Here is a 57671-nt window from a genome sequence, read left to right on the forward strand (position 1 = left end):
AAACAAAGATACAGGCAAACCCTAATTGATGATAACCACCTACTGAAGTAGGTGGTTTAGGGCTGAAAACAAAAAAGAGAAATGCATTGGCATTTCTCTTTTTCAATAAATGTTTAAATTATGCTGCAGCAGTGTGTCTGCGAGTGACTCTTCTTGCTGGTTGCAGTCTATCGTGCATAACCTTAATCGTATCAAATTGATTTAGTGATTTGGAACCACTCAATTGGCACGAAGGAGACAGTAATAACACTGTCGCAGCCTGTAGGCTGTTCTCAACAACTAAGGCTAATACACGTTGATTGTTGCATGTCAGTTGGAATAATTTACCCACTTCGCTATAAACGCATTCCTCTGAAGTTTCAAAGAACCACGATTTTGGCATTTGCGGTTTTAATAGGAAATGTGCAGCAGTTGCATTAAGTGCGGTTTGCACGATAGCAGCATCAGACATGGTTAATATTTTAGGTAATTGCTCAAGCATATTCATATAAAATTTAGCGTGCTCGACACTAAATTCAGATGCCTGTAATGCATCTGGAATAAGTAGCTTTGCGTTGTATGGGGTCAGGAACTCCATTTCAGAACCTAATGCAATACTGAGCGTTTTATGCTCCGCATTAAATTCCCAATGCCAGTCCTTATTCGGCATTAATAACATTGCTCTACACACCTAAAATATTTCTGTGATTCATATACTAGTGTATATTTCAAGCAATATCAAAAATATTTTAAAAAAATTTTGATATGAATCATAATGTTACCGCGATCTAAAGATCCTTTTTTTGATCGCGGCATGCTTTTTGATCAGCTAAATTTGATCTAAACGTGATCGCTGATTATTTAAAGTCGCATTGATCGACAATTTCTTTTACAAGTTGTGGACCTTGATAAATAAATCCTGAGTAAATTTGTAACATTGTCGCACCCGCATCAAGTTTATCTTGAGCATCTTTTGCACTGTTAATGCCACCAACGCCAATGATTGGTATTGCACCATCAATACACTCTGCTAATTGCTTAATTACTTTAGTAGATAATTCAGTTAACGGCTTACCGCTTAACCCACCAGTTTCTTCTGCATTATCAAGACCTTGAACATTATCCCTGCTCAAAGTGGTATTAGTTGCGATGACAGCGTCAAAATTATTCTTCTTTAATGACTCCGCAATGCTTTGAATTTCTTCAAGTGTTAAATCTGGAGCAATCTTTAAGGCAACAGGCACATACTTGCCATGCTTTTGTGCAAGCTCAGATTGTTTTACTTTGATCGAATTTAACAGATCATCAAGCAACTCACCGTACTGCATGGTGCGTAAACCAGGCGTATTTGGAGATGAAATATTCACTGCAATATACGCAGAATGCTGGTAAACCTTATCCATACAGATGAGGTAATCATCTTTGCCCTGCTCTACTGGAGTATCTTTATTTTTACCAATATTAACACCCACCATGATGTCAGACTTTTTAGCCATCAAATTACGCACTAGGTTATCAACGCCTTTATTGTTGAATCCCATACGGTTGATAATGCCTTTAGCTGGCTTTAAGCGGAACAAACGTGGTTGGTCATTACCCGGTTGTGGACGTGGTGTTACTGTACCGACTTCAATATGACCAAAACCCATTGCATAGAATGCATCAATTGACTCACCATCTTTATCTAAACCCGCTGCTAATCCGACTGGATTAGGAAAAGTTAGCCCCATACATTCTACTGGAGTTGATTTTACGTTCTGACTATAGAAACAATTCAATGGATTGTTTCCAGTCATTTTAAGACTCCCAATAGCAATGTTGTGCGCTACTTCAGGGTCCATCTGGAACATAACTTTTTGTGCGAGTTTGTAAAACATGTTTTCTCCTAGACCTAAAAAAAGCCCCAGCTAAATGCTAGGGCTCATTAATATTATATCGAATTAACTTTGACCTTCACAATGTAAAATCAATAAGTTTAATTCACGTAATGCGACCGAGAACTTAGCAAATTCATGTGTTTGAGAAACTTTGAAATCTGCAAGCATATGGAACCAGCGTTCTAGTAATACTTCATTGTTGCTGATCCATTCATTGATGACAGTGTCAGCATTACAGCTATCAGTACAGGTTCTCAATACGGCAGAGCTTAACGCACGCTGTTGCCAATCAAGTTCTTCTCTGAATGCCGCACGGGCAAGTGCTTGCCAGTGATTTGATACCGGTTGCGCACTAATTTGCTCTAAGAACCAATGCAATTCAACTTGTGCACCTAGCTTAAAGTAAGTTTCTGACACTAACTCAACAGACTTATTCTCAATCTGAGCAATTTGAGCAATATCTAATGCCGAGAACAATGTGCTCATCTTAGCCACAATCTGTGCCACTGGTTCAGGTACATTCTCGCGAGTTAGTGCTTTAATTTCAGCCGAAATTGCCGTCACTTCAGCTTCAATCATGTATTGATCAGCATTGGCTTTAAGCTGTTCAAACACTGGTTTAAAGAACTCAACGGTTTGCTCAATGTTATGAGAGCGATTACGGTGACGAATAAACCAGCGACAAGCACGGCGCATATTACGACGCAATTGATGCAACATTTCACCCTGAACGATTGCGGGTACTATACCGTTCAAATCAGTAATCGACTGCGTTAAGCTATCAAGCTCAAACACTTCTCGCGCCATAGTGTAACTGATTGCTGCTTCAGCTACTGAGGCACCTGTCTCATCTTGCATACGTTGGACAAAATTAAAGCCCATATCATTCACTAATTCATTAGCTAATGAAGTGGCAATGATCTCCCCTCTAAGTGGGTGACTTGGCATTTTGTCAGCGTACTTTTGTTGTAGCTGTTTAGGGAAATACTCAACAAGCAGCTTGCTCAAGAAAGTATCTTCAGTGATTAATGGCGTCACTAATTGCTCTTTAAGCACCATTTTTGCATAAGCCACTAAGACTGATAACTCAGGGCGCGTTAGACTCTTACCATTAGCAAGGCGCTCAGCTAGATCATCTTCTGATGGCAAGAACTCAAGTGCTCTATCCAACTTACCTTCTTTTTCAAGATGATGAATAAAGCGGATCTGCTCTTTTAACTGTGACTCACCACGTACCTGAGTAACTGAAATTGTACGAGTTTGATCGTTACAATCTCTTAAAACAATTTCAGACACTTCATCAGTCATGTCTTCCAACAACTTGTTACGTTGCTTAACGGTCAATTCGCCATCTGCAACCAATGTGTTTAAGAAGATCTTGATGTTGACTTCGTTATCGGAACAATCTACGCCACCGACGTTATCAACGAAGTCAGTATTCATACGACCGCCTGCTGCAGTGTATTCAATCCGGCCCAATTGAGTGCAACCTAAATTACCACCTTCACCGATAATACGTGCCTTCACTTCACTGCCGTTGACACGAAGTGCATCATTAGCACGATCGCCTACTTCAGCATGCGATTCAGAGGTCGCTTTAACGTAAGTACCAATACCACCATTCCAAATTAAATCGACCTGCATTTTCAGCAGCTCAGTTAATAGCTGGTTTGGCGTCATAGATGTTAATTCGGTACTAAGCATGGACTGCATTTCTTTAGTCAGCTTGATTGATTTAGCTGAACGCAGGAATACACCACCACCTTTCGAAATAAGTTTGCTGTTATAGTCTTCCCAGCTGCTGCGCGGTAAATCAAACAAACGCTGACGCTCTGCATAACTTGTTTCAACATCAGGTGTTGGGTCAATAAAGATGTGCATATGGTTAAATGCAGCAACCAGTTTGGTGTGCTTAGATAGCAACATACCGTTACCGAAAACGTCACCCGCCATATCGCCAACGGCTAAACAGGTAAAGTCTGTTGTTTGGCAATCAATGCCAATCTCACGGAAATGGCGTTTAACGGATTCCCAAGCACCTTTAGCCGTGATACCCATTTTCTTATGGTCGTAGCCATTACTGCCACCTGATGCAAATGCATCACCCAGCCAGAAGCCGTATTCAATCGCAATTGAGTTAGCAATGTCTGAGAAAGTTGCAGTACCTTTGTCAGCTGCAACTACTAAATAAGCATCATCTTCATCATGACGTACAACATCTGCTGGTGGAACAACTTCACCATTGACGATGTTGTCGGCTAAATCTAACAAACCACGGATGAATAAACGGTAACACGCTTGGCCTTCATTAAAGAATGCCTCTCGGCCACCGTCAGTTGGCAATTGTTTACAAACAAAGCCACCTTTCGCACCCACAGGCACAATAACAGTGTTTTTTACTTGCTGTGCTTTCACCAGACCTAAAACTTCAGTTCGGAAGTCTTCTCGTCTGTCTGACCAACGTAAACCTCCGCGAGCAACTTTACCACCACGTAAATGCACACCTTCTACTCTTGGCGAGTATACGAAGATTTCAAACTTAGGAAGCGGCTTTGGCATCTCAGGGATCATCTCTGGCGAGAATTTGAATGAGATATAAGGCTTGTTTTCTCCCGCACTGAGTGTCTGATAGAAGTTAGTTCTTAGCGTCGCATTAATTAAATCCAAATAACGGCGAATAATGCGATCATCATCCAAGCTAGATACATCATCTAGCTGTAGATTAATTTGTTCAACGAACTTACCTAATGTTCTCGTCTTAAGCTTAGGGTTAAACTTACGTATGAACATTTTCACCAATAGTTCGGCAATCTTAGGATAACGACTAAAGGTTTCTTCTATGTACGATTGACTGAATGTTGCGTCAATTTGGCGCATGTATTTAGCGTAAGCACGCACGATTGACACTTCACGGCCAGATAATCCAGTCGATAACACCATACGGTTAAAACCATCGTCTTCAAGTTTCTTCTGCCACACTTGTGATAGTGAATCTTGGAAGCGATCTTGGCTATCTGCTAGATTATCTGTAGCAGCACCTTGCACTGTCATTAAGAAGTCTAGGATCCAGTATGTATTACCTTCAGCTGTTTTGATTTCGTATGGACGCTCATTAATCACACGTAAACCAAAGTTTTCAAGCATTGGTAAAACATCTGACAAATGAATTGGTTCATCTTTATGGAAAAGTTTTAAGCGAACTTTATTATCATCCAATGCCGACTCTTGCGGCTGATAGAACAACATTCCAAGTTTATGTTCGTCATCCAGCGCTTCTAGTTGTTGGATATCAACTACTGCCGAGCTTGGTAATACATCATCCTTATAACTTTGTGGGAACGCATTAAGATATGACTTAGTTAATCCAGTACCGAGTTGCTCACCCACGGTGTTGTTTAAAGAGCTGTGCAGTTTATCCTGCCATGAGCGCGCGGCTTCTGTTAGGTTTTGTTCAATTGCAGCCACATCCACATCCATATTATTATTATCAACTTTAATGATGTAATGAGTTCGAGCCAAGGTTGACTCAGAGAAATAAGTCGTAAATTCAACTTCTTCATTACTGTTGAAGTGCTGAGCCAAAATACGCTGTGTATCTTGACGCAATTTAGTGTTGTAACGATCTTTCGACACATACACTAAGCAAGATAAGAAACGACCAAAGCCATCTTTTCGGACAAATAATTTCAACTTGTCACGATCTTGCATTTCTAGCACACCATGAGCGATAGATGATAATTCAGTTTCTTTTGCTTGAATTAACTCATCACGTGGCAGGGTCTCAAGAATATTCATCAGCGCTTTGTAATCATGAGAACGTGGCATTAAGCCTGAATGATCTAATACACGTTGCACTTTTTGCGACAATAAAGGGATTTCACGAGGGCTTCGGTTATACAAGTTTGATGCATAAAGACCGATAAACCTGTCTTCACCAATGACGTTGCCTTTCTTATCGAAACGCTTGACGCCAATGTAATCAACATATGCTGGGCGGTGAACACGGCTCTTAGCTGAGCTTTTAGTTAATACCAGCAAACTGTCATCAAGGGCTTCTTTACGAGCTGTTTCAGACAGTGACGATAATAATAAACTGCGATCACTTGTATTAGATTTTGAACGCCCCATCAACCCAAGACTGGTGGACATATCTGGAATTAATTCAACATCACCTTCAACACGGTTTAAATCGTAATAGCGGTAACCTAGCAAAGTAAAATGATGATTATTCAAATATTTTAGAAACTCAACTGCTTCTTCAAGTTCTTGTTTATCACCAGGAAAAGGACGTTTAGGTAGTTGCTTAATTGTGTCAGATAAGCGTTCTGATAAGTTTTTCCAGTCATTAACAGAGGCTGAGACATCGTTAAATACGGATTGAATTTCTGTTTCAATCGCCTTGATGTCTTCTGCGCTATTTTGTTTATCAATTTCGACAAGGAATACAGCGACGTGATCGCCATCTGACTCTGATTGATGAATAAATGAAACCTGATCAACTTGTTTACCTGAACGTTGAACATTCATCGGCGTATGGAGCATCACATGCGCTGTAATCCCCATGCGATTCAATGCCATGGACAAAGAGTCAACCAAGAATGGCATATCAGGTAAAATAACTTCGATAATACTGTGTGTCGATTGCCAGCCATGCTTTGACTGGCTCGGGTTAAACACGCGAATGTGAGTATCACCTACTGGGGTTTTATTAAGGGCATTCCAAAGGCTAACTACAGCACCGTATAAATCGCTATCATTGCGGGCGTGTAAGTCATCCTTCGACATATGGGTGTACAAACAGTTAGCAAACTGCTCAACCTGTTTAGCTTGTGAATTAGGGATTTTCGAATGAATTAAAGTGACTACATTTTCTAGTAGTACTGAAGGCATTGCATCTTTCAAGGCCATGTTGCAGATTCCTTAAGCGTCTATGGCAGCGCTTTTATCATTATTTGAATGCTTCGCTCGTGACTCAGTTAAACTCTAAACCAAAACATACTGAGATCTGGCGCAAAGTTTATTACTAAATTGCTGCTTTATCGAGAAAAATTTTAGTGGTAGATCCTGTATAAATCCAGTTTTAACTGGCTTGTGAAAAACAAAGTGACATTTGAATCGAAATTGCAGGTTTTCTATGCAAAAAAAAAGAGAAGCAAAGCTTCTCTTTTTCAATATAACTTGTTTATTTACTTACGTTTAGGCCAAAACAGTGCTGAAAGTGCTGGCAGAATAATAATTGCTCCCAACATATTCACTAAAAACATGAAGGTTAACAAAATCCCCATGTCCATTTGGAATTTAAGCGCTGAAAAGAACCAAGTACTAACGCCAATAGCAAGTGTAAGGCCAGTAAAGATGACAGCACTACCACGTTCAACTAATGCTTCGTAATAAGCTTGTTGAACTTGCATCCCCTTTGTTAGCTTTTGTGACATGGTAGATAAAATATAAATACCGTAATCGACACCAATACCGACACCTAACGCAATCACTGGTAATGTGCTCACAGCAAGGCCAATATCCAACCACGTCATTAGTGCCTGCGCTAAAGTTGAAACAACATATAAAGGTATGATGACAGCAATTGTTGCCTTAATAGATTTAAAACTAATCAAACACAACACGAACACCGCGCCATATACATACAACATCATAGGTAATTGCGCTTCACTCACAGCTTCATTCGTTGCAGCCATTACACCAACTGGACCTGAAGCGAGTTTAAATTGCAGCTCTGGTGTATTTAATTGCGCTGCAACGTGTTTCACCTTAGCGATGACTACTTCAATGGTTTCTGCTTTATGATCTTTTAAGAATAAATAAACAGGCATAACTGAACAGTTACTGTTGAGTAATCCAGAAGTGGTTGGTACTCGCCCTACTGCTTGAACTAAGCTAGCGGTTGTACGTGGTAACACTTCCCACTTAGGATTACCTTCGTTAAAGCCAGCGTTCACTTTCTTGGCTATCGATGACAAACTCACCGTAGATTCAACTCCTGGTGTATTCGCCACCATCCATTCAAATTGCTCAATTTGAGTCAATACAGAATGGTATGTACAAGCCTCAGGTGTTGCCTCGACTATCACAGACATAACATCAGTAGTAATTGAAAACTTCTCTGTAATAAAGAAAGTGTCTTGGTTATAACGTGAGTCTAAATGCAAAGCAGGTGCACCACCTTGTAAATCACCAATCTTCATATTAGCTGATTGCTGAAAACCGAAGGCATAAAGCACAGCGGTACACACTAAAACTACAACGGCATATTTAGGGGTCGCGAACTTAGACATGGATAACCAGAAACGTTCTACCTTTTCCTTTTTGGCCTTATCAACAGTCAGTTTTGATAAATCAGTGTATGAAATCACTAAAGGTAGCAAAATTAGATTAGTTAGAATAATGACAGCCACACCTAATGAAGCAGATATCGCTAGTTCACGAATAATACCAATATCAATAGCAAGTAATGTTAAGAAGCCGACAGTATCTGATAATAACGCAACCCCGCCTGGAATTAATAAAGTACGAAACGCTGATGCAGAAGCGGCTTTCGTAGCTTGACCTTGTACAACACGACTACGCACACCATTAATCATTTGCACGCCATGGCTCACACCAATTGCAAACACTAAAAACGGTACAAGAATCGACATGGGATCTAGGCCAAATCCAACGACGGTCAGCAGGCCTAATTGCCATACAACAGCCATCAAGCTACAAATAAGCGGTAGAACCGTTAGCACAATCGATTTAGAGAATAGATAAACCATCACTGCTGTTATCGCGATGGCAATAAGGAAAAATAACAGTACGCCTTTGGCACCTTCAGCTACATCACCTGCCATTTTGGCAAAGCCAATGATGTGAATTTTTATATTTTCATTTTGAAATTGGCCACGTAACTCTTGTTCTAATTGATTGGCAAATGCAATCGTATCTAGTGGTTCACCGGTTTGTGGGTCAAACTCCATTAGCTGCGCTGAAACCATCGCCGCAGAATAATCGATGGCAATTAATCGGCCAACAATACCCGCCTTTTCCACATTCTCCCTAACCACACCTAGGCTGTAATCATCATTGGTGAAATCAGCCGGAATAACAGGACCGCCAGCAAAGCCATCCTCTACGACTTCAGTGAAACGAGTCGAAGGAGAATATAAAGATTTTACTTGTGAGCGCTCTACACCCGGAATAAAAAATAGCTGATCATGTACATTTTTTAATGCTTCAAAGAATACAGGGTTAAAAATATCACCACTGGTATCCTCAACTGCAACCATAATACTGTTAGCGCCACCAAAATCCTTTTGATGCTTAGTATATGTTTGCATATAAGCATGATTTAGTGGAATATTTTTGCTAAAGGCTGCATCCATTTTTAATTGGCTAGCTTGAAAGCCTAAAAAGCCTGTCATTAATATAAATGACAAAATCACCCACATTCGGTTACGAAATAGGTGTGACTCAAATCCATTGACCAGTTTATCTAACATCTTAAGGCCCTATTATTTTAATTATTGATTAGCCAACTATTAATCTTGTAGCTGGAATAACCCTTTGCTACCTGCAAACCACAGTTGCCCTTGCACATCTGCAGCGACAGCGACAATATTTTCACCCTGACGGCGCGCCAGTAGCGCTGCTGTATTATCTTTAATTTCAATGATGCTGCCTGCATTGCCAACTAGCAATAAACGGCCATCAGTGGTTTCGAATGCACCATTGATTGAAGACTCAACTGGGAGTTCGATTTCTTGCCATTGACTAAATGTATGATCAGTTTTAAATACGTGACCACGCAGTCCCATTACGTAAATATTGTTTTGATATTCGATGGCAGTAAACATAGAGCCATCGTAATCAAACTCAACTTTATCAAAATGTTTACCTTGGTTATCAGAGATAGTAACAGTGCCTAATTCACCAACCATCAAAATGCGGCCGTCAGATAGCTTAACTACACGATTGAAATGGGGTAATAATGCAGATTTTTCAGAAAGGTATAATGCCTCATCCTCGAGTTTCAATTCAGCTAAATAGGCGACATCTTCTTCAAACAACAATTCTTCATGGAATTCTTCTTGCCAGTTCTGGCCTCCATCCGATGTACGATAAAACAGACCATAAGCACCAACAGCAATACCATGCTGCGGATCAAAAAACATGACATCTAAAAACGGTTTTTCAATGTCTGGCGACTGCATTTGCAATTGCCAAGTCATGCCACCGTCTTGAGTATGGATAATGGTTGCGTCATGGCCAACAGCCCAGCCATGGGTATCATTAATAAAAAAAGTTTTGGTCAATTGCGCAATGACTGGCGTGGCGACTTGCTGCCAATCTTGTTGTTTAATAAGCACATGACCTCGTTGCCCAACAGCCACTAATTGTTTGCCTGTCGTGGCGATATCAAGCACTAATGAAGATTTAGCGAGAGGTTGAATTTGAGCAGCGAGCGGATCAAGTTCAGCATGAGCTGGCATATGGGCAATTAAGCCCAAGCCAACTAACACTGCGCTGCGAAGTATGCTAAACGACATACAGACTTCCTTTACAGTAGATAGGGGCGCAAGCGCCCCTCATGAGAACTAATTAACGAATACCAGAGCGACGAAGCGCATCAGGTGTGAAATTACGGCTTGATAGTTTGGCATCGAAGTTATACATACGACCTTCATTATCTAAGCCCATTGCTAGATAACGACGTGACTGCAAGTCATGGAATACTTCTAACGTACTCCAGTGAGTTGGCACTTCGTAATAATTGATACTGTGTGCTGTTGCGACACGGTATAGTTCATCACGGTTATCGTACATATCGGCTAGCGATACTTGCCATGAATCCTCATCAATATAGAACACACGCGTTTTATAAATATGACGCATACCGTCTTTTAGTGTTGCTTTCACTTCCCAAACACGGTGTTTTTCCCAACGTGCATATTCAGGGTTTATATGGCCCGGTGTGAGAATATCTTTATATTTAAGTGCATCTGAATGAAGCTTATAGTCGTTGTAAGGAATATAGATCTCTTTCTTGCCCACCAATTCCCAGTTATAACGAACTGGAGAACCATTGAACATATCAAAGTCATCCGTAGTACGTAAGCCATCTGACACTGTACCTGGTGTATCAAATGCAACATTTGGCGCTTTACGTACGCGACGTTGTCCTGTGTTATAAGTCCATGCCTGACGTGGTAAAGCCTCTTGGTCCATGGTCTCTTTTACGAGTAGGGCTGTACCCGCTAAACGAGCTGGTTGGGTGACAACTTGTTTGAAAAAGAATAACGTGTTGGTTTCTTTTAGTTTCTCTAATGTCACTTCTGGGCGAGAATACTCAAAGCGGATCTGCTCTTTATTCTCAACTAGTGTATATGAGCCAGATGCCGTCGGCGCGGCTTGACTTCGACTAGTTTCAACATCGACACCGCGGAAACGCAGAATATGATTCCAAATCGCTTCTAAACCATTTTGTGGAATAGGAAATGGAACACCAATGGTGGCACCAGAAATGCCGTTCCCCTCTGATACAAGTTCAGCACTGGTCGCATTCACTTTAGTTGCATCATATACATACTGAGGTACAGATGCTGTACGACGTGTTTGGTACACATTCATTTTATAAGTGTCTGGATACAATTCAAATAACTTGATTTGACCAGGTGTTAAATGTTCTGAGTATTGAGCCTTATTGGCATTAGTAATAGTAAATAACACTTTATCAGCCGTAAAAGGATCAGGGTGATGCATGCCCTTCTCATATCCAGCTGGTGCTTGTGTAATACCACCATTCCATTCAGGAATAGACCCATCAGCATTAGCAGCGACTTCAGCCCCTAATGGCGTTAAGCTAGTGCCTAGTTTTGCCGCTTCAGCTTCTGATACTTTTGCAATCACAGTGCCAGAGCTCATTGCAAGTAACATGGCTGCCGATAATATCGTCAGTTTCTTCATTATAATTATCCTTTTTATATCGAAAACTTAACGTTGAACGAGACATAGTCTCTATCAGACATCGCGTTTGTCGTACCAACACCACCAAAGAAACTGTTATATGAGAAATCGAATCCCCAGCGACTTTGATAGTCAAAATTCACACCCAGCGCAACTGACTTTCGGCCTTCAGTAAACAAAAACATAGGGTCAGGCGTAATACCACTTACATCGTGGGAGAAAATAACCCGTGGAGACATATTCATGCCAGCCATTAAGTTATTGAAATCAGCCTTTGCAACTAAACGGTAACCCCAAGCAAAGTCAGTTGGGAATGGGTTGGTTTCAGGACCGTTGTGCAACGCTTCAATAATACCTGGCATATCAGGATTACCACCAGAACGTGCAGTTCCTGGACCATTTAGACGAAGCTCATCAAAACCTGGCATATCGTGGATCCAGACACCACCAACTTCAGCCAACATGACGAGGTTGTCCATACCTAATGTTGGACCAAATAAATGAGTGACAGTTGCCTGTGCCTGAGTGGTGTCAAGTTGAATAAACCCGTCAACCGTTGCACCTGGCTCAAACACTTCCATTTGAGAAATACCATCGAGGTCTGGGCGCAATTCTGCATTAGCCAATTGTTGTGGCATTGCAGCAAAAAGTAACTCTACGTCATCAATTTGTAATGGCTCATCCTTACGGTGAGCGATTTCGCCCGCAACGGAAGTATCACCAACCAAGGTATTGAAACTTGCACCGAATAGCTGAATATCTTCAGGGTACACAATTTGTGCTTTGGTGAAGGTCTTCATTTGTAGCATCAAGTCGCGATCGATTTGGCCACCACTTTGTGCCAGTAGCCCATAATCATGAGCGATTGCAGCTTGTGTGAAATCAGACGCGGTACCACTAATAAGCGGACGTCGACTGTGGTAATTCATGTAGTACAAACCGAATTCTGTTTCGCCGAGCTCTGGTGAGTAATAACCCAATTTAACACCGAATTGGCCATCATCAGGCGCATCTTGAGCATCTTGAATTAACGCAACCTTTGTTGCATAAGGTACCATGAGACCTGCAAGTGACGGGTCAAAACCGGTAGCCCCTGCAAATTGATAAAGATCAGAATACTCTGACATTAAGAAATCTAGGTTGATATCAGGATTCGCATTAAACCCTAATTGTGCGTTTTGGTTATAACCACCAAAACCCGCGAAATCATTTGTTGCAAAAATAGAACCAGGAGCAGGCACCCAAACTTGCTGCCACTCATATTGATAGAAAGCTTCTACGTTTAAGTTTTCAGTCAAACCTAATGAAGCCCATACCATACCTTGTGGTCTAAATGCTTCTTTAAGTTCTGCACCCGGCGCATTGAGAATGTTCAGGTCAACTGCGTTAATCACACCGATACCATGTGGAATAAGGGTACTTTCCCCCCAAGATACAACCTGATTACCAACTCGAACAGTCAGTGGGTTTTGACCATCATTTAAATCCCAGTTGGCATAAACAAATGCATCTAACAAGCGGACATCTTTACATTGTACTTCTGATGCTTGATCATCTGCACAAGGGTCGTATGTATTGCCTGTTAATGGGTCATTGAAGTCATAATGGCCATCATTAAGTTTACGATCATAGAAGTACATACCGCGCACGAATAAACCGTAGTTTTCATATTGCAAAGACAATTCATGCAACCCTTTGAAAATTTCAGATGTACGGTCACCTTGTGAGTACAGTAGGTTACTTAAGTCGTTATTACTGGAATAAGAGCCTGGTTGCTCCCAAATTTCTGCAGAGGTATAGCGTATATCACCAAATGGCGGCATGTCAAAGCCAGAATAGCCAGACCAATCAAACTGTGGTTGGTTTACTTTACCAATTTGGCCAGCCCAGTCACGCTCACTCACACGCCAACTAGCACCAAGTGTCCAAGTAGAGTCAAAGGTACCTTCAACTTCTCCCCAATTGAATGATACAGCAGAAACGTTTGCGCTCATTCCAAGATACAATGCCGACACTACCCCCAAAGCAAGCGCCGACTTGTTAAACTTCTTCTTAACGATATTCATTTATTTATTCTCCGTAACCTGCTGTATTCGTTGTTATAGGAATTTGACCAACATCTTGTTAGCTCACAGGCAACACCATTGTTACAGCATTTAACATCATTGAGCAAGTTCAATAACAAAGAAAATGTTTAATAAAATTAGTAGGATTAGGAGAAAACAAGCTAAATAAACAGTCGTTTATTTGAATATAAAAAGAAGTGAATAAATCAATCTGTTAACACTCGTAAAAAAAGTAACAAATTCATTTATTTAAAGATGAAATATAAGGGAAATGTGATAAACAGCTATCAATCAAACGTTTGAAGTAAATACTCTATATTTTTTTTAGTGATTGAAAGCCACCTTTCTCATCAACATCTAAACAAAACTGGCCTTTAATACCTTCAGGCTGTAAAAAGGGTAGAAAATATTTGGCATTAACATGTAACACTCTTCCAAACTGCTCTATTACTTCTACTTTATTCACATGACCTTGATAATAAAGTAAAAAGTCGTCATAGCTTATGTTACATCGAAAATAATACTGCATATTGTGCTCTGCTAACGCGTTGAAAAAAGGCAGCAACGCTGATTACTGCCCTATTGCAACATATAAAATTTGTTTATGACACCTGCTCTAGTGCCTTGTTTACTTTTTCAAACAAATCTTTAGATAAATCAGGTAATGCTTGCAATACTTTTAATTGCTCAATCATAAGTGACTGACGCTGAGTATCAAATTTTGAAAATTGAATCAGAGGTGTAATCATTCTGGCTGCCACTTGCGGATTCAGTTTATTCATTTTAATCAAAACTTTGGTTAAATATTGATACCCTTTTCCATCTATACGGTGGAATTGACTCGCATTACCGGCAGCAAAGCTACCTATTAATGAACGGACTCTATTAGGGTTATTAAAACTGAAACTTGAGTGAGTGGTTAACGATTCAATACGTTCAATCACATTCTCAGCACGATTGATTGCTTGCATGGTAAACCATTTATCCATAACCAATGGTACATCGCGCCATTGTTGTTCAAATTGTTCGAGTAAAGATTGCATGCAATCGGCCTGGGTTGCCACAGCCGCACAAAGAGCACCAAGTGAATCTGTCATATTAGTCGCATTATTGAACTGCTGCACCATCAATGCCTCATGCTCTTGGGATACATGACCTAATAGCAATAACAATGCATTTTTCATAGCCCTCGCAGGCGCTGAATCGACAGGTAGTAACTGGCGATAACGTGCTAAAAGTTCATCTTGACAATGCTCAGCTATCGATTCAATCACAAACGCCCTAGCGGCCATTAGTTTATCTAAATCAACTTTATCGACCTGTTCAATCAAAGCATGTGTTGAAGGAATTGATAGAATTTCAGCCACAAGTGCTTGGTCAAGTGAACCATCTAGAATAATGCCTCTAAAACCATCTACAACCCTGTGGTCAACATTCATCGCTTGAGCTTGGATTAGAAGCGCTACATTATGCCAAATAGTTTGACTCACTAGCTGTACAGATGCTTCCCAACGAGCCACTTCGCTACTTGCATAACGGGTTAGATGCACTAACTTATCAATACTGAAATCAGCCACTAATTTAACGGGTGCAGAGAAATCTTGCAGTAGTGAAACAGTTGGCTGCTGAGTGATATTCTCAAATTTAAACGTCTGCTCAAGTTCAGTCACATCTAACACTTGGTTTACTAGGCTGTTGCCTTGGCTATCTAACAACTCAATACTAAATGGAATGTGTAAAGCTTCGCCTTTGACTCCGTGCGCTTCAACATGCTGCTTCACATGTAATAAATAAGACTCAGTTGTCGCGTCATATTCTTCTGCTACTGTGAGTACAGGCGTGCCAGCTTGTTGATACCAACGTTTAAATTGTGTCAGGTTAACGCCGCTAGCATCGGCCATAGCGTCGACAAAGTCATCACAAGTTACCGCTTGACCATCATGACGTTCAAAATAGCATCGCATACCTGCTTGGAAATTATCTTCTCCTAGTATGGTGTGCATCATGCGAATAACTTCAGCACCTTTGTTATATACCGTCACAGTGTAAAAGTTATTCATTTCAATGACTGATTCTGGACGTATTGGATGCGCCATTGGTCCTGAGTCTTCAGCAAACTGTTGGTTCTTCATAACTCGGATTGCTTGGATTCGATTAACAGCACGTGAACCCACATCTGAGCTAAACTCTTGATCTCTAAAAACGGTTAAGCCTTCTTTCAAGCTTAATTGGAACCAATCGCGGCAAGTAACGCGGTTACCAGTCCAATTATGAAAGTACTCATGACCAACAACGGATTCTATACCATGGTAATCATCGTCAGTAGCACTGGCTTTGTCTGCTAGTACGTACTTGGTATTAAATACATTTAAGCCTTTATTCTCCATTGCACCCATATTGAAAAAGTCGACGGCGACAATCATATAGATATCTAGGTCATACTCTAAGCCAAATCGTTGCTCATCCCACTGCATTGATTTCTTGAGTGATGCCATAGCGTGATCGGCTTTATGCAGATTCCCTTTATCAACAAAAACTTGAAGTTTTACATCGCGACCAGACATAGTGACAAATTTGTCTTCTAATAAATCAAAATCACCAGCTACTAATGCAAATAAATACGCAGGTTTTGGAAATGGGTCATTCCACACCACAAAGTGACGCTCTGAACGCGGCATTTCGCCACGAACAACTTCATTACCATTACTTAATAAAAATGGGAATGCTGCTCTATCTGCTTCTACCCTTACCTGATAAGTAGCTAACACATCGGGTCTGTCCAAAAAGTATGTGATCCTTCTGAAACCTTCAGCTTCACACTGTGTGCAATAGGCGCCATCGGACATATAAAGCCCTTCCAATGAAGAGTTTGCTTCAGGATCCAATTGCGTCACTATGGTTAACTCGAACTCCGACTTTTTTACCTCAATCATTAATGAAGAATCAGTCTGTTTGTATTCAGCTGGGTTGCCATCGATCTTGACGCTTAGCAAGGTTAAGTTTTCACCATCTAGGATTAACTGACTACTGTCACTTAAACGTTCAACCTTTGAAACGGCAGTAACTGTGGTGTTATTACCATCAAGAATGAAATCTAAATCGGTATGAGTGATGGTAAAGGAGGGTTTTTGATAATCTTTAAGGTGTTTTGCTTGTGCTTGCGTCATAGCGCGTCCTTAATTAAAAATAAATATGAAAAAACGCGCATAAAAGCGCGTTTTTTATTGTTTAATCAGTGTTATTGCTGCTGAGCTTCTGCTCTTGCTAATTTTTTAGCATCTACCATATCTAATGTGATCATGGCTGTTTCATCTAGGAATGGATCTGGCATATCCTCAGCTTTCACATCCTCAGCATCATCTAAAGATTCAATTACAGCTAGACCATTTCGAGCACGGCGTTCATTCTCACGCTTAAGTGCACGCGCATCGTCATCATCACGCGCCGCAATACGTTCAGACTTAACTAATGAAATAGATTTTTCATCATGCTGTTTTCTGAACTCAGCGATATCTTCATTGATATAACCAAACTCAACATCAGTTGCAATTCTCTGCTGGTGATTAGCAGATAACATAGAAACAAATTCAGGTCGAATGTTTCCTAGGGTGCCATACTTAGCAACTGGCACTTGATCCCATGGTAAAGCATTTTTCTCTTCAGATTCACCGTACTCACCTGGCTCTAATGCACTTGGGAAAGCAATATCAGGTGTGACACCTTTTAGCTGAGTACTGCCACCATTAATACGATAGAATTTTGCAATGGTGTACTGCACATGACCAATTGGTTTTTCATACATATCATAGATACGGCCTAAACTTTTATGCTGCTGTACAGTACCTTTACCAAAAGTAGATTCACCCACCACTAACGCTCTGTTGTAATCTTGTAAGGCAGCTGCAAAAATTTCTGATGCAGACGCACTATAGCGATCGACCATAATCGTTAATGGACCATCATAAGCACTCTTACCATCGTTATCTCTGTTTTGAGTCACTCGGCCATTTGCATCACGAATTTGCACAACAGGGCCAGCATTAATAAACAATCCTGTAAGTAGCGTGGCTTCAGTCAACGCACCACCACCATTTCCGCGTAAATCGATAATCACGCCTTCAACGTTGGCTTTTTCTAACTCGACAAGTTCTTTACGCACATCTTCAGAAAGATTCATGTAAAAACCAGGGATCTGAATTACACCAATCTTTCGATTTGCATATTCACCTTCAGTTGGTTCTACTACTTTAGATGTCGCTGCGCGATCTTCAAGACGGATTTTGTCACGGACAATTGTTACTTCAAAAGGTTGTGCGTTGGCACCACCTTTATTAGGTAACACTTGTAGAATAACCTCACTGCCCTTTGGTCCTTTAATCAAGTCAACAACGTCATCTAAACGCCAGCCAATGACATCAACGATTTCCTCGCTTTTCTGACCAACACCAACAATTTTGTCTTCTGGAGACAATTTTTCGCTGCTTGCAGCCGGTCCACCTGCGACGAGGCTTTTGATAACGGTGTAATCGTCAGTCATCTGCAATACAGCACCAATGCCTTCAAGACTTAGGTTCATTTCCATTTGGAAACGCTCTGCATTACGAGGGGATAAGTAACTGGTGTGTGGTTCAACCGTTCGTGCAAATGCATTCATGACACTTTGGAATACATCTTCACTGTGAGTTTGACCTAGGCGTTTGATAGCGTTGTTATAACGCTTTCCTAGGATTTCGGTGATTTCTTCCCACTTTTTGCCAGTCAGTTCGAGGTTAAGTGCGTCATATTTAACTCGTTGGCGCCAAAGCTCATTTAATTCAGCTTCATCTTTTGGCCAATTTGCTTCTTTGCGGTCATACTCGTAAGCATCACCCGCTTGCTCAAAATCAAATTCTTTTTCTAACAATGAAAGCGCATAGGAAAAACGCTCATAGCGGCGCTGTTGAACAAGTTCATAGATTTTGAAAGCAGGTGTCATATCACCTGTTTTGACCATATCATCAAACTGATGTTTGTACTTATCAAAGCTTTGTACATCTGCAGCTGTAAGTACATTACGACGGAAATCTACTTGTTGAAGGAAGCGATCATAGATTTGCTCTGAAAAAGCATCATCAAGATCAAAGCGGTGATAATGAGAGCGAGTAAAAATGTTCGTTACTCGCTTGCTCGCCACTTTATGTTGTGGCTCTTGAGCTAGTTTGGGTAACTCGCTGATTTGAATAGTAGGTGACAATGCCCAAGCCGAAAATCCGACAAATAAACTGGCAATTGACACGGCTAAAGACATTTTTCGCATCAGCAAGTACTCCTTAAAGAATTATAGTAGAATGTGTTCAGCACGTACCTTTACGGTTAAACCAGAGTCTAGTTGTACGTGAACATCCTCTTTTTTGATGTCTGTAATTACACCAGCGACTGGGGATGCACCTAATTTAACATTGACTCGTTGATCCGCTTTAAGTTCATTTAGTTCTGCTTTCACTAAATTCACTTCTGGTGCTTTTTCTTTCACTGGACGAGGTTTTTTATGTGGTACTCGTTTATTTTGTGCGCGTTTATTATCAGTCGCCGCAGGTTTTTTTCCTGATTTCTTTGGTGCCTGAGCCATACGCTTAGCTTTCGCTTTCTCTTGACTCTCTTTAAGAGTCGTCTGCGCATGTTCAATGTGTTCTTGCTCTAATTCACCGCAATCGTTGCCATCTAGGTCAACACGCTGTACACCAGCCTTAATCCCTTTAAGGTAACGCCAGCTGCTTGTGTAACGGCGTAATGCAACACGTAATTGGGTTTTACTGACCTTAGAATCATCAGCTAACCGCTCAGCTAAATCTTGGAATAAACCAATCTTAAGAGGTTTAGTTTCACCTTCCTTTATAAAACATAAAGGAAAAGTTTCGTATAAATACGCCAAAATAGCGTTTGTGTCGGTCAACTTTTCTGTTGATTCCATTGTTACTTCCACGTTTAAAGGGACTCAAAAATGATATTTTTCAATACCATGCAGTCGTTCATCATTCATTGATCGTTTACAACGTTCAACCTACAAATTAGCACTATAATTGCTTTTGCTAAAGCGTTTGACACAAACCTTAACAAAATTAATAGCCGCATACATCACCCTAATGATAGAAATTCATTAGGGTTTTACAATAAGCGGCTTATTATATAGCCCACGTCAGCGAAAGCGACCTCCAATTACTAGATATTGTATGTAATCTAGCCAAATAGGACTTTTTCAAAAGTTTTTATGATCTTTTCAAGACCAATTTCATCTTCTTGGTCAAATCTGTTAAAGATTGGGCTATCTATATCTAACACCGCAATAACCTTATCACCTTGTCTGACAGGGATGACTATTTCGGAGTTACTGGCAGCGTCACAGGCAATATGTCCATCAAATTGATGAACATCAGCGATACGTTGAGTCTCATTGTTTGCAGCAGCCGTGCCACACACACCTTTACTCAGTGGAATACGAGTGCACGCGACCTTACCTTGGAATGGACCTAATACTAATTGGCCATCTTTTAATTGATAGAAACCTACCCAATTAATTTGCTCAAGATTATCATTAAGTAATGCAGATAGATTTGCCATTGCACACACAAGATCATTTTCGCCTGCAAACAAAGCTTCAACTTGTCTATTTAACGTATCGTAAAATTCTGTTTTCATACTACCTATGTTACCTAAGTAACGTCCTTATTCTTCAGATTTAACTTTCTTAGCTTTCGCTGGAGTGGCAGTTTTACCCTTTATTGCACCTTTAAGCAAACTTGATAGTTCATCTTTATTAGTTGCTAAATAAAAAGCCAACTGTTCGCAGGTTTTTTCATCAAGTTGTAATTCAGATTTTTCTATGAAGGGAACCAGGTTATCTGAAATATCAAGCATCTTATCGTAGGCATCAGCCTCCTTTTTAGATGTGAACGTCATTTTCTCTACCCCTTCTCTGACCACGACAAATTGTGTGATTACGGCCATGACATACCTCTTACTGTTTTTATATACAGTGCATAAGGTCTCACAAATTTTACTTTGGATGCAAGTATTCTGATTAATCTGATATTATTATATTTATCAATTTCAATTGGCATCACAATTAATGCCTCTATAGAAGTAGAATTAATGGAATTAATGTCGATAAACAGGGTAAATGTGACTTGATGGCTGAGATACACGAACATAACTCGCTTATTTTATGTCGTAGCTGTGATCTCATGGTGAAAAAGCGAGCGTTACCTTCACAGGTTCGTGCATTATGTCCTAGATGCCATACTGCTTTATACGACACCCCGTACTGCTCCATTAATGGCATGTTGGCTATTTGCATAACGGCACTTATTCTATTCTTCCCAGCTAATTTTTTACCTGTGCTTGAAATCCATTTCTTTGGCAGTATTCGTACCACTACTGTCATGGAAGCTGCATTAGCGGTTGGTGAACTTGGTTATTGGATCGTTGCCGTTGCCGTTGCTGTATCGGCAGTCATCGCTCCCCTCTTACTTATCAGTTCGATACTCATTCAGGTGATGATTGTAAAATATGGCTTACATATATCTTGGTTAAGAAAAAGCTATATAACACTGCTAAAACAACACTCACTGTTAGCACAATTATCAATGTTAGAAATATATGTTCTTAGTTTTTTGGTATCTGCATTCCAGTTATCTGATTTTGCTGATGTCTATATGGGGATAGGTACAACTTGCTTCACACTATTATTTGTCATGGCGATTTTTTTGCAGCGTGAGTACAATTTAGAGCATATGTGGAGCAAACTCGATGACTAAACAGCATGTCGATAGTAATAAAGTTGGCATGTCACACGGATACTGCTTGTGTAAAGTGTGTCGCAGGTTAAATTCACATCAAAATGAATTTTGCACACGTTGTAACAGCAAGCTGGCGACCCGCAATTATCAAAGTGTCCAGCAAAGCTGGGCATTACTCATCACAGCTGTTGTTCTGTTGATTTTAGCTAACATCTACCCTATTACTTTGATAACCAACCAAGGCGTGGTGACCAATGACACCATCTTTAGTGGTACTGTTCACTTGGTTAAAACAGGTATGATCCCTATAGCGATCATTGTTTTTACTGCTAGCGTATTAGTACCATGGTTAAAAATCATTGGCTTAGCCATTTATTTAACAGCAATTAGTTTTAATTTACCGGTTTCAAAAAAACGATTAATGGTCGGCTTTCATATTATTGAATGGATTGGACGTTGGTCGATGTTAGACCTTTTCGTGATATCAATTACTGTGGCCCTCGTTAACATGGGCCAACTTCTTGATGCTAAACCCGCACCAGCAGCAACCGCATTTGCTTTGGTCATATTACTTACTCAGTTAGCTGCAAAAGTACTAGATACCCGCTTACTTTGGGATAGATTGGAAACAAAAAATGACACAAAGTGAATCACCAAAAGTTGTAAATAAAAAGCTTTTTTCTCCGATCTGGTTATTGCCGATAATCGCCCTCGTACTAGGTGGCTGGCTAACCGTTAAAAGCATCAAAGAAGCCGGTGTTGAAATTTCTATTCACTTCCCCAATGCCACAGGAATGGAAATAGGCAAAACCTTAGTAAAATACCAAGGTTTGACAGTGGGTAAAGTCACAGATATTAGTCTTGATGATCAACTACGTGGTGTAGATGTCAAAGTCGTTATGGACTACCGAGCGGAAGCTTTTTTACGTCAAAAAAGTCAGTTTTGGCTAGTTAAACCTAAAGCTAGTATTACGGGTGTAGAAGGTTTAGACACACTATTCTCAGGTAATTACATCACCATTCAACCAGGTAAAGGTGAATACACTAAAGATTTTGTTGCTGAACGTGAAGCTCCACCTATCCAACCCGGCACCGATGGATTAACAATATCATTAATCGCACCAAAACTTGGCTCGCTGGATGTTGGATCACCTATTTTTTATCGTCAAGTGCCAGTAGGAAATGTTGTTAGTTATAAACTAGATGGCAATCAGCGAATTATCATCACAGCATTCATTCAAGAACAATATGCACATTTAGTTAAGACAGGTTCTCATTTTTGGAATGTTTCAGGTTTAAAGGTAGATGCATCTTTATCAGGGATAAGCGTTAATACTGAAAGTATTGCCTCCATATTAGCAGGAGGGATTAGTTTCAGCTCAGAACAAGGCGACACCAAAGCACGAAATGGTTCTAGTTTTACCTTATTTGATAATATTGAGCAGGCAAACGGCGGTATTAAGTTTCAATTACTCACTGACAATAGTCACAACCTAAGCCAAGGAACACAAATAGTTTATCGAGGAATGCAAGTCGGCGAAGTTAAACAAACCACATTGCATAAAGATCAAGTTATTGTTGATGCCACTATTTTCACCGAATTCCAACCATTACTTACCAGCGATAGCTATATGTGGTTAGAAGGAGCAGATATATCTTTTGATGGTGTTAATCATTTGTCTCGATTAATTACAGGGCATGTAATTAATATACTGCCAGGTAACAGTCATCTGCCAATAGAAACGCCACTGCCTTTGTATGTAGACGCACCCGACCTCTTAGCCTCTGAAAAGCTTAATCTCACTGTTACCACTGAGGTACATACTGGCATTAAGGTAGGCTCAGAAGTCAGATACCGTCAATTGCCGATAGGTGAAGTGACTCAAGTCGACTTAGCACCAGATTTTAGTCAAGTAGAATATCGAGTGCAGATCCTACCAGAATTTAAACCTTTACTAACTAAAGACAGTTACTTTATCTCAGAGTCAGCAATACACATCAATGCAAACCTTGAAGAGTTAGAGGTTAAAACTAGAGATGTAAATACAATGCTTAATGGCGCTATCACATTAGTGCCGGGTCAGAGTAAAACTCTCATAGACGACTCTGGAACGCTTACCTTATTCGCTTCAGAGTCTGAAGCCAAGTTACAAAAAAAGCATGATGCTATGCATGTGGTGACATTACAGGGTATTGATGGTGCAGACTTAACTGAAGGCTCTCCAGTTTATTACAAGAAAATGCGTATTGGTGAAGTTAGCGCGATTGAATGGCGAGCCAAAAAAGATGTGTTCGATTTCACTTTACACATTTCTGAGCAATATAAACAATTGATCAATGAGCGCACAGTCTATTGGCGAAACAGTGCAGTAAAAATGAACGCTTCACTGAAAGGTGTTGATATTGATGTGGCACCGCTTGCAGGCGCAATTAAGGGCAGTATTGCAATAGGATTGTTAGATGATGCTCAACAAGCGTATTCAAGCCGAAGCAACCATTTGCATGATTCTCAAAAAATGGCTTTCATGCAGGCAAGTTTACTGAAATTTTCACTACCTGCAGATGCGCGCATTGCTGATAATGCGCCTATTCGATACAAAGGGCATGAAATCGGGTTTATTGACAATTTAACTCTAAATCATGACTTAGATTCATTATCTGCCAATGCTTATATATTTGGTGAATACGCCGCTCACTTTATAAAACAAGATACTGAGTTCTTTTTAGTTGATGCACGGATTTCACTCGCTGGCATTGAAGCACCTGAAACGCTATTAACTGGTGCCTATATCGGCGCACTTCCAGGTAAAACAAACTCTCAATCAAGCGAGTTCACAGTCAAACTTGAGTCAAGCTTTGATGCAAATGTTCCCAAAAACGCTACTCGTCTAACACTTATTGATGAGCAACTGGGTTCGCTTAAAGTTGGCACACCTATATTTTACCGTGGGATCAATATTGGTCAGATCGATGGTTACCGTTTAACGGACGATGGCACACAGATTCTGATTTATGCTCATGTTGAACATAATTACAGCCATCTAATAAATACCAGTAGTAAATTTTGGGATGCTTCGGGTATCAAGCTTAATGTCGGATTATTCTCAGGCGCACAAATAGAAACAGGCTCATTAGAAACATTGCTAGCTGGCGGCATCTCAGTCGTTACACAAGACGTATCAACTGCTGACAATGCGATTAAACAGACAGACACATTCCTGCTATTCAATAAAATGATGGATAAATGGCAAGACTGGAAACCGGAGCAAGTTAAGCCTGCTCCGTAATACGATTTTAAAACCTATACGTTTTAAAGTTGCTCAAACAGATTGTGTAAAAAACAAAAAGTAGCCAAACCAGCATCTAGCACCAATCAATTGCTAATACTGCTGTTTGAAACTATGGGCTAAAACACGCTCGTTTAGCGCTTTATTTGCGAGTGACATTTACGTGATCTGTTTTGAAGCAAGTTTATGGTTAACCGTGTGAAATGTTCGGTTAACCATAAAACCAATAACACACGCTGATAGCAGCAATAATGCCAGCAATATCAGCAAAGAGTCCACAACTCAGTGCATGGCGTCCGTGTTTAATACCTACAGAGCCAAAATAAACAGCCAGAACATAAAACGTCGTTTCTGTACTTCCTTGAAATATTGCTGCCAATCTACCAGCAAAAGAATCAACGCCATGATAGTCCATCGTTTCAAGCATCATCGCCCTCGCCCCTGAACCACTAAATGGTTTCATGAAAGCAGTGGGAAGCGCATCAACAAAACGACTGTCAAAACCGAAACCTGATACAATGACAACAATGAGTTGCAGTAAGTAATCTAATGCACCTGATGCTCTTAACAATCCAATAGCTAATAGCATGGCTAATAAATAGGGAATTAGCGAAATAGCTTGTTTAAAGCCATTACTAGCACCTTCAACAAACTCATCGTAAATCGCGACTTTCTTCATACCAGCAATTAATATAAAGCTCAGCACCAGTAACAATAAGATGCCATTGCCCATCATACTAGATACGACACCAATGGCTTCGGCAGATAAGCTTATCAAATACCAAATCAATGCACTGGCAAACGCAAAAGCCAATAATAAATAGCCAATTATGACGGTATTGAATAATGAAATCCTTTGTACCAGCGCCACAATCAATAAACCCGCTAATGTTGAACACGAGGTAGCAATTAGAATAGGTAAGAATACATCCGCAGGCGTTGCTGCACCTTGTTGTGCACGGTAGAGAAATACAGTGACAGGCACCAGTGTCACCGCAGAAGTATTTAATACGAGGAATAGAATTTGTGCATTAGTGGCCACACTTTTATTAGGGTTGAGCTCCTGCAAGTCATTCATGGCTTTTAAGCCAAGTGGCGTTGCAGCGTTATCTAACCCTAACATATTAGCGGTTAAATTCATGGTGATACTGCCATAAGCTTTGTGGCCTCGAGGTACCTCCGGCATTAGCTTAGCTAAAAATGGCTCAAATAAACGTGCAAGTTGGCCTACGACACCAGCTCGCTCCCCTACTTGCATCAATCCCATCCATAACGCTAGCACACCAACTAGTCCTATGGAGATTTCTGCAGCCAGTTTTGCACTCGAAAACAAACTGGCAACAGCAGAATCAAGTACTGCAGCGTTGCCAGATACTAGCTGGGCTACGATAGCTGCAGCTGATATGGCAAATAGCGCAAACCAAACACGATTAAGCAAACTCACTCCTGTAGGAAACAATCCGTTTTTTGTCATTCAAAACAACAGAGACAATCATGTCAGTGGCTACTGAGCACCAGCAATACATGCTATGATCTTAGCAATATTTCAATGATAGAAAATACAAATGGCACAAATTAATCCTAACTTTATCAAGCACATTGAACAAGAGATACCGTCACATTTGGATCTTGATGAGTTTTTAGAATATTGCCAGCGTCCATTACGACAATCTATTCGAGTCAACACGCTCAAAATCTCTGTCTCAGACTTTATCGAGAAGATGAGGCCTCAAGGTTGGCATTTTGAGCCAATCCCTTGGTGCAACACCGGTTTTTGGTTAAGTACAGAGACTGATATCCAAATAGGTAATACCATCGAGCATCATCAAGGCTTATTCTACATTCAAGAAGCCAGCTCTATGCTGCCGCCAGAAGCGCTTTTTGCTAACAATGACCAAACTGAATACGTGCTAGACGTGGCTTCAGCGCCTGGCTCCAAAACCACTCAACTGGCCGCCATGATGCAAAATGGAGGCTTATTAGTTGCCAATGAATATTCATCTAGCCGCGTTAAAATTCTTCATGCAAATACAGTGCGTATGGGGGTATCGAATGTGGCTTTGACACATTTTGATGGCTGTGTCTTTGGCCAATATTTATTTGAAACCTTTGACAGTATTTTGTTAGATGCTCCCTGCGGCGGTGAAGGCACGATTCGAAAAGATCCATTGGCCTTGAAGCACTGGGATGTAACGGATGTTAAAGCCATCAGTGAAACTCAAAAACAACTGATTGAATCTGCTTTCCTAGCATTAAAACCGGGAGGTACGCTGGTATACTCCACCTGTACATTGAGCCAAATGGAAAACCAAGCCATATGTCATCACTTACAACAAGCATACCCAGATGCTGTTGAATTTATCCCTCTTGTTGATTTATTTTTAGGTGCAGATAAAGCAACAACAGCCGAAGGATTTTTACATGTTTGGCCGCAGATATTTGACAGTGAAGGCTTCTTCATTGCAAAAATACGCAAAATCACCTCGGTAGAGCGAACATCAAAATTACCGAAGAAACAAAAGAAGAAACAAAAACAGTTTCCTTTCACTCCCGTTGCTAAAAAAGACTTTAGCCAACTGTCTAAGTATTTTTCTCAAAATTTTGACATTGAATTACCGGATCCCAACATGATTTATCAGCGAGATGAGGAATTGTGGCTTTTTCCGGAGCAATTTATCCCCTTAATTGGCAACATGCGTTTTCAGCGAATTGGGGTGAAGTTGGCTGATAAGATGAAGAAAGGTTACAAGATAAAACACGAAGCGTTAATTGCGCTAAGTCCTGTGCCATGTGTACATCAACGTAGTATTGCATTATCAGCCACCCAAGCTAAAGACTTCATGATGGGTAAAGATATAGCACTTCAAAGTTTTGATGAGAACACAATTTCAACGTTAGCAGAAATAGAACATGGTGAAATGGTTGCGACCTATCATGATGTGGCGCTAGGCATGGTTAAACACTTAGGTCACAGACTAAAAAATAATTTGCCGAGAGATTTAGTTAAAAACAGCATTCAAATTTGATGATAATAAGTGTTTAGTTTCATTCACTTACAAATATTAGATTTTTTTGATAAAAAAATTGGGAAAATCAACTGCTACTGCCTATAATTTGAGCAGATATTAACTCATTGAAGATAGCGCACGGCTCTGAAAAGAGCCATTCCCCTAGGCCCAGAACAATTGGATAGTTTTGGGTCTTTTTTTTGTCTAAAATTTATGTTCTGCCAGCAAGTTTGGCGGCTTGAGGAAATAACTTAAAGAAGTTCTCTGAGGTGTAGTCAGCAAGTTCAGGGTAACTCTCACCACGCAATTCAGCCACAAACTCTGCTACATCACGCACAAATGCGGGTTGGTTCTCTTTGCCACGATGCGGCACAGGTGCTAAATAAGGTGAGTCTGTTTCGACCAATAATCTATCTTTTGGCACTTTGCGGATGACGGATCGCAGTTCACCGGCATTTTTGAAAGTCACAATTCCTGAGACTGATATGTAAAAACCTAAATCGATGGCAGCTTTGGCCATTTCCCAGTTTTCAGTAAAGCAATGCAGTACACCACCGACTCTTTCAGCGTTGCCTTGCTTTAGGCGATTAATGGTATCTTCTCTGGCATCACGAGTGTGCACTATGAGTGGTTTATTGATTTCAACAGCAAGATCAATTTGCTGTTCAAAACATTGCTGTTGTAATAGCTTAGTTTCATTAGCGTAGAAATAATCTAAACCTGTTTCACCTACTGCCACCACACGCTCATCAGTTGCAAAACGTTTGATTTGTTCTACATCTAAGCCGTCTTGAACATCGAGTGGATGTACACCTGAAGACAAAAATACATTATCAAAGGCTGCAACTCTATCGCGCATTGCTTCAAACCCCTGCTGACGTACATTGACGCATAATAAATAGTCAACGCCACTGGCTTTGGCATTAGCCATAATTTGTTGCAGGGTTTTATCGTCAGGTGCAGATTTAAGACGGTCAAGATGACAGTGGGAATCAATAAGCATGGGAGTTCACTAGGTTAATCAAAAAAGCAGGTTACATGGTACAAGTCAGATCACCCGAAGACAATTCGTGTGACAGTAACTTTTCAATGTGATGTTTATGGCTTTCAGGCTCAGTGGTGATCTTAAGGCCAATGCCAGCAGGTCGACCACCAGATGCTCCAAGTGGATTAATCCACACGACGGTCCCTTTAAACTCATACGACTGAGAAGCTTTTGGTAAGCGATAAGATATCGTCAGTTCTTCACCTAAAAAGTGACTCTCTGTAGTAGCAACAAAAAGACCAGCTGGCTTAATAAATGGCATATAAGCACGGTAAAGCTGATGAAGTGTATCGTAATTAACGACTAAATCGACCATATAAAGTTTATCAATCCAAATATTTATAGTTATGCCAAGGTCAAGTGCCTAAAGCTTAATACATATTGCTGGCAAAGCGCGGCGCAATTTATATTCGACATCATAGTTAGCTTTTGGGTTGTTTGCATGACTTCCCCTGCTAATTCAGTTATTTTAGCGCGGATAAAAGGAGTTGTCTTGGTACTTTTTAACATATATTGGCGTAAGTACAAATAAAAAACGTTAAGGGCATCAACAATTTGCTTTTCAGAAACCTTCGCTAAGCCCCCTTGTAAATACCCTAGTTGTAAGCTTTGTACCCAATCATTTCTAAATCCAAGTAGCATGTTATACCTGTCATTAGTAAAGCTTTCGGCTAAAGCCAACGGCCCACCCACAACACTTAGGCACCAAGTAACATCTTCCTTCACACCATTAGGAACTAAGTTATGATTGCTTAGCCAATGTTTTATTTCAGTATTTGTCGGTGTAGTAAATGCTAGTAATTGGCAACGGCTTTTAATCGTTGCCAGTAATCGAGCATGTTGATCCGTTTGTAAAATCAATAATGTATTTTCACCGGGCTCTTCTAATGTTTTTAATAAAGCATTTGCCGCTGCTAAATTTAATCGCTCAGCTTGGTATATGATGGCCACGCGATATCCACCCTGCTGTGCTGTTTGCGTTAAATCAGTACAAAGCTGTCTAATTTGATCGACTTTAATTTGCTGGCCATCGGCATGGATTTGATATAAATCTGGATGAGAGCCCGCTTTAAGCAACAAACAACTTTTACATTGATGACAAGCTCCATCGGGTGTTGGTTGAACACAGAGCACTTCAGTCGCCATCTCAATTAGCAATGTTGACACACCTAAAGCGCTATCAATCGCAACTAAGTTAGCGTGGCTGACTCTATTTGCGTTTACTTGTGCCCGAAATTGCTGCTGTGGTTGTTGTAGCCAAGGTAAAGGCAGCTGCTCAATGCTCAATGCTTGTGTCATTTCGCTCTCTTATTGACTGGTAATTTGAATAAGCCGTGCATTTACTTGCTGACGAATATCATGGTGCACTTGTTCAATAGATTGACTGGCATCAATAACAACAATGCTGTCGTCCGCAGCGGCTAATGATAAAAAGGTCGCCCTTGCAAGTTCAAAAAACGCTATTTTTTGCGTTTCTATCCTATCTAGTTCACCACGATCAGCTGCACGTTTAAGCCCAAGTGCAGGTTCAATATCAAGGTATAAAGTTAAATCAGGTTTAAAACCTTTTAAAGTGATATCACTGATGGCTTGTACCATTGGCATTAAACCTCTGCCGCCACCTTGATATGCCAAAGACGATAAATTATGCCTATCACCCAACACCCACTTTCCTTGTTGCAGAGCAGGTTTGATCACATTATTGACCAATTGTGCCCGTGCAGCATAAAACAACAAACACTCTGCTTCATCACACAATGGATCATTGGGCTCAGCTATTTTAACTAAGTCACGCATTTTCTCAGCTAAAGGAGTTCCACCAGGTTCACGAGTACAAACTGGTTCACTTTGATTATGTTGTGTTAGCAGGGATTTAACCAATGCTATAGCTGTCGACTTACCGGCACCTTCTAGGCCTTCAATAACAACAAACTTTCCTAAATTCATTAACGATTTCTCTGATATTTATTGACGGCATTATTATGATCACGCAAGTTTGTTGAAAACACGTGGCTGCCATCATTTCTTGATACAAAATACAAGTAATCCACTTCTGCAGGGTTGGCAGCTGCATAAAGTGAAGCACCGCTTGGCGCCGCTATTGGCGTTGGTGGTAAGCCATTAATTCGATAAGTATTAAATGGTGTGTGTTCAAGAAGATCTTTACGGGTAATATTGCCTTGATACCTCTCTCCCATACCATAGATAACGGTTGGATCAGTCTGCAAGCGCATACCGAGTTTCAAGCGATTATTAAATACGGCGGCAACCCAATCTCGTTCATCGGCTTTGCCAGTTTCTTTTTCAATTATCGATGCAATGATTAACAACTCATAGGGCGTTTGTAACCTTAAGTCTTTATCACGCCCTTCCCATGCCTTAGATAACTGAGTTTGCATCATGTTATAACTGCGGCTCAGCACATCAACCAGTTTATCACCTGCATGATATTGGAAGGTGTCAGGATAGAACTTCCCTTCAGGCAGCCCTGAATCATCACCATTGAGTGTGAGCACTTTCTCAAAAGCATTGGGCTCAAATTGTAAATGTGCCGCATTTTGTAATGTTTGCTGCCACTCTTTAATCGTGCGACCTTCAATTAACGTAACTGAGAATGTCACCTGTTGACCTTGTTTTATCCTAGTCAACAATTGTGCCAGAGAATCACCCGGATTGATTTGGTAAAGCCCGGTTCGGATAGCAGTCCATTTAGGTTCTAATTTAACCAGATACTTAATTTTCCATGCATCTGTAATCCAGTTTTGCTGCTGTAATTGATTCACTAGTCGAGTCACATTCATGCCAGGCTCAACGGTTAACTGCTCTGTTTTGTCCACTAGCAAAGTCTGCTGTGGAAACTGCAATACGCTTTGCGTAAAGAAGTAGCCAGCAATCAAACAAAGTGTGATAGCGGTACTTACAACCGCAATGATTCGGGTAAGGGTCTTATTCATTATGCTTTAGTAATTTTTCTCTAAAAGAGGGGCTCTTCGGCCACATTTTAAATTCATAGTCATCAATAGCAATAACATCAACAATATGAAACAAACTGTTTGTCAGAAATACATGATCACACTTCGCAAAATGTTCAAGTGTCATTGGTTGTAACTTAACATTGAACCCTGCGGATAATAAATGCTGAATTAATCGCTCACGAGTCACACCTGCTACACCCGTTTGATTCAGAGCAGGTGAAATCACCTCATTGCCAATGACGGCAAAAATATTTGCCATGGATGATTCAATAACATTACCGCTATTATCACAAACCAACCAATCTTGATATGGGGCGACTAGCTGTTGGGATTTAATCAACACCTGTTCCAAACGGTTCAAGTGTTTCACCCCTGATAATAAAGGCTGATGCCCTAAAGTGACTTTACTTGATTGAATAGCAATCCCCTGCTGCTGCCATTTACTATAATGGCTAGGTAAGTCATGGGCCGATAAGACCTCTGTGAAGAGTGATTGCTCTGGCGCCGCATAACCTCGACCACCTTCTCCACGTGTGACCACCAATTTCAAGCAATGATTTGGGAATTGCTGTGCAACGTGTTGTATATGTTCGATCAACTTTTGATGCGGCTGCCATGAAAGGTGCAATCTTTCGGCGCTTTGTTTAAGTCTGGCAACATGTTCAGACAATAATAAAACATTGCCTTGATAAGTACGCATTGTCGCAAAAAGGCCATCTCCATATGCTAAGCCACGGTCTAAGGCACTCACGTGTTGCAGAGGCTGTTGATTAACCCAAACAGAGTCCATTGTTTTCCTTTAATACTACTGATAATAAAAGAGTCGTTAAACTAACTTAACGACTCTTTACCTTGCTATAAGCCAGCTTAAATTTCAATTAGCATTAAGTCTCTCGATCTATTTTGCTAATAAATGCTGCATTCTTGCTTTAAGGATGTCCGTTGCAATACGGTTTTTACCACCACGAGGAACAATTATGTCAGCATACTGTTTTGAAGGTTCAATAAATTGCAGGAACATCGGCCTTACAGTTGCTTTATATTGAGCAATCACAGACTCCATGGTGCGACCACGTTCAGCAACATCTCGAGTTAAACGACGTAAGAAACAAATATCAAGCGGTGTATCCATAAACACACTGGCATCCATTAAGTCACGAAGCTTAGGGTCAGTAAGTAACAAAATCCCTTCAAGAATAATGACCTTTTTAGGTTGCATTGTCGTGGTTTCAGATACACGAGTATGCTCTGTGTAGCTGTAGTTAGGAATGTCTACTGCATTGCCAGACTTTAATGCTTTAAGGTGTGTTGCCAACAACTCATGATCCAACGCTTTAGGATGGTCGTAGTTGGTTTTGACACGCTCTTCCATACTCAAATGGCTTTGATCACGATAATAAGCATCTTCGTTAATTACGCCAATTTGGTTGGTTCCCAAGTCATGGCACAACTCTTGGAAAATGGTATTGGCAATTAAACTTTTACCTGATGCTGATGCACCTGCAATACCGATAATGACACATTGCTGCGAAACCATAACTTACCTTACTCGTCGTCTGAAATACTGATTGAAACACTAGATTGAACTTGTTGCATCGCCAATTGAGCACCAATTTTACGCGCAATTTCACGATAAATTCCTGCCACCTCGGAATCTGGCTCACTGGCAACACACGGTGCTCCCTGATCCATAGATTCGCGGATATTAATATTCAGCGGTAATGCCCCTAATAATGGCACATTATATTTTTCAGCAATGTTGGAACCGCCATGTGTGCCAAACGGGTGCTCTTTATGGCCACACTCAGGACATAGATGGAAGCTCATATTCTCAACAATACCTAGCACCGGAATACTGACCTTATTGAACATGGTAATGCCTTTTTTCGCATCAGCTAGCGCAATATCTTGCGGAGTAGTCACAATCAATGCCCCACTGACAGGAAACTTCTGCGACAAAGTTAATTGAATATCGCCTGTTCCTGGTGGCATATCGATAACTAAGTAATCTAACTCTGGCCATTGTGTCTCGTTCAGCAACTGGGCTAATGCACCCGCTGCCATAGGACCCCGCCAAACTGCAGCTTCTTCATCTTGCAGCATGAAACCGATTGACTGTGCGGCAATACCGTGAGCACTACCGGCTGTCATCAATTTTCCATCTGGCGATTGTGGTTTGAAATGAGGAATACCCAGCATTAAAGGAATGGACGGACCATAGATATCAGCGTCTAAAATACCGACTTCGGCACCTTCCGCTTTTAACGCCAAGGCTAAATTCACGGCTGTGGTTGATTTACCCACACCACCTTTACCAGAAGCAACGGCAATGACTTGCTTAACATTGGGTAGTGGCTCAACTGAAGTAATGGCTGAATATGTATGTGGTTGGAAATCTATCTCGCATTCAACTTCATCAATTTGATCAAGTACAGCAAGTTGCTTAGTTACTGCCATAACAGTATCACGATACTGAGTCATACAAGGGTAAGGATAAACTAGACCAAGCTGTAAACGCTTTCCTTCAATAGCTAGTTTATTCACGCAACCTGCGGTTACGAGTCCCTTGTTAAGGTAAGGATCTTGATAAGCATCAAGAATAGGCAACACTAGGCCTAATAATTCATCAGATAACTGATAATCTGTATGCGCAGTAGACAAAAGAGCGACTCCCATCGATAAATTTGCTCGATTGTACCAGATTAATCGCATTTTTAAGTGGTTTATTGCGCTTTTTAGTTGATGATTTAATGAAAAATGACAGTTAATCAGTTAGTATCTTGGCAATATTTTTGACGTAATCCGATGTTGAGACAAGATGACAAATTCTAAGCGTAAAATCCTAGTCACTAGTGCCCTTCCATATGCTAATGGCCCTATCCATTTAGGTCATATGTTGGAGTACATCCAAACTGATATTTGGTCACGTTACCAAAAGCTCCGCGGTCATGAATGTCATTACATTTGTGCAGATGATGCTCACGGCACGCCAATCATGCTAAAAGCACAGCAGTTAGGTATTACCCCGGAAGAAATGATTGCTCAGGTGCAGAAAGAGCATGAACAGGACTTCGCTGACTTTAATATCCATTTTGACAACTTTCATAGCACACACAGTGAAGAAAACCGTCAGCTGGCTAGCGACATTTACCTTAAATTACGTGATGGTGGTTACATCAAAACCAAAACTATCTCGCAATTGTTTGACCCTGAAAAGCAAATGTTCTTACCTGACCGCTTTGTAAAAGGCACATGCCCAAAGTGTAAGAGTGAAGATCAATATGGCGACAATTGTGATAGTTGTGGTGCGACTTACAGTACAACCGATCTGATAAACCCTTATTCAGCGGTATCTGGTGCTACACCTGTCATGAAAGATACTGAGCATTTCTTTTTTGACCTGCCGGCATTTGAAGGCATGCTAAATGAGTGGATTAAGTCAGGTTCACTGCAGCAAGAAATGGCAAACAAGCTAAATGAATGGTTTGAGCAAGGCCTACAACAATGGGATATTTCTCGTGATGCGCCTTATTTCGGTTTTGAAATACCAGACGCTCCGGGCAAGTTTTTCTATGTTTGGCTTGATGCGCCAATTGGTTACATGGGCTCATTTAAAAACCTATGTGACAAACGTGATGATTTAAACTTTGATGATTTTTGGTCAAAAGATTCAGAAGCAGAAGTCTATCACTTCATTGGTAAAGACATTGTTTACTTCCACAGCCTATTTTGGCCAGCGATGCTAGACGGTGCAGGCTTTAGAAAACCAACCAGTGTTTATGCCCACGGTTATGTCACCGTTAACGGCGAAAAAATGTCTAAGTCTAAAGGGACATTCATTAAGGCACGTACTTATTTAGACAATCTAAACCCTGAGTATTTACGTTATTACTATGCCGCTAAGCTAAATAGCCGTATTGATGATTTAGATTTAAATTTAGAAGATTTTGCTCAGCGTGTTAATTCTGATTTGGTGGGTAAGCTTGTCAATCTTGCTTCTCGTACCGCTGGATTTATCAGTAAGCGTTTTGATGGCAAGCTCGCTAAAATTGAAGACACTAGCCTAACTGAGACTTTCCTTGCTAAGCAAAATATCATTGCAGACTTTTATGAAAATCGTGAATACGGTAAAGCGATGCGTGAAATTATGGCGTTAGCAGACATTGCAAACGCGTATGTTGCTGATGAAGCACCTTGGCAACTTGTTAAGCAAGAAGATAAACAGCAGCAAGCGCATCAAGTTTGTAGCAATGCATTAAATTTATTCCGTATTTTGGTTACATACCTCAAGCCAGTACTGCCAAAACTTGCGGCAGATGTAGAAGGGTTTTTACAGCTAACACTCACTTGGGATAATTTAGATCAAGACTTAGCCGACCATGAAATCGCTAAGTTTAAAGCGTTAATGCAGCGCATTGAAATGAAGAGCGTTGAAGCAATCATTGACGCCTCTAAAGAGAATCTACAGCCTGCTCAAAAAGTAGAAGCTAAGGTCGAGAAGTCTGAACTTGAAAAAGAGCCGATTGCCGATGAAATTAGTTTTGATGAGTTTGCTAAAGTTGATCTACGTATTGCCTTAATCGCCAAAGCTGAACACATTGAAAAAGCCAATAAACTGCTACGTTTAGAGCTCGATCTTGGTGGCGAGACTAAACAAGTATTTGCAGGTATCAAGTCAGCTTACGCGCCTGAAGATCTTATTGGCAAACACACTGTAATGGTTGCTAACCTAGCACCTCGTAAGATGAAGTTTGGTGAGTCACAAGGCATGGTATTAGCTGCAGGCCCAGGTGGTAAAGATATCTGGATTTTAGAGCCACATGAAGGTGCCAAACCAGGCATGCGTGTAATGTAAGCCTGTTTAATAAATATTTTAAGTACATTAAAAAGGCACTCAATGAGTGCCTTTTTTTGTATTTTAAGAGTGAAATTATCTTAATTGAGTAGATATTAGCAAAACCTGAATTAGCGTGTTATCTGTTGAGAATCTTCTATAGCATCAATTTTAGATTGATGTGCACTATCTTCGATATCGTTAAGCTGCTGATCACATTTATGTTGTTCAGCAAAACTTTGCGCTTTATAGGCCTCATTATCCTCAGCGATAGCCTGCTTCAATTTAGTTTCATACTCCATGAATAGACTTAAGAAGTCACCGCCATAACGTTCACCATCTGACCGCTCTACCCACTCGTTATATAAAACATCAGCGGCTTCTTGTTCAACTCTTCTATAGGTTTGTCTTTGTTTTTCAACCAAATCGCTGGGGTACCCCATCGCAACCATTGACGCAACACCCGCCTCAAGTGCGGAATGGTATGTTTCTGGCACAACGACATCAGCGCCCGCTTGGCGCAGCAAGTGGGTATGACCTCTATCAAAGGCACGCGAGATAACTTTTAACTGTGGGTATTTATGTTTTAAATAGGTCACTAGCTCTACGCTAGCTTGAGGGTTATCAATTGCAACAACAAAGGCTGCCGCTTTAGCAACTCCCGCGGTGTGTAGAAGATCAGGTTGAGTCGCATCACCATAATAGGCTTTTATGTTTACTTTACGTAAATTATCAATTTGGTTAGCTTGATGATCTAACACCACTGTATGAACACCATTTGAGATAAGAATACGGTTAACTATTTGGCCAAAACGACCAATACCCGCAATGATCACTGTGCCTTGTTCATCTACCACATCTTGCTCACGGTCGTTTGATGACTTTTGGTAACGCGGCACAATCACTTTATCGTAAAAGATGAACAGCCCAGGCGTTAAGAACATCGATAATGCCACAACTATTGACAATGGCTGAGCAAGCTGTGGATCAATAACGTGGTTTTGCTGACTATAACTTAATAATACAAAGCCAAACTCACCGGCTTGTGCAAGACTTAAGGTATATAACCAACGATCACTGCCTGTTACTCTAAAAATTAAAGACAAGATAAACAATACAATGGCTTTTATTGCCATTAATCCTAATGTGACACCGATGATCATTAAGGCATGTTCACTCAACACGCTAAAATCGATGCCGGCACCCACAGTTATAAAAAAGAGCCCAAGTAATAACCCTTTAAATGGGCCAATATTAGTTTCTAATTCATGCTTAAATTCACTATTTGCTAATACCACCCCCGCTAAAAAAGTGCCTAAAGCAGGTGATAAACCAACTAAACTCATCAGCGTGGCAATACCTATAACCAACATAAGCGCAGCGGCTATTGAAATCTCACGTACCTTTGTATCAGCAACAAATTTAAATATAGGGCGGCTTAAATAATGGCCGCCTAACACGACAATGGCGATGGCACCTGTCACCACTAGCGCATAAGCATAACCAGGAAGACCTGCAACTAAAGAAAGCTGTTCATGATGTTCAGCCGCATCAGCTAACCCCTGCGAAGCAGAAATCAACTCAGGCGCAGCTAGAAGTGGAATAAACGCCAACATTGGAATGACGGCAATATCTTGGAATAGCAATACTGAAAATGCATTAGAGCCTGCAACAGATTTGGTAAGGCCTTTCTCTTCCAGAGTTTGTAAAACAATCGCGGTTGAAGATAACGAAAAAATTAAACCAATTGTTAATGCCACTTGCCATGTTAAGCCAAAATACATGGCGATCCATGTCACTGCCGCAATTGATAAACCAACTTGTAAGCCACCCATACCTGCTAAACGGTGACGCATTGCCCACAGCATTTTGGGTTCTAGCTCAAGCCCCACAAGGAATAACATCATTACCACACCAAATTCAGCAAAATGTTGAATGGTGTTTGTTTCACTCCCAACCAATCCCACAATTGGGCCAATCACTAAACCAGCACATAAATAGCCTAGAATCGAACCTAATCCTAAACGTTGTGCAATCGGTACCGCTATGACAGCAGCAGATAAATAAATGAATGCTTGTAATAAATACTCTGTCATAGCGTAAACCCTTTTAATTAAAGATTTTTACTGAATTTAGTCCGCCAATTTGTCGCCTTACACTGGATTAACAATATCGACAAAATGGCTTGTGATACCAAACTTATCGGATAAATGTTGCCCTAATGCTTTCACTCCAAATCGCTCAGTTGCATGGTGACCCGCAGCGAAATAATGAATATCTTGCTCCATAGCAGCATGATATGTACGTTCAGACACTTCACCACTAATAAATGCATCAACCCCAAGATGAACGGCCATATCAATATAATCCTGCGCCCCACCAGAGCACCAAGCTAGGCTAGAAATTGTTTTGTCACTACCGATATGTAGCGGAGCTTTATCCAATGTGTTGTGTAACAGTTCAGCCAATTGCGCTGGACTCATTGGTACAGACAACTTCCCTTGCCAAAGCAAGTTTTGTGGCACGCTGTCACACACAGAAACTTCAACTAAGCCAAGCTTCTCAGCGAGTTGAGCATTATTACCAACCTCAGGATGGGCATCTAAAGGTAAATGATAGCCCATCAGATTAATGTCATTAGTAATGAGGGCTTTTATCCGTTTATGCTTCATACCGGTGATGACATCAGGCTCATTTTTCCAGAAAAACCCATGATGCACTACAATCGCATCAGCATTGAGCGCGATGGCCTGCTCTATCAGTGGCTGACAAGCGGTCACACCAGTAACTATGGTGTTAATGGTGTCACTCCCCTCAACCTGTAAACCATTAGGGGCGTAATCTTTGAATTGGCCCACAGACAAATATTCATCTAAGTACTGGCAAAGCTGCTGTCTAGAAATAGTCATTTATTTTCATATTGTTTGGTGAATATTAATCTCATTCTACGAAACCAACACCAGCTTTGCACCACAACGGCCCTTAAAAAATGCTTTTATCGCCATTATCCTAGGTCAAATTGGACATTTATGGCGTTTCACCCTTAAAATAGGCCGCAACCTTAATTAACAAAATTCAAATAGGTTATATTTAAAATGACTGCGTTAACAAAAGAAGAAGTCATCAGCGCATTAAGTGCTGCACTGGAGAAACAATCTGGTAAGGCTGTTCAAATCGAGCAATCTGGTAGCTGGTACAAAATTGATGGTGGTAAATCAGTACGTTTCAGTGAATTAGAAAAAATGCTAGCTGAACTTTCAGGCGATGACACTCAAGCAGTAAAAGCTGCGCCTAAAGCTGAAGTAAAAACAAAAGCACCAGCAAAACCTAAAGCTGCAAAAAAACCAGTTGCGAAGGCTAAGCCAAAAGCAACGGGTAAAAGTGGTGGTTTAACGCCAAAAGAAATGTGGCGTGCAAAATTGGAAAAAGCGGCAGGTAAAAATACATTACCTCGCGGATTTTAATCCAATATGTTACTCACCAAAAAGGAGCGTTAAACGCTCCTTTTTGTTTTTGTAAACTGCGAGTCATTTTACATGGCAACATTTAAAAGGTCGTTTTTTACATAGCAATATCGACTCTCACAAAGCCCTTTAAATAAACCACGCGAACTTCATCTCCGGCAGTAAAAGGCATGCCTGGGTCAACATCTTGGATAACCATCACCTGCGTGCCATCTTGTTGGTCAATCATCAGCTCGATTAATTTATGTTCAAGGTAATATTGTTGATTACCTTGACGATTAGCTAAACCACCACCAATGAGTGCGCCAAGTACTGTCGCAACATCTTGGCCGCTTCCACCACCAAATTGATGACCGATAACACCTCCCACTAATGCACCACCAAAAGTACGCCAGCCATTGTTTCTATCTTCAACTAATTGCTTCTCAGTAATATGCTTAACTGATGTAACGTGACCATAGACAACTTTCTCTACGGGTACGGCTTGATTACGTTGATATGTCGCATGAGAACTAAAAACACACAACACCAATGACAAACTTAATATGAGTTTCCGATAAATACTGCTGCTAAAGATGTTAAACATGATGATTTTCCGCTAAATTAAACACATCCATACATCTAAATATACGCTTTTGTGAACTCTCTGTCTTATTTAACCTCACAAGATCAATTTCCTTCTCCGCATTTAGCGCTAGAAGAACCCAATGGCTTACTGGCCATAGGAGGAGATCTCAGTCCGACACGTTTATTAGATGCCTATTATCAGGGGATTTTTCCTTGGTTTAACTTTGAAGAGCCTATTTTATGGTGGAGCCCAAACCCGCGAGCTGTGTTTAAACCACAATTTGATCATGGCAGCAAAAGTCTTAAAAAGTTTCTTCGAAAACAAAAATGGCAATACAGAGTTAACAGCAATTTTGAAGGTGTTATTACTGCCTGTGCACAGCCAAGGGCTTATGAACAAAGTACTTGGATCACCAATGACATTATTCAAGCCTATACAGCGCTGCATCGAAGCGGTAGAGCCCATAGCATTGAAGTGTGGGATGATAATGAACTTGTTGGCGGCTTATATGGGATATCCATGGGTGGTGTGTTCTGTGGCGAATCTATGTTTCATACGCAAACAAACGCCTCTAAAGCGGCATTCATGTTGCTGAATCAGTTACTTTCTCAACATGATTACCATTTAATCGACGCACAAATTATCAACCCTCATTTATTAAAACTGGGCGCCAAACCTATCACCCGTGATGAGTTTTTAAATAAACTGACTTTATTGAGAGACAAGCCGGAGCAACCACACCTTTGGCAACCGAGAGAGGTAACTCTTGAACTCTAAGCCGTTAAACCTTGGTCTTACTAAAGCTTTTGATTGCAATTATATTCCAGGCAACAAAGAGCAGTTATTAGTTATACAAGAAGAACAACTCAACGGTCATTTGTTTGAGCAATTGTTAGGTATGGGCTTTCGCCGAAACGGTAATGCTATCTACAAACCGTATTGCCCCAATTGCAATCAGTGTCAATCAATCAGGCTTCCCATTGCAAAATTTAAACCGTCTAAACGACAAAAGCGCACATTAAAGGCCAATACTGACATTCAATGGCGATTAAGCCATAAAGTCAGCGAAGATCACTTTATTCTCTATCAAAAATATATCGATGAAAGGCACAGTGATGGACCCATGTTCCCAGCTTCTGAATCACAATATAAAGAGTTTCTTCACTGTGATTGGCTAGAACCAACATTCATAGAGCTTTTCATTGAAGATAAGCTTGTTGGCGTTGCAGTGACAGATCTCATGCCAAATAGCCTCTCAGCTATTTACAGTTATTTTGACCCAGAGTTAAGCCAACGTTCATTAGGCTCACTGATGATTCTATTACAGTGTGAATTGGCAAAAGTTTTAGGCAAACAATATTTATATTTGGGTTATCAAATAGACAGTAACCGCAAGATGAATTACAAACGCTTATACAGACCCTACCAGATTTTAACTTCACAAGGTTGGCAAGAACATCAACACCATAGCTGACTTTATTGCTAACGGCCTTTACAGAGCAGTGTTTTTGGTGCATGATACGCCCGATTTTATATTTAAGGCTAATGGGATAATTAATTAATGGCGAAAGAAGACAACATTGAAATGCAAGGCACGATCCTTGAGACCTTGCCAAACACAATGTTCCGCGTAGAGCTTGAAAATGGTCATGTGGTAACAGCCCACATCTCTGGTAAAATGCGCAAAAACTACATCCGTATTCTTACTGGTGACAAAGTCACAGTACAGTTGACTCCTTATGATTTATCTAAAGGCCGTATCGTCTTCCGTGCTCGCTAATCATTAGCCACATGATAAAAAAAACCGACACTTAGTCGGTTTTTTTATGTCTGATTATTTGCTTTCAACACACGTTAATCAAAAGAGTCAGTCTTGAGCGCACACTCGATGAATATTTCTCATCCACCGAGTGCACTAGCAGCAATCACCATCAATGCGGATTATGAAACCTTTTCAGTACTTTCACATTGAATATTGATTTCGCCATTTTTGACATCAATATGTGCGATACCACCACCCTCTAGTTCACCAAATAAAATTTCATCTGCAAGCGGACGTTTGATGAGTTCAGTTACCACACGTCCCATTGGTCTTGCGCCCATAGCTTTGTCATAACCTTTCTCAGCCAACAGTGTTCTGGCTTCATCACTCACATCCAGAGTGACTCGCTTGTCATCTAGCTGAGCTTGTAGCTCCACTAAGAATTTATCCACTACTTTGGCAATGACTGTCATATCAAGATGGTTAAACCACACGATTGAGTCTAATCTGTTTCTGAACTCAGGAGAAAAGACTTTATTAATCTCTTGTAGCGCGTCTTGAGAATGGTCTTGCTGTCTAAAGCCAATAGATTTACGTACAGTTTCTTGAACACCTGCGTTGGTGGTCATGACCAGCGTAACATGCCTAAAATCAGCTTTACGGCCATTATTGTCAGTTAATGTACCGTGATCCATCACCTGCAGCAGTAAGTTATACACATCAGGGTGTGCTTTCTCAATTTCATCAAGTAACACAACACAATGCGGATTTTTAATGACTGCATCGGTTAATAATCCACCTTGGTCATAACCAACGTAGCCTGGCGGTGCACCTATAAGTCGAGAAACCGTATGACGCTCCATGTATTCCGACATATCAAAGCGAATAAGTTGTAAGTTCATACAAGCCGCTAATTGATTGGTAACTTCGGTTTTACCTACGCCAGTTGGGCCTGCAAATAAGAAGCTACCGACAGGTTTTTTGTCAGTACCTAAACCACTGCGAGACAAGCGTATTGCCGCGCTAAGCCCTTCAATTGCCTTGTCTTGACCGAATACAACCATTTTTAAATTACGCTCAAGGTTTTTAAGTAAGTCTTTATCAGTAGATGAAACGCTCTTCTCTGGGATCCGAGCCAATTTAGCAATAATTTGCTCTATCTCATTTTGACCGATAGTTTTTTTGCGCTTACTTTGAGGCATCATCACCATTCGTGCGCCCGCTTCATCAATTACATCAATCGCTTTGTCAGGTAGATGTCTGTCATTAATGTGTTTATCCGATAAACTCGCAGCGCAGCTCAGCGCTGCTTGCGTATAGCGAACGCCGTGGAACTCCTCATACTTAGACTTTAATCCAATTAAAATCTTAGTGGTTTCTGCCACACTAGGTTCATTAATATCTACTTTCTGGAAACGTCTGGCGAGCGCGCGATCTTTCTCGAAGATAGATTGATATTCTTGGAAGGTAGTTGACCCCATACAACGGAGCTTGCCACTTGAAAGTAGTGGTTTTAATAAATTAGATGCATCCATCACCCCACCAGAAGCTGCGCCAGCGCCAATGATGGTGTGAATCTCATCGATAAATAAAATGGCGTGCTCATTCGCTGCCAGTTCTTTCAATAAGCTTTTAAAGCGCTTTTCAAAATCACCTCGATACTTTGTACCGGCTAACAACGCACCTAAATCAAGGGAATATACTGTTGCATCCGCCATGACCTCTGGCACTTGCTTGTTAACTATCCGGTAAGCTAACCCCTCTGCGATTGCAGTTTTACCCACGCCCGCTTCGCCAACAAGTAGCGGGTTATTCTTTCGGCGACGGCACAATGTCTGGACCGCACGTTCAACTTCTGCATCTCTACCGATCAGAGGGTCAATGCTGCCATCAATTGCTAACTGATTAAGGTTTGCCGTGAACTGCTCAAGCATCGTACGTGATTCTGGCGCATCACTTTGCTCTTCCAATTGCTCGCTGTCCATCGAACCTTCGCTACCAGTTTCATCTTTAGAAAAGCCATGCGAGATGTAGTTAACAACATCTAAACGCGTAATATCACAACGACGAAGCAAATACACAGCTTGGGATTCTTGCTCACTGAAAATGGCTACCAGTACATTGGCACCGGTGACTTCATCACGACCAGATGATTGCACGTGAAATACAGCACGTTGTAACACCCGTTGAAAACCTAAGGTAGGCTGGGTTTCTTTCTCTTCGACTGGCTCTGCAATGATAGGTGTGGTTTGTTGAATGAAATTAGCAACTTCTTCTCTGAGCTTATTGATATCTGCACCGCAGGCGACTAATGCTTCATAAGCTGCTGGGTTGTCTATTAACGCTAATAAAAGGTGCTCTACCGTCATGTACTCATGACGAGAGTCTCTAGCTTGTTGAAACGCTAAGTTTAAGGTGACTTCAAGATCTTTATTCAGCATACGCGCCCCCAATAATTAACCACAATTGCACGTTATTCCGTTTTATATTTTATGCTTTCTCAAGCGTACACAGTAACGGGTGTTGATGTTCTCTTGCAAATTGATTTACCTGTAACACCTTGGTTTCAGCAATTCCGAATGGGAAAACGCCACAAAGCCCCTTTCCTTTATGATGAATGGCTAACATGATGTCTGTTGCTTGTTGCTCATCTTTATTAAAAAATCGCTGTAATACTTCAACAACAAAATCCATTGGTGTGTAATCATCATTGTTCAACACTACCTTGTACATACTGGGAGGTTGGAGTTCCGACTCGACCTTTTCTTCAGTGTGTTCAACGCTTCCTAATTTTGCCATGTGTTAATACTAGCCTCTCGTTTACTATCCGACCACTTGATAATATTAAATTAATTAAATGTTGTCTTTTTGTTAATTTCTGCTTGACTTCTAATCGTACAAATTTCATTCTGTTTGCTTAGCGGCACTTTTAGACCGCTACTAGATAATAAGTTTTACTATCATACTGGTAAGTAGACAACAGAAGGAAGTGGAAGTATGGCAAGCGGAACTGTTAAATGGTTCAACAACGCCAAAGGATTCGGGTTTATTTGCCCAGATCAGGGTGGCGAAGATGTATTTGCGCATTATTCAACAATCGAAATGGAAGGTTACCGTACCTTAAAAGCTGGGCAACCAGTGTCTTTCGAAGTAGAACAAGGCCCCAAAGGAATGCATGCTTCGGCCATTTCTCCAACAAAATAGTTGGTGAAACTATAAAACAAAAAGACAGGGAGTGTAATCCCTGTCTTTTTTTATGCTCAATTTTTATACTATGCCAAAACAAGTTAAATAACTTTTCACCAGCAACAGCATTCAAGGTGCACCAACTGTGCTGGTACACCCTTACAATTAAGCTGAAATAATGCCATTAAGCGTTGCACTTGCTAACATCGCATTCGATGCTTTTGCTGCATCTAAACGGTAATAACCACCCAAATCTACAGCTGGGCCTTGTGCTTTATTTAGCTCATCAACAATCACAGTTTCATTTGACGCTAGTGACTCCGCTAATCCAGCAAATTGCTGACCAAGCACGGCATCAGCTGTTTGTGTTGCTAACGCTTGCGCCCAATACATAGCCAAATAGAAGTGACTACCACGGTTATCGAGTTCACCCACACGACGTGAAGGAGACTTATTGCTGTCTAGGAACTGACCAATCGCCGCATCTAGGCTATCTGCAAGTACTTGTGCTTTAGCAATACCTGCAGTTTGACTTAAATGTTCAAGTGAAGCTGCTAATGCTAAAAACTCACCTAAAGAGTCCCAACGTAAGTGGTTTTCTTTTTCAACCTGCTGAACGTGCTTAGGTGCACTACCACCAGCACCAGTTTCGAATAAACCACCGCCATTCATCAGTGGCACAATAGATAGCATTTTAGCGCTGGTGCCCAATTCTAAAATTGGGAACAAATCAGTTAAGTAATCACGCAAAACATTACCTGTCACTGAGATTGTATCTTCACCTTTATGAATACGTGCTAATGTGAATCGAGTCGCTTCAACTGGTGCAAGAATACGAAGGTCAAGGCCATCAGTATCATGCTCAGGCAAGTACTGTTCAACTTTTTTGATAAGCTGCGCATCGTGAGCACGATTTGCATCTAACCAAAATACCGCTGGAGTGTTACTTAAACGAGAACGCTTAACGGCAAGTTTTACCCAATCACGTATTGGCGCATCTTTTACCTGACACATACGGTAAATATCACCAACTTCAGCTTCATGGCTCATCAGCACATCGCCAGCTTGATTGAGTACTTTTACAGTACCAGATGCTGGGATTTCAAAAGTTTTATCGTGTGAACCATATTCTTCCGCTTTTTGTGCCATCAAACCAACATTAGGCACACTACCCATTGTTGTTGGATCAAAGGCACCATGTTGCTTACAGAATGAAATTGTTTCTTGATATACACCGGCGTAACAACGATCAGGGATCATGGCTTTGGTGTCTTTCAATTGACCATCCGGGCCCCACATTTGACCAGATGAACGAATTGCCGCTGGCATTGACGCGTCAATAATAATGTCACTTGGTACGTGAAGGTTAGTGATACCTTTATCTGAATCAACCATGGCTAAAGCTGGACGCGTTTCATATACGGCGGCAATATCAGCTTCAATTTCTTCTTTTTGAGATGCTGGCAATGTATTAATTTTGGCATAAACATCACCAAATCCATTGTTTACATCCACACCTAATTCTTCAAATAACGCTGCGTGCTTAGTGAAAACATCTTTAAAGAACACTTTAACAGCATGACCAAATAATATCGGGTCAGATACTTTCATCATCGTCGCTTTAAGGTGTAGTGAAAGCAGCACATCTTCAGATTTTGCAGCTTCAATTTCACGCGTATAAAACTCAACTAATGCTTTTTTGCTCATTAATGCTGCATCGACAACTTCACCCGCTTGCATCGCTAAACCAGATTTTAATACTTGCTCAGTACCATCAGCTTTAGCTAAAACAATGCTCAGAGAGTCTTGAGACGCTAATGTCAGAGATTGTTCGCTACTGTAAAAGTCACCATCAGCCATGTGTGCAACATGTGACTTAGAATCCGCGCTCCACTTACCCATTGAGTGTGGGTTTTTCTTAGCATAATTCTTGACAGAACCTGGTGCACGACGGTCAGAGTTACCTTCACGTAGTACTGGGTTTACTGCGCTGCCTTTGATTTTGTCGTAGCGTGCTTTTGCTTCTACTTCAGCATCGTTTTGTGGTTCATCAGGATAATTAGGAATGTCATAGCCTTTTGCTTGTAGCTCGGCAATACATGCTTTTAATTGAGGAATAGAAGCACTGATGTTGGGTAACTTGATAATATTTGCTTCTGGCGTTTTCGCCATTTCACCTAATTCAGCTAGCGCGTCTGAAATCTTTTGTTCAGCAGTTAACTTTTCTGGGAAGTTAGCAATGACACGGCCTGATAAAGAAATGTCTCGAGTTTCTACCGCAACGCCGGCTGCACTGGTGAATTTACGGATAATAGGTAAAAGAGACAGGGTCGCGAGTGCTGGTGCTTCATCTGTTTCAGTGTAAATGATCGTTGGAGCATTATCTTTCATGTTAATTCCTACATTATTGTTTAAAAATAATTTTTTATAATAATTATGTTTTAAGTTGCAGTGATAGTTCACATCGCAGGAATTGGTAGAAACACATTTGCGCGGCATATGCACAGTAATGCTGGCTTATGTCGCCGAAAGTATGTGATTCCCCCTATCCCACTATTTTGTTGTTATATCGCCTAAACAAGCCTGTTCCTTGGCGGCTAACTTGTTCGAATAATTAGGTACAGATCACATTTTTACGGGCACATAATATACCCAAAACCACTCAATAAGCGAGTTTCTAACAGCATTTCTTGATAATTAGTATCAACATAACTGGACAAAAACAGCTAAGGGTTTGATATTATTGAATTAAAAATTGGTAAACTTAATGTACCAATATTTAACCAGAAATCGACACCTCCGTAAGTCCAAAGTATGACTAAGTAATACCCTCGCCAATAATCAATGGCTCAACAATCTGTACAACAATGTCAATCCAATCACAAAAGCTGCTATGATTAAGCCATCATAAATGCATTTTAAACATTATGTCAGATAGACTTTCCGCTAAGCCCAGCAATAAAAATCACCGAAATAATGCCAGTAGTCATCAACGTACTACGCCAAGTGCAAAACAAAGTGCTAACAGTCATAAAAACAGTGCCAAGCAAAATCTTAACTCCATGACTAAGACTGCTAGAACCGCAAAGAAACACAACACGCGTTTTGCTAAGCCTCATCGCTCAAGCAAATCTATCGTCAATGATCCTAAAATTGTGCTGTTTAATAAACCTTTTGATGTGTTATGCCAATTCACCGATGAACAAGGTCGCAGCACCTTAAAAGACTTTATCACAGTGAAAGATGTTTATGCTGCAGGTAGATTAGACAGAGACAGTGAAGGTTTGTTGCTGTTAACCAATGATGGCAAGTTACAAGCAAAAATTACTCAACCTAAAAAGAAAACATATAAAGGCTATTGGGTCCAAGTTGAAGGTGAGCCCTCTGAAACTGCAGTTCAATCACTAATTAATGGCGTACAACTTAAAGATGGACCTACTCTTCCTGCAAAAGTTTCTATCATTAATGAACCTAAAGTATGGCCGAGAACGCCACCGGTTAGAGAACGTAAGTCAATACCAACCACTTGGCTAGATATTCAGATTTGTGAAGGAAAAAACCGTCAAGTGAGGCGAATGACAGCCCACGTAGGCCACCCGACATTAAGGCTTATACGATATAAAATTGGTCAATGGCAGTTAGACTCTTTGCCTTCTGGCGAGTTTAAAGTCATAGATATAACCAAGTAAATGCTTGTTAATAATTTAGGGTCTGTTGATCTTTGCTGATTAGAGTTTGTTTGAATTAACAGCACTTTAATCGCAGCGTGAGCGATGACGTTTTGTCATCTAAACCTGTAGTTTTTAACCACAGTGCTTACAACAAACTGGACTCTTAGCTAAGAGCCAGGAGCTTTTAAACGAACCTTACAGGCAGTACTTGTATTCATTTCTATTGCGTTAACGACTTATCATGTGGAATAACCACACATCATAGCCGTTGCCTTTTATAAATTGCCAACAAGTCGCTGCAAACAAAATCTTGAAAGATTAACAGAACCTAACTTAATAGGAATTCAGTGATGCAGCGCTACCGCCCCAATACGACTGTTGCTTGTGTAATACATAGTCAAGGTCAATTCTTACTCGTTGAAGAAATCATTAATGGTAAGCATTGCTTTAACCAACCGGCAGGCCATTTGGAAGCCAACGAATCAATTGAACAGGCGTGTCTACGTGAAGTATTTGAAGAAACCGGTCTTAAGGTAACGCTTTCCGGTCTTATCAAGGTTTATCAATTTACCGCACAAGATGGTACTGCATTTGTTAGGTTTACTTTTGCAGCAGAACTTGCAATGCAACAAAGCTGTGTACCTAATGATCCGGCAATAAAAGCATGTCATTGGTTTAGCTATGAACAGCTCAAACAAAATAACCTGCAACTACGAAGCCCATTAGTGTGCCAATCAATTGATGACTACCTCTTGCAAGCTGACAATATGCCCCCATTATCTTTACTAAGCAGCGCATTTTTATAACCAAAGCATCACTGGCAAAACATAGCCGTCAAACGTAATGCATGATAAAATACGCGCCGCAGAATTCTGCCCATATCTCGCTTGGCAACTTATTTGTTATGAACAACGGGCATTTTCTTTAATTTAATATTGATACTCAACGGTTTAGGATTTATGACTTCAACTCAATCCAATCAAGATAAAAAGGTTATCGTCGGCATGTCTGGCGGTGTAGACTCTTCTGTTTCTGCATACCTTTTATTACAACAAGGCTATCAGGTAGAAGGCCTTTTTATGAAAAACTGGGAAGAAGATGACACCGATGAGTATTGCGCTGCAGCACAAGATTTAACCGATGCACAATCAGTATGTGACAAGCTTGGTATCAAGCTACACACTGTTAATTTTGCTGCAGAGTATTGGGATAATGTGTTCGAATATTTTCTAGCTGAATATAAGGCTGGGCGCACGCCAAATCCTGATATCATGTGCAACAAAGAAATTAAGTTCAAAGCCTTTTTAGAGTTTGCTGATGAAATATTAGATGCGGACTATATCGCTATGGGCCACTATGTTCGTCGTCGTGACAATCAAGACGGTTCGACACAGATGCTCCGTGGTGTCGATAACAACAAAGATCAAAGCTACTTTTTATATACGCTAAGCGATGAACAAGTTGCAAAAAGCCTGTTCCCCGTCGGCGATCTTGAAAAATATCAAGTACGTGACATTGCGAAAGAAATGGGTCTAATTACACATGATAAGAAAGACAGTACCGGCATCTGCTTTATTGGCGAGAGAAAGTTTACTCATTTCTTATCGACTTATCTGCCAGCACAACCCGGTGATATAGAAACCAGCGAAGGTGAAGTGATTGGTACACATCAAGGTTTGATGTACCACACACTTGGCCAACGTAAAGGGTTAGGAATTGGTGGATTAAAAAACAGTAGCGAAGACCCTTGGTATGTCGTTGAGAAAGATCTCATTCGTAACGTGTTGATTGTTGGTCAAGGTGGTAATCACCCACGTTTAATGTCTCAAGGAATGCAAGTCAATCAATTGCATTGGGTCGATCGTAAAGGTCCTGTTGATGGCAGCAAAATTACTGTCAAAACACGTTATCGCCAACAAGACGTCGCTTGCACAATAAACTACCAAGATAATCAGACTATTACTGTTATGTTTGATGAAGACGTAGCAGCAGTTACACCGGGACAATCAGCCGTATTTTATGATGGTGAAGTGTGCTTAGGTGGCGGCATTATTGATAATTTAATTAGGGGCTAAGCATGAGTCACAATGCTGACCGCAATTTTTATGAACGCACGATGGCTTTTGCTGGTATTTTGCAAGCATTGACACAAGTGCAGTATTTAGCCCGTCACGGCAGTAGTGATGTCGATGCCCTTGGTGCCAGTTTAAATACCATTATCGTGACAGAACCCGACAATGTCAGTGATATTTACCCAAATAAAACTGAGCTAAATAAAGGTTATCAACTCATCCAAAATCAATTAGGGGATGGGAGCCAAAAAGATGTGGAAATTACCCGCTACTTAGTTGGAATTTTGGCATTAGAGCGAAAACTTGCCCGCTCCTCAGATGGTCTGGCTATTTTATCAGAGCGAATTAATCAAGTGCAGCGCCAATTACACCACTTTGCCATTACTGATGAGCAAGTTGTGACAAATCTAGCCAGTATATATAGCGATGTCATTAGTAATTTAGGCCCAAAGATTCAAATTAGTGGTAACCCAACTTGCTTACAGCAGGCAATGGTTGCAGAAAAAATTCGAGCACTGCTATTAGCTGCTATGCGCAGTGCAGTGCTATGGCGTCAATTAGGTGGTAAACGTCGCCATCTCGTTTTTGCCCGTAAGGCCATCATAGATATGGCCAAACAAAGCCAACAACAAAATTAACCTCACCCTACAACAAAAGTTCATCAAGGAGCTTATAATGGATCTTTCCGCACTAACAGCTATCTCTCCAGTAGACGGTCGTTATGGTAGTAAAACCGCCTCATTGCGAGCTATTTTTAGCGAGTTCGGACTTACCAAATATCGTGTTCAAGTTGAAATTAACTGGTTAAAGCTACTTTCTAGCTGTCCAGAAATTGAAGAAGTGCCACCATTTAGTGAGGAAGCATTAGCCATCCTTGATAGCATTAAAGACAACTTCTCAGAAGAAGATGCCTTACGTGTTAAAACCATTGAACGTACAACCAACCATGACGTTAAAGCGGTTGAGTACTTCATCAAAGAAAAAATTGCTGATAACCAAGAGTTAGTTGCGATTGACGAATTCGTGCACTTTGCATGTACTTCAGAAGACATTAATAACCTTTCACACGCGTTAATGCTTCATGAAGCACGTGAGCAAGTATTAGTGCCTTACTGCCAACAAATTGTTGATGCCATTAAGCAAATTGCCCGTGACAACAAATCAGTACCAATGATGTCACGTACCCATGGCCAACCTGCCTCACCGACTACACTTGGTAAAGAAATGGCTAACGTCGCAGTGCGTCTTGAACGTCAACTGGGTCAAATAAATGCTGTTGAAATCATGGGTAAAATCAACGGTGCAGTAGGTAACTACAACGCACATCTTTCAGCTTACCCTGAAGTAAACTGGCATGCACTTTCACAGCGTTTTGTGACCAGCCTAGGCATCAACTGGAATGCATATACCACTCAGATTGAGCCACACGATTACATTGCTGAGTTATTTGATGCCATTGCCCGCTTTAATACTATCTTGATTGATTTCGATCGTGATATCTGGGGTTACATTGCACTAGGCCACTTTAAGCAACGTACTATTGCTGGCGAGATTGGTTCTTCAACTATGCCACATAAAGTTAACCCAATTGATTTTGAAAACTCAGAAGGTAACTTAGGTATTGCTAACGCATTAATGCAGCATTTAGCGGCTAAACTACCCGTTTCTCGCTGGCAGCGTGACCTGACTGACTCAACTGTACTGCGCAACCTAGGTGTAGGTATGGCTCACTCCCTAATTGCATACCAAGCGACCTTAAAAGGTATGAGCAAGTTAGAAGTTAACGAGGCATCTTTACTGGCTGAGCTTGACTCAAACTGGGAAGTATTAGCCGAACCGGTGCAAACGGTTATGCGTCGTTACGGTATCGAAAAGCCATATGAAAAACTAAAAGAGCTCACCCGCGGCAAACGTATTGATGGTGATCAACTTGCGGTATTTATTGACGGTCTTGAGTTGCCTGACGCTGTAAAAGTTGAGTTAAAGAAAATGACACCTGCAAACTATATCGGCCAAGCTGAAATGTTTGTCGAGCAGTTAAAATAACTTAACACGACTTATAAAGGCGGTCATTGCACCGCCTTTTTTATGCCTATTATATAACTAACATATTGCTAAAATTGAGCCAGTTATGAATGCGAATGAATACAACTTATCAATTGATATTAATGATTTTATTGAAACGACTTGGCAAAAAAAGCCCGTCATTTTTAAAAATGCATTCAATCAGTTTCAAGACCCAATCTCAGCAGATGAGCTAGCAGGCTTGGCGTGTGAAGAAGATATTTCATCACGTGTCGTCATCACCAAGGGAAGTAACTGGGAAGTACAACAAGGCCCTTTTGAAGATTACCAAGCATTTGGTGAAACCCATTGGCAATTGTTGGTGCAGGCTGTGAATCACTGGTATGGCGAGTCACAACCATTAGTAGAAGCATTTCGCTTTTTACCAGACTGGCGCTTTGATGATCTGATGGTGTCATTTGCCACTAAACATGGCGGTGTAGGCCCGCATATAGATAACTATGATGTATTCATTATTCAAGGCAGTGGCGAGCGTCGCTGGCTAGTGGGCGATGAAGGCATTCACAATCCTCGTAATGGCGATCAAACCTCGCCATTAGTTGATGACTTCGAGCCGATCATAGATCAAGTATTACAACCTGGTGATGTACTTTATATACCACCAGGTTTTCCGCATTGTGGTGACACTCTCTCTGATACTGCATTAAGCTACTCAATTGGTTTTAGAGCCCCTAGCCAACAAGAACTATTAACACAATTGGCCGATAGTCTGATTGATGATAATAAAGGCCACAAACGCTTTGAATCAACCAATGCAAGTCAACATGCAGGTGTGGTAGATGATGCCGCTCAGCAAGGTATGATGTCACTGCTGATTGAACTGGCTCAAGACAAACAACAGTATCAAACCATTTTAGGCAAACTGTTGTCCCAAAGTCGTTTCGAATTGGATATTGTGCCTCAAGAGCCAATGTCACTTGACTCACTAACAGAGTTACTTGAAGAAGGTGCACAGTTACAGCGCATTGGTGGATTAAAAATCATTGCTTTGGAAAATGATGATCAACAACGCGTATTCATCAATGGTGAACAATACCAGTTACAAGGCATCGCAAGCTCAGACATTGAAGATTTTGTTAACCACGTAAGTTTCAGTCCATTACAAGCCAAAGAGTTAATTACCAACCCAGCGCTAGCCGCAGTAATAATCGATTTACTTGATCAAGGGCTGTTTTATCTTGCTTGATAATCTCTATTGCAGCGAAATTTCATTGCGACTGGATTTATAAAAGGTTTCATAAAAAAAGGCACTTTATGTGCCTTTTTATTAGGTAAATGTACTTACCTTATGACTAACCCCAGATTTTATCGTCATTACACATGTGATGAAGACTTTCAGCACGTGAAATTAGTAAGTTAGCAAAATCGAGTTGGGTTTTATCTTTGGTAACTCCCGATTGATGTAGGTTTTCAGCCTTCAATTGCCACATCATCGAAAAATGACGAATTGCTTCTCTCGCCGTAGCCGCCACTTTTACATCTACATAATCGGAAGGTAAATCGCCAGACATCACCCAAAATGTTTGTTTTTTAGGCTGTTTTGATTCCATTTTCCATACCGCTAAATATGGCGCTAAATATCGACTATCATCAGCAATCACCTTACTTGGGATAATGCCTTTTTCTGCTAAAAAGCGATTGGCCTTTTGAAAATGTTCACGTACCCACTGCTCTCTCAAAGCTTCTTGGTCTTGTGCTTGCTCAGTTGACTTATCAACTACTTCTTCAGTCATAACTTTTCCTATCTAATTGTTATATAGCAACAATTTTAAAACTCATCACTATTATTCTTATTGTATTGGCACAGAACTGCGTCGCTTATTATCCAAAATCTTTACGTTTACGTAAAGTGGCAACCAAAATTGCCAGTTAGATCACAAAAATAACTCAATCAAACTTTGTTGAGACTATCTTGAAATGCTATCGTTCTGCAATAAATATAACAACTCGATGTTAGCTATTATTCGAATTTCTACTGTTAGCTAACACTTTTTTATCGCAAGCGGAGAAAACACGTGACGGTATTTAATCATGTCTCGTTCGACGATCACGAAAACGTCGTGTTCTGTCATGACAAACAAAGCGGCCTAAAAGCTATCATTGCAGTCCACAATACCAACCTAGGCCCTGCTGTAGGTGGTTGTAGAATGTGGAACTACAATTCAGATGATGAAGCCATTAATGATGTATTACGCCTCTCTCGTGGCATGACTTACAAGAACGCCCTTGCAGGTTTAACCATGGGCGGTGGTAAAGCAGTCATCATCGCAGATCCTAAAACAACTGACCGTGAAGCACTATTCCTCGCATTTGGACGTGCTATCAATAAACTGGGCGGTACATATTATTCTGCAGAAGATGTCGGTGTTTCTACCTCAGACATTATGATTGCCAACCGCGAAACGCCCTATGTCGCAGGTCTTGAAGGTAAGTCGGGTGACCCATCACCTTACACAGCTTTGGGTACATACCTAGGGATTAAGGCCGCAGTAAAACATCAACGAGGCGTGGACAGCTTAAAAGGTCTTAAAATCTCTGTACAAGGTGTTGGACACGTAGGCTACTACCTATGTAAGCATCTTCATGAAGAAGGCGCTGAGCTGATTGTGACAGATATTCACCAAGCTTCATTAGATAAAGTGGCAACTGAGTTTGGTGCCAAGATTGTTGCGCCTGAAGATATATACGCCCAAGAAGTTGATGTATACGCGCCTTGTGCTTTGGGTGCCACCATCAATGACACTACAATTCCATTGCTTAAAGCTTCAATTGTTGCAGGTTGTGCCAACAACCAACTTGCTGAAGTCCGCCACGGTGAAAAACTGAAGCAAATGGGTGTACTTTATGCCCCAGATTACGTTATTAATGCCGGTGGTATTATCAACGTATCATTTGAAAGTGATTACGATGCGGCAAAATCTACAGCTAAAGTAGAGAAAATTTATGATACCTTGCTACAAATCTTCTCAAAAGCGGATGAAGAAAACCGCACGACTGCAGATGTAGCAGATGAAATGGCTAAGCATATTATTGACGCTGCAGCCAAAAGCTAGGCCCAGTGCTTAGCATCATTCATTAATACCCAAAAGCACTGCAACTATGCAGTGCTTTTTATCTCGGCCTATCCACAATTGTCATATACCTGCCATATCAGTTTCACTTGATTGTCATCATTTCAGCCTACATTTTGCTTTGAAGTAGATTGGGTTAACCGACTTACTAACCAGTCAGCTAGCCAAATTATCAACATTGCTAAACGTGACTAGCTTATGTCACAAATTGCAGTGTTATCAAATGCAAATAAAACCTTATTTGGGTCATGAATATGCAAGCAAACACATCTGTACCGCTGTTTTCTGTTGAAAAAATGATGCAAGCAAATTTACCAGTAGTAAATAATTCAATCCTTAATACACCAGTTAAAACTGCGCTACAGTATCTTTTTCATGAGCAACAATGTAATCAAATAGCAGATAAACACGCTCATTTATCAGGCATAGATTTTATCGAACAAGTTTTGGCAGAGTTTGATGTTAGTTACGCTGTACCAAATCAAGAAATCGAAAATATACCTGTTACCGGTAGGCTTGTGATTTACGCCAATCACCCCATCGGTTCTTTAGATGCGTTAGCGTTAATTAAACTGATCAGTCAGGTAAGAACAGACATTAAAGTGGTCGCAAATGAACTGTTGATGGCCATACCTCAATTACATTCAATATTAATTCCGGTTAAAAACCTAACAGGCGGTACTCCAAAGCAGCATATTGCCACTATTCATCAATGGTTGAATAACGAGGGAGTCGTGATTATTTTCCCTTCTGGTGAAGTGTCTCGACTTCGTCCACATGGGGTGACAGATCTGAAATGGAACTCAGGGTTTTTACGTTTTGCAAAATCTTGCCATGCACCGTTATTGCCCATTTATATAGACGCAAAAAACTCAGCCAGTTTCTATGGCGCTTCCATGTTATACAAACCTCTGGCTAGCTTACTACTGGTAAAGGAGATGTTTAAGCAAGGTGGAAATACATTACCGATGAGAATTGGTGAATTA

At 40.7% G+C, this 57671-nt stretch carries 47 protein-coding genes (1 of these 47 running past the window's edge); 18 read left to right on the forward strand and 29 right to left on the reverse strand.

The genetic code is table 11. The features are described from left to right. Nucleotides 1-118: 118 nt before the first annotated feature. The 13 genes from ACHUGF_RS13585 to ACHUGF_RS13645 all read right to left on the reverse strand — a co-directional run bounded on the left by ACHUGF_RS13585 (nucleotide 119) and on the right by ACHUGF_RS13645 (nucleotide 20866). Complete coding sequence (locus tag ACHUGF_RS13585; RefSeq protein ID WP_394131994.1) at nucleotides 119-658, reverse strand: cell division protein ZapC; 540 nt, start codon at nucleotides 656-658, stop codon at nucleotides 119-121. A 178-nt stretch (nucleotides 659-836) separates the two neighbouring features. Further along, nucleotides 837-1856, reverse strand: a complete 1020-nt coding sequence (gene pyrD, locus ACHUGF_RS13590; protein WP_394131995.1) for a quinone-dependent dihydroorotate dehydrogenase — start codon at nucleotides 1854-1856, stop codon at nucleotides 837-839. A 63-nt stretch (nucleotides 1857-1919) separates the two neighbouring features. Continuing rightward, nucleotides 1920-6764 (reverse strand): NAD-glutamate dehydrogenase, encoded by a 4845-nt coding sequence (locus ACHUGF_RS13595; protein ID WP_394131996.1) that lies wholly within the window; start codon nucleotides 6762-6764, stop codon nucleotides 1920-1922. Between the two features lie 278 nt (nucleotides 6765-7042). Continuing rightward, nucleotides 7043-9352, reverse strand: coding sequence for an efflux RND transporter permease subunit (locus ACHUGF_RS13600; protein ID WP_394131998.1), 2310 nt, complete (start codon nucleotides 9350-9352; stop codon nucleotides 7043-7045). A gap of 39 nt (nucleotides 9353-9391) precedes the next feature. Further along, the gene (locus ACHUGF_RS13605) at nucleotides 9392-10399 is read right to left on the reverse strand and encodes a WD40/YVTN/BNR-like repeat-containing protein (RefSeq protein ID WP_394132000.1); all 1008 of its coding nucleotides are present in this window, start codon (nucleotides 10397-10399) and stop codon (nucleotides 9392-9394) included. A gap of 52 nt (nucleotides 10400-10451) precedes the next feature. Next, a complete protein-coding gene (locus ACHUGF_RS13610; RefSeq protein ID WP_394132001.1) occupies nucleotides 10452-11816 on the reverse strand; it encodes a DUF1329 domain-containing protein in 1365 nt (454 codons plus the stop codon). 14 nt (nucleotides 11817-11830) lie between these two features. Then, nucleotides 11831-13882: a DUF1302 domain-containing protein gene (locus tag ACHUGF_RS13615; protein ID WP_394132003.1), complete on the reverse strand. Its 2052-nt coding sequence runs from the start codon at nucleotides 13880-13882 to the stop codon at nucleotides 11831-11833. Nucleotides 13883-14195: 313 nt separating this feature from the next. Continuing rightward, nucleotides 14196-14411, reverse strand: coding sequence for a DUF2835 domain-containing protein (locus tag ACHUGF_RS13620; protein ID WP_394132005.1), 216 nt, complete (start codon nucleotides 14409-14411; stop codon nucleotides 14196-14198). A gap of 73 nt (nucleotides 14412-14484) precedes the next feature. After that, the gene (pepN, locus tag ACHUGF_RS13625) at nucleotides 14485-17049 is read right to left on the reverse strand and encodes an aminopeptidase N (protein ID WP_394132006.1); all 2565 of its coding nucleotides are present in this window, start codon (nucleotides 17047-17049) and stop codon (nucleotides 14485-14487) included. A 71-nt stretch (nucleotides 17050-17120) separates the two neighbouring features. Continuing rightward, nucleotides 17121-19178, reverse strand: coding sequence for a carboxy terminal-processing peptidase (gene prc, locus ACHUGF_RS13630; protein WP_394132008.1), 2058 nt, complete (start codon nucleotides 19176-19178; stop codon nucleotides 17121-17123). A 21-nt stretch (nucleotides 19179-19199) separates the two neighbouring features. Continuing rightward, on the reverse strand, nucleotides 19200-19832 hold the full coding sequence (proQ, locus tag ACHUGF_RS13635) for an RNA chaperone ProQ (protein WP_394132010.1): 633 nt from the start codon (nucleotides 19830-19832) through the stop codon (nucleotides 19200-19202). 266 nt (nucleotides 19833-20098) lie between these two features. Next, on the reverse strand, nucleotides 20099-20557 hold the full coding sequence (locus tag ACHUGF_RS13640) for a GAF domain-containing protein (RefSeq protein WP_394132011.1): 459 nt from the start codon (nucleotides 20555-20557) through the stop codon (nucleotides 20099-20101). A 27-nt stretch (nucleotides 20558-20584) separates the two neighbouring features. Continuing rightward, nucleotides 20585-20866 (reverse strand): YebG family protein, encoded by a 282-nt coding sequence (locus ACHUGF_RS13645; RefSeq protein ID WP_394132012.1) that lies wholly within the window; start codon nucleotides 20864-20866, stop codon nucleotides 20585-20587. A gap of 182 nt (nucleotides 20867-21048) precedes the next feature. Here ACHUGF_RS13645 and ACHUGF_RS13650 point away from each other — a divergent pair, with 182 nt between their 5' ends. Genes ACHUGF_RS13650 through ACHUGF_RS13660 form a run of 3 tightly spaced genes read left to right on the forward strand, consistent with a single transcriptional unit; the run spans nucleotide 21049 to nucleotide 24944 of the window. Further along, a complete protein-coding gene (locus ACHUGF_RS13650; protein ID WP_394132013.1) occupies nucleotides 21049-21675 on the forward strand; it encodes a paraquat-inducible protein A in 627 nt (208 codons plus the stop codon). After that, complete coding sequence (locus ACHUGF_RS13655) at nucleotides 21668-22306, forward strand: paraquat-inducible protein A (RefSeq protein WP_394132014.1); 639 nt, start codon at nucleotides 21668-21670, stop codon at nucleotides 22304-22306. The genes ACHUGF_RS13650 and ACHUGF_RS13655 overlap by 8 nt, the downstream gene beginning before the upstream one ends. Next, nucleotides 22293-24944 (forward strand): MlaD family protein, encoded by a 2652-nt coding sequence (locus ACHUGF_RS13660; protein WP_394132015.1) that lies wholly within the window; start codon nucleotides 22293-22295, stop codon nucleotides 24942-24944. Before ACHUGF_RS13655 ends, ACHUGF_RS13660 begins: the two co-directional genes overlap by 14 nt. Before the next feature lie 211 nt (nucleotides 24945-25155). On the opposite strand, the gene ACHUGF_RS13665 is transcribed toward ACHUGF_RS13660, so the two are convergent. Further along, nucleotides 25156-26382, reverse strand: a complete 1227-nt coding sequence (locus ACHUGF_RS13665; RefSeq protein ID WP_394132016.1) for a nucleoside recognition domain-containing protein — start codon at nucleotides 26380-26382, stop codon at nucleotides 25156-25158. 127 nt (nucleotides 26383-26509) lie between these two features. Here ACHUGF_RS13665 and rsmF point away from each other — a divergent pair, with 127 nt between their 5' ends. Beyond that, a complete protein-coding gene (gene rsmF, locus ACHUGF_RS13670; protein ID WP_394132018.1) occupies nucleotides 26510-27970 on the forward strand; it encodes a 16S rRNA (cytosine(1407)-C(5))-methyltransferase RsmF in 1461 nt (486 codons plus the stop codon). A gap of 193 nt (nucleotides 27971-28163) precedes the next feature. Here rsmF and ACHUGF_RS13675 read toward each other — a convergent pair whose 3' ends face one another. The 8 genes from ACHUGF_RS13675 to apbC all read right to left on the reverse strand — a co-directional run bounded on the left by ACHUGF_RS13675 (nucleotide 28164) and on the right by apbC (nucleotide 34633). After that, nucleotides 28164-28955, reverse strand: a complete 792-nt coding sequence (locus tag ACHUGF_RS13675; protein ID WP_394132019.1) for a TatD family hydrolase — start codon at nucleotides 28953-28955, stop codon at nucleotides 28164-28166. Nucleotides 28956-28986: 31 nt separating this feature from the next. After that, nucleotides 28987-29313, reverse strand: a complete 327-nt coding sequence (locus tag ACHUGF_RS13680; protein ID WP_394132021.1) for a PilZ domain-containing protein — start codon at nucleotides 29311-29313, stop codon at nucleotides 28987-28989. Between the two features lie 29 nt (nucleotides 29314-29342). Further along, a complete protein-coding gene (gene holB, locus ACHUGF_RS13685; RefSeq protein ID WP_394132022.1) occupies nucleotides 29343-30296 on the reverse strand; it encodes a DNA polymerase III subunit delta' in 954 nt (317 codons plus the stop codon). A gap of 9 nt (nucleotides 30297-30305) precedes the next feature. Further along, the gene (tmk, locus tag ACHUGF_RS13690) at nucleotides 30306-30944 is read right to left on the reverse strand and encodes a dTMP kinase (RefSeq protein WP_394132023.1); all 639 of its coding nucleotides are present in this window, start codon (nucleotides 30942-30944) and stop codon (nucleotides 30306-30308) included. Next, nucleotides 30944-31951 carry an endolytic transglycosylase MltG gene (mltG, locus tag ACHUGF_RS13695; protein ID WP_394132025.1) on the reverse strand — a complete coding sequence of 336 codons (1008 nt, stop codon included), beginning with the start codon at nucleotides 31949-31951 and terminating at the stop codon, nucleotides 30944-30946. The genes tmk and mltG overlap by 1 nt, the downstream gene beginning before the upstream one ends. After that, nucleotides 31944-32762, reverse strand: a complete 819-nt coding sequence (gene pabC, locus ACHUGF_RS13700) for an aminodeoxychorismate lyase (protein ID WP_394132027.1) — start codon at nucleotides 32760-32762, stop codon at nucleotides 31944-31946. Before pabC ends, mltG begins: the two co-directional genes overlap by 8 nt. 108 nt (nucleotides 32763-32870) lie before the next feature. Continuing rightward, nucleotides 32871-33509, reverse strand: a complete 639-nt coding sequence (udk, locus tag ACHUGF_RS13705) for a uridine kinase (RefSeq protein WP_394132028.1) — start codon at nucleotides 33507-33509, stop codon at nucleotides 32871-32873. Between the two features lie 8 nt (nucleotides 33510-33517). Beyond that, complete coding sequence (gene apbC, locus ACHUGF_RS13710; RefSeq protein ID WP_394132029.1) at nucleotides 33518-34633, reverse strand: iron-sulfur cluster carrier protein ApbC; 1116 nt, start codon at nucleotides 34631-34633, stop codon at nucleotides 33518-33520. A gap of 157 nt (nucleotides 34634-34790) precedes the next feature. Here apbC and metG point away from each other — a divergent pair, with 157 nt between their 5' ends. After that, nucleotides 34791-36827 (forward strand): methionine--tRNA ligase, encoded by a 2037-nt coding sequence (gene metG, locus ACHUGF_RS13715; protein ID WP_394132030.1) that lies wholly within the window; start codon nucleotides 34791-34793, stop codon nucleotides 36825-36827. 110 nt (nucleotides 36828-36937) lie between these two features. On the opposite strand, the gene ACHUGF_RS13720 is transcribed toward metG, so the two are convergent. Next, on the reverse strand, nucleotides 36938-38902 hold the full coding sequence (locus ACHUGF_RS13720; protein ID WP_394132032.1) for a monovalent cation:proton antiporter-2 (CPA2) family protein: 1965 nt from the start codon (nucleotides 38900-38902) through the stop codon (nucleotides 36938-36940). A 57-nt stretch (nucleotides 38903-38959) separates the two neighbouring features. Continuing rightward, on the reverse strand, nucleotides 38960-39709 hold the full coding sequence (locus ACHUGF_RS13725; RefSeq protein WP_394132174.1) for a Nif3-like dinuclear metal center hexameric protein: 750 nt from the start codon (nucleotides 39707-39709) through the stop codon (nucleotides 38960-38962). Between the two features lie 192 nt (nucleotides 39710-39901). Here ACHUGF_RS13725 and ACHUGF_RS13730 point away from each other — a divergent pair, with 192 nt between their 5' ends. Continuing rightward, complete coding sequence (locus tag ACHUGF_RS13730; protein WP_394132033.1) at nucleotides 39902-40270, forward strand: hypothetical protein; 369 nt, start codon at nucleotides 39902-39904, stop codon at nucleotides 40268-40270. A gap of 97 nt (nucleotides 40271-40367) precedes the next feature. Here ACHUGF_RS13730 and ACHUGF_RS13735 read toward each other — a convergent pair whose 3' ends face one another. Further along, nucleotides 40368-40862 (reverse strand): outer membrane lipoprotein, encoded by a 495-nt coding sequence (locus ACHUGF_RS13735; RefSeq protein ID WP_394132176.1) that lies wholly within the window; start codon nucleotides 40860-40862, stop codon nucleotides 40368-40370. 45 nt (nucleotides 40863-40907) lie between these two features. On the opposite strand from ACHUGF_RS13735, the gene aat reads away from it, so the two are divergent. The 3 genes from aat (at nucleotide 40908) to infA (ending at nucleotide 42618) form a co-directional block, all read left to right on the forward strand. Then, a complete protein-coding gene (aat, locus tag ACHUGF_RS13740) occupies nucleotides 40908-41615 on the forward strand; it encodes a leucyl/phenylalanyl-tRNA--protein transferase (protein ID WP_394132034.1) in 708 nt (235 codons plus the stop codon). Next, complete coding sequence (locus tag ACHUGF_RS13745) at nucleotides 41605-42312, forward strand: arginyltransferase (protein WP_394132036.1); 708 nt, start codon at nucleotides 41605-41607, stop codon at nucleotides 42310-42312. Before aat ends, ACHUGF_RS13745 begins: the two co-directional genes overlap by 11 nt. Before the next feature lie 87 nt (nucleotides 42313-42399). Then, nucleotides 42400-42618 (forward strand): translation initiation factor IF-1, encoded by a 219-nt coding sequence (gene infA / locus ACHUGF_RS13750; RefSeq protein WP_026959988.1) that lies wholly within the window; start codon nucleotides 42400-42402, stop codon nucleotides 42616-42618. Nucleotides 42619-42779: 161 nt separating this feature from the next. Here the strand turns inward: infA and clpA are convergent, their stop codons facing one another. Together clpA and clpS are read right to left on the reverse strand one after the other, a co-directional pair. Further along, nucleotides 42780-45041, reverse strand: a complete 2262-nt coding sequence (clpA, locus tag ACHUGF_RS13755) for an ATP-dependent Clp protease ATP-binding subunit ClpA (RefSeq protein WP_394132037.1) — start codon at nucleotides 45039-45041, stop codon at nucleotides 42780-42782. 49 nt (nucleotides 45042-45090) lie between these two features. Further along, a complete protein-coding gene (clpS, locus tag ACHUGF_RS13760; protein WP_394132039.1) occupies nucleotides 45091-45399 on the reverse strand; it encodes an ATP-dependent Clp protease adapter ClpS in 309 nt (102 codons plus the stop codon). A 198-nt stretch (nucleotides 45400-45597) separates the two neighbouring features. On the opposite strand from clpS, the gene cspD reads away from it, so the two are divergent. Then, nucleotides 45598-45804: a cold shock domain-containing protein CspD gene (cspD, locus tag ACHUGF_RS13765; RefSeq protein ID WP_130602777.1), complete on the forward strand. Its 207-nt coding sequence runs from the start codon at nucleotides 45598-45600 to the stop codon at nucleotides 45802-45804. Nucleotides 45805-45951: 147 nt separating this feature from the next. Here cspD and ACHUGF_RS13770 read toward each other — a convergent pair whose 3' ends face one another. Next, nucleotides 45952-48177: an NADP-dependent isocitrate dehydrogenase gene (locus tag ACHUGF_RS13770; RefSeq protein ID WP_394132041.1), complete on the reverse strand. Its 2226-nt coding sequence runs from the start codon at nucleotides 48175-48177 to the stop codon at nucleotides 45952-45954. Nucleotides 48178-48713: 536 nt separating this feature from the next. Between ACHUGF_RS13770 and ACHUGF_RS13775 the strand changes: the two genes are divergently transcribed. The 6 genes from ACHUGF_RS13775 (at nucleotide 48714) to ACHUGF_RS13800 (ending at nucleotide 54800) form a co-directional block, all read left to right on the forward strand. Beyond that, nucleotides 48714-49475 (forward strand): rRNA large subunit pseudouridine synthase E, encoded by a 762-nt coding sequence (locus ACHUGF_RS13775; protein ID WP_394132043.1) that lies wholly within the window; start codon nucleotides 48714-48716, stop codon nucleotides 49473-49475. 329 nt (nucleotides 49476-49804) lie between these two features. Further along, nucleotides 49805-50263 (forward strand): NUDIX hydrolase, encoded by a 459-nt coding sequence (locus ACHUGF_RS13780; protein WP_394132044.1) that lies wholly within the window; start codon nucleotides 49805-49807, stop codon nucleotides 50261-50263. A gap of 153 nt (nucleotides 50264-50416) precedes the next feature. Continuing rightward, nucleotides 50417-51532, forward strand: a complete 1116-nt coding sequence (gene mnmA, locus ACHUGF_RS13785) for a tRNA 2-thiouridine(34) synthase MnmA (RefSeq protein ID WP_394132046.1) — start codon at nucleotides 50417-50419, stop codon at nucleotides 51530-51532. Nucleotides 51533-51534: 2 nt separating this feature from the next. Next, nucleotides 51535-52167 carry a high frequency lysogenization protein HflD gene (gene hflD, locus ACHUGF_RS13790; protein ID WP_394132048.1) on the forward strand — a complete coding sequence of 211 codons (633 nt, stop codon included), beginning with the start codon at nucleotides 51535-51537 and terminating at the stop codon, nucleotides 52165-52167. A 37-nt stretch (nucleotides 52168-52204) separates the two neighbouring features. After that, a complete protein-coding gene (gene purB, locus ACHUGF_RS13795) occupies nucleotides 52205-53575 on the forward strand; it encodes an adenylosuccinate lyase (protein ID WP_394132049.1) in 1371 nt (456 codons plus the stop codon). 85 nt (nucleotides 53576-53660) lie between these two features. Next, nucleotides 53661-54800: a ribosomal protein uL16 3-hydroxylase gene (locus ACHUGF_RS13800; protein WP_394132051.1), complete on the forward strand. Its 1140-nt coding sequence runs from the start codon at nucleotides 53661-53663 to the stop codon at nucleotides 54798-54800. A gap of 106 nt (nucleotides 54801-54906) precedes the next feature. Here ACHUGF_RS13800 and ACHUGF_RS13805 read toward each other — a convergent pair whose 3' ends face one another. Then, the gene (locus ACHUGF_RS13805) at nucleotides 54907-55347 is read right to left on the reverse strand and encodes a DUF4826 family protein (protein ID WP_394132052.1); all 441 of its coding nucleotides are present in this window, start codon (nucleotides 55345-55347) and stop codon (nucleotides 54907-54909) included. A 282-nt stretch (nucleotides 55348-55629) separates the two neighbouring features. Between ACHUGF_RS13805 and ACHUGF_RS13810 the strand changes: the two genes are divergently transcribed. Further along, nucleotides 55630-56667, forward strand: a complete 1038-nt coding sequence (locus ACHUGF_RS13810; RefSeq protein ID WP_394132054.1) for a Leu/Phe/Val dehydrogenase — start codon at nucleotides 55630-55632, stop codon at nucleotides 56665-56667. Between the two features lie 272 nt (nucleotides 56668-56939). Then, nucleotides 56940-57671: the 5' portion of a bifunctional ornithine lipid synthase OlsF gene (gene olsF, locus ACHUGF_RS13815; RefSeq protein ID WP_394132056.1), read on the forward strand. 1011 nt of this gene lie beyond the right edge of the window; only the first 732 of its 1743 coding nucleotides appear in the window; the start codon lies at nucleotides 56940-56942; its stop codon lies off the right edge, out of view.

Source organism: Shewanella maritima, assembly GCF_043643735.1.
GTDB lineage: Bacteria > Pseudomonadota > Gammaproteobacteria > Enterobacterales > Shewanellaceae > Shewanella > Shewanella maritima_A.

What these genes read in the sequence shown, in the direction of transcription:
- ACHUGF_RS13585 (WP_394131994.1), bottom strand. Translation starts at nt 658, where the DNA reads ATGTTATTAATGCCGAATAAGGACTGGCATTGGGAATTTAATGCGGAG.
- pyrD (WP_394131995.1), bottom strand. Translation starts at nt 1,856, where the DNA reads ATGTTTTACAAACTCGCACAAAAAGTTATGTTCCAGATGGACCCTGAA.
- ACHUGF_RS13595 (WP_394131996.1), bottom strand. Translation starts at nt 6,764, where the DNA reads ATGGCCTTGAAAGATGCAATGCCTTCAGTACTACTAGAAAATGTAGTC.
- ACHUGF_RS13600 (WP_394131998.1), bottom strand. Translation starts at nt 9,352, where the DNA reads ATGTTAGATAAACTGGTCAATGGATTTGAGTCACACCTATTTCGTAAC.
- ACHUGF_RS13605 (WP_394132000.1), bottom strand. Translation starts at nt 10,399, where the DNA reads ATGTCGTTTAGCATACTTCGCAGCGCAGTGTTAGTTGGCTTGGGCTTA.
- ACHUGF_RS13610 (WP_394132001.1), bottom strand. Translation starts at nt 11,816, where the DNA reads ATGAAGAAACTGACGATATTATCGGCAGCCATGTTACTTGCAATGAGC.
- ACHUGF_RS13615 (WP_394132003.1), bottom strand. Translation starts at nt 13,882, where the DNA reads ATGAATATCGTTAAGAAGAAGTTTAACAAGTCGGCGCTTGCTTTGGGG.
- ACHUGF_RS13620 (WP_394132005.1), bottom strand. Translation starts at nt 14,411, where the DNA reads ATGCAGTATTATTTTCGATGTAACATAAGCTATGACGACTTTTTACTT.
- pepN (WP_394132006.1), bottom strand. Translation starts at nt 17,049, where the DNA reads ATGACGCAAGCACAAGCAAAACACCTTAAAGATTATCAAAAACCCTCC.
- prc (WP_394132008.1), bottom strand. Translation starts at nt 19,178, where the DNA reads ATGCGAAAAATGTCTTTAGCCGTGTCAATTGCCAGTTTATTTGTCGGA.
- proQ (WP_394132010.1), bottom strand. Translation starts at nt 19,832, where the DNA reads ATGGAATCAACAGAAAAGTTGACCGACACAAACGCTATTTTGGCGTAT.
- ACHUGF_RS13640 (WP_394132011.1), bottom strand. Translation starts at nt 20,557, where the DNA reads ATGAAAACAGAATTTTACGATACGTTAAATAGACAAGTTGAAGCTTTG.
- ACHUGF_RS13645 (WP_394132012.1), bottom strand. Translation starts at nt 20,866, where the DNA reads ATGGCCGTAATCACACAATTTGTCGTGGTCAGAGAAGGGGTAGAGAAA.
- ACHUGF_RS13650 (WP_394132013.1), top strand. Translation starts at nt 21,049, where the DNA reads ATGGCTGAGATACACGAACATAACTCGCTTATTTTATGTCGTAGCTGT.
- ACHUGF_RS13655 (WP_394132014.1), top strand. Translation starts at nt 21,668, where the DNA reads ATGACTAAACAGCATGTCGATAGTAATAAAGTTGGCATGTCACACGGA.
- ACHUGF_RS13660 (WP_394132015.1), top strand. Translation starts at nt 22,293, where the DNA reads ATGACACAAAGTGAATCACCAAAAGTTGTAAATAAAAAGCTTTTTTCT.
- rsmF (WP_394132018.1), top strand. Translation starts at nt 26,510, where the DNA reads ATGGCACAAATTAATCCTAACTTTATCAAGCACATTGAACAAGAGATA.
- ACHUGF_RS13675 (WP_394132019.1), bottom strand. Translation starts at nt 28,955, where the DNA reads ATGCTTATTGATTCCCACTGTCATCTTGACCGTCTTAAATCTGCACCT.
- ACHUGF_RS13680 (WP_394132021.1), bottom strand. Translation starts at nt 29,313, where the DNA reads ATGGTCGATTTAGTCGTTAATTACGATACACTTCATCAGCTTTACCGT.
- holB (WP_394132022.1), bottom strand. Translation starts at nt 30,296, where the DNA reads ATGACACAAGCATTGAGCATTGAGCAGCTGCCTTTACCTTGGCTACAA.
- tmk (WP_394132023.1), bottom strand. Translation starts at nt 30,944, where the DNA reads ATGAATTTAGGAAAGTTTGTTGTTATTGAAGGCCTAGAAGGTGCCGGT.
- mltG (WP_394132025.1), bottom strand. Translation starts at nt 31,951, where the DNA reads ATGAATAAGACCCTTACCCGAATCATTGCGGTTGTAAGTACCGCTATC.
- pabC (WP_394132027.1), bottom strand. Translation starts at nt 32,762, where the DNA reads ATGGACTCTGTTTGGGTTAATCAACAGCCTCTGCAACACGTGAGTGCC.
- udk (WP_394132028.1), bottom strand. Translation starts at nt 33,509, where the DNA reads ATGGTTTCGCAGCAATGTGTCATTATCGGTATTGCAGGTGCATCAGCA.
- metG (WP_394132030.1), top strand. Translation starts at nt 34,791, where the DNA reads ATGACAAATTCTAAGCGTAAAATCCTAGTCACTAGTGCCCTTCCATAT.
- ACHUGF_RS13720 (WP_394132032.1), bottom strand. Translation starts at nt 38,902, where the DNA reads ATGACAGAGTATTTATTACAAGCATTCATTTATTTATCTGCTGCTGTC.
- ACHUGF_RS13730 (WP_394132033.1), top strand. Translation starts at nt 39,902, where the DNA reads ATGACTGCGTTAACAAAAGAAGAAGTCATCAGCGCATTAAGTGCTGCA.
- infA (WP_026959988.1), top strand. Translation starts at nt 42,400, where the DNA reads ATGGCGAAAGAAGACAACATTGAAATGCAAGGCACGATCCTTGAGACC.
- clpA (WP_394132037.1), bottom strand. Translation starts at nt 45,041, where the DNA reads ATGCTGAATAAAGATCTTGAAGTCACCTTAAACTTAGCGTTTCAACAA.
- clpS (WP_394132039.1), bottom strand. Translation starts at nt 45,399, where the DNA reads ATGGCAAAATTAGGAAGCGTTGAACACACTGAAGAAAAGGTCGAGTCG.
- cspD (WP_130602777.1), top strand. Translation starts at nt 45,598, where the DNA reads ATGGCAAGCGGAACTGTTAAATGGTTCAACAACGCCAAAGGATTCGGG.
- ACHUGF_RS13770 (WP_394132041.1), bottom strand. Translation starts at nt 48,177, where the DNA reads ATGAAAGATAATGCTCCAACGATCATTTACACTGAAACAGATGAAGCA.
- ACHUGF_RS13775 (WP_394132043.1), top strand. Translation starts at nt 48,714, where the DNA reads ATGTCAGATAGACTTTCCGCTAAGCCCAGCAATAAAAATCACCGAAAT.
- mnmA (WP_394132046.1), top strand. Translation starts at nt 50,417, where the DNA reads ATGACTTCAACTCAATCCAATCAAGATAAAAAGGTTATCGTCGGCATG.
- hflD (WP_394132048.1), top strand. Translation starts at nt 51,535, where the DNA reads ATGAGTCACAATGCTGACCGCAATTTTTATGAACGCACGATGGCTTTT.
- purB (WP_394132049.1), top strand. Translation starts at nt 52,205, where the DNA reads ATGGATCTTTCCGCACTAACAGCTATCTCTCCAGTAGACGGTCGTTAT.
- ACHUGF_RS13800 (WP_394132051.1), top strand. Translation starts at nt 53,661, where the DNA reads ATGAATGCGAATGAATACAACTTATCAATTGATATTAATGATTTTATT.
- ACHUGF_RS13805 (WP_394132052.1), bottom strand. Translation starts at nt 55,347, where the DNA reads ATGACTGAAGAAGTAGTTGATAAGTCAACTGAGCAAGCACAAGACCAA.